Genomic DNA, 57,671 nt, shown 5'->3' on the forward strand with positions numbered 1-57,671 from the left:
CCGAATCGGTGCGCAGATCGCCGTCCATTCGCTCGCACTCCGCTCGCTCGCGCGCGCGCATGACTCTCCCGAAGCGGTGGAACGCGGCTTTCGCGCAGAGCTCGACACCCTGCTCGGGGCGTTCGACGACAGTCCGCTGACGCGCCCGGCGCACGACGCCTTGCTACTGGAGACGAACGGGTTTCTCGCCGCGCTGCAGCGAAAGGACCGGTGCGAATAAACCCTCCTACGCAGCGGCGCCCAAGTGACGGCACGGGCGCCAGCGCCGCGTGCCCGGCGCAGGCCGTGCAGGCTGACGACGCTCCGGCTCGGCCCGCCGCCGGTGCCAAACAGCCCCGCTCGGGCAAATCAAGGCGCCGCCGGGGCGGGACAAAGGGGGGCGCAATGCGCCGCCCGGCGTTTGCAGCAATGCGACTGCGCGCCGTTGGAGGCGGCGCGAAGGACGTTGCCGCGGCGACGCGGTCAACTTTGCCGGCAAGCACCGCGGCGCGGGGGTCGCAGCCGTTGCGAGGCGCAGTGCGAAGCGCGTATCTGTCGATGCGAAGAACGCCGTTGATCACGCGCGGGTTTCCTGCGCTTCACGGCGAGAGATCGTCGAGAATGGGCCGCGTAAAATTGTCGGCGCCGGTTGCGCTGACGGTTTGCGCCGACGATTTGCTCTGGGGCAAATCGCGCGTGGCTTAGCCGCGACGCCGCGCCGCTGCGTGGCGCCCGCCCGCGAAAGCCCTTCACGCCGCGGACGCCGCCGGGGCTGACACTCGTTAGCTTCTCGCGTCACGGTATGCTCGTTCCGGACGTTAAGGGAGCCTATTCGTCCCGACCGAGCGCGCAGGGTCGGTGAGGTTCAGTGGGCGGTGTCGACCTCCCGCCTCCTCAGGGGGCAACGACCGAAGTCTCGCAGGGGCGCGGGCACGAGCCTAATTCCCTAAAAAGCGCCACCTCTCGAAAGTCGGCGCGCGTGGCTCGAGACAGAACGGGCAGCCGGCGCGAGTCTCGGCGGACACGCTTTAAGAAACCATCAGCAAGGAGACTTCAATGAGAGTAGTTGCCGTGCAGGCCAACATGACCGAAACCGCCGCGCTTGCGAAAAAGTTCGCGCATGACGAGTTCGCCCGCGTCATTGGCGTGGAAATGCCGTCCGAGTCCGACATCATTGCCTACTTCGTCGACCGGCTGCGCAGCATGACATGGGCGCACATCGAGCCGAACGGCGCGCCATCGATTCGACGACTGCACGATTGCGTGTTTGTCATGCCCGTCGCGCGCCATGGCGGTGGAGCCCCTGTCATCGAGGCGCACCTGATGGTTCTGCCACAAGCCTGGCACGAGTTACCGACGTACGTCGTTATTTCGGAGGGCGGCAATACCGCCACGCGTCCCGAGACAGCCAGTCGCAACGCCGCGTGAGGCGCCCTTCTGCGGAGGGCGCGCACGCCTGTTTTGAAGGAAATACCACCGCTGCCTGAGGAAGCCGGACGCGCCTACGAACACGCCGCAAACCGGTATCGTGAGGCCGAGCAAGCCTACCTGCGCGCGGACCGGAAAGCGCATACGCAGGCAGCGTCGGCGGCGGCGGAGGCCCTCCGGAACGCGGTGGCCGATGACACGCCGCTTGACGTGGCCAGGGTAGGCTCCGTTAAGCCTGCGCTCCTGCCCCAATTCATCAACGCGGTCATCGCTGCGCGTGAGAGGGACCTGGATCCTACGAACGGGGAGGAGCAAGGGCTTTTGCGTCAGGCTCAATCCGGATTCGCATGGACTTTTTTCAAGACCTTGTCGCATTGCAGCGCTTCGACGCGGGCAAGCACTGTTGCCGGGTGCCCGGAAGCAAACAGCCACCAATGTATGACATCAGTACCGTTGAGACGGCAATAACGGTACTCGAGCACGGAGGCCGGCATCCCTTCTCGCGAAAATTCTTTACCCGCGAAGAAGTGCTCCCGGGCCCGCGCTGCCTGAGCCTGCTGTTGGCCGTGACGTCTGCCCCGATTTAAGTGGCGCTGCGATTCAGAGTCCGATCACGTCGTCAGGAAAGGGGACAGGAAGAAGCCATGTCAGCCTCCGGCCAACCCATCCCCCAATGCCGCTTCCCGCCAATCAGGTGGCTGCCGGCTTCCCATGATGCGAACGCAGGTGCGCCATGTCGCCGGCTTAGTGCGTCGGCAATCGAGTGAGCACGTCCTTCCGATAGACGGACGGATCGTGCCCATTGAGTTGTATCCTGACCTTGCCTCGAAACGACGTGCCGCACAGAAGTTGGATAACCTGTTGAACGCAGGACGATAGGGGCGAAAAGGCGTACCGAATCGTCGCTACACCGATGAGGCCCGGGAGGAGGCGGCAACACCGGCCCGTTCACGGGGACCCGATGAGGCGGCACGCCTGTTGATTTTCACCCAATGTTGCCCCGCGGGGCAGCAAAATTTGACCCGCCCCCAACAGCGTGGTCCATCCACTTCTGCGGGGATAAGTCGTCGGTTTCCGTGCCCTTGGGGCCTTTTTCCGCGATACCCGAGACGTTGCCGAACCGGTCGTGAAACGCCAGGACTCATTGCCCTTGAGACGCCGTGCGGCGGGGTCGACCGCGCCGGCGTTGAGGGTTGCAATTTTGAACCGGGGCGCCCGCATGCGCGGCGCGAGCCAGGGATCCACCATTGTGGGCGGCCACTTTCCTTTTCGGCTCCTTTCCGTGCGTTTCGCGTGCCGTTCATAACACGTCGCCCGCTCCGCCGGTTCAGCCGGATCGGGGTTCGTCAGGCGGGCCAGGGCCTTGCAGCGACAGCGGTGCGCCGGCGCCGGGAGCCCCGGCACGACGCGCGAGCCGACCCGCTTCGCCGTCGCGTCAGGCGAATCAGACGACGGGCGTCGATTTTGCGTAAATGCACTGCAGGGTGTCCGTGACGGGCGCCCCTGGATAACGAGGCTCGCAGATGAGAAATGAGACCTCGAGCCGCCCCCATCCCGTGGCATAACACACGTCCGCCCGGATGAGGCCGTTCTGCAGCGCGCTCAGGGTGAACCTCGGCCGGCATCGCCGCGCGTCCTCGCGCAGCTCGAGCTCGCGCTCGGGCTCCGGCATCTCCGGGTTGGCCATCTCCGTGGATTCCGGGCCCGGTTCGCTCGCATCGATCGCCCGGCATATCGCCATACACGTGGCCGGGCAGGCGAGCCGGTTCAGCATGTCCCGCGTAGGGCGGGACGCGTTGTGGTATAGCTCGAACGCATCAAGATTGCCCTGCGGGACGCGCGCCTCGGCCGATTGTTCCAGCGCCGTAGGATGCCACAGGTTCGCGGTGATGGCCGCGGGGACACCTTGCGGCGCCGCCGTGAAATGGATGGGGACGTCATCCACCTCGTTCAGCGAGAACCGCACGACGTCGCGGTCCAACGACAGATAGACGAACTTGTCCCGGTCGTCGATCGTCACCTGGTCTCGCAAGTGCTCGAAGAGGTCCAGCTTGTCGTTTTCGCCGTGTTGCATTAGCCACAACGTCTGATCCGCGTCCCTGGTGATCTCGTTGTAGTCGTGCCCCAGGCAGCACCAATCCCACAGCTTCTGAAAAATACCGCGTTCGTCGGGCCGGATCACGGTCAGATCCTTCCGGCGTAGGATGCCCTTGATGTGCTGAAAGTTGGCGTAGGTGATGGGATCGTTCCCCTTCCCCGGGAAGGTGAGAACGGGCTGGTCGGCGACGATGGGGAAAAACATAAGCTTTCCTATGGAGCCGTGGGGTTGCATCAGGGGGCTGACGGCGCGCGACAGTCCCGGCTGCTGGCGGGCCCGGGTTCCCCCGTCGCCCGCCGTATAGACCGATTTATTTATAGGCCACGGCCCCGGGGCGCGCTGTCGAAATGACGCTGTTCCATTCGTTTATGACGTCGCCGGTGGCGAGCCATGCCGGGCGGGCGTGAACAAACAAATCGTGCCCGGGCGCAGCGTCAGCCTGAGGGGCATCGTGGGGCCACGTGATCGAAATGGGGCCGACGGCGGGCGACATTCCGGCCGGACGACCGGTCGCACGGCACCGCGGTCGGCGTGCGCGTGGCGGCCACCGCCCACGGTGGGCCAACGCCGAACCCTGCGTGACCGGCGACCGGGCGGCGGCACGATGCTGATGTGCACCCCCAAGTGGCTCATTATTACGTTGCGCCCAACCGCGCAATCGCCTTCTCCGTCACCGTCGTGTCCACCACCACGCGCTTCAGGCGCGTGCTGCTGACCCCCCGGGCCTTCTTTGGCTTCATCGTGGAAAACCGTGGAGGTTTTCCGGGCAATTGACAATCTGACGCCCATGAAGACGGTGTTCGGAGGAGAATTGCCGGATGGAAAAGCGTTGGAAGCCCTCGGTTGCCGGACGCGATACCGAGTCGAGCGAGTGGCGTGGCCTTCGCAGGAAAGCCGGACGCTGTCGCTGTCTCTGAAGCCATCGAGCCGAGTAACGCTATGCGAGCAATGCGGGAAGCGTTGCTCGCGGATTCACGAGACGACGGTACGCCGGGTTCGAGACCTTCCCCTGTTTGCGTGCCGAGGGGTGCCGCTTGTGCCGCGCCATGCGCGTGGAGGGCCGCGGTGTGAGCCCTGTGGTGGCCCGAGAGCGGAAAAATCGGACTCGCTCGGGCGCTATCCGCGTGTCACGGCAAGCTTTGCCAAGGCGTGTGAAATTTTGCCCAAGTCGACCCATATACAACGAGTCGATCCGGGCGGTGTTCGGTCTGTCCGACCCGCCCGAATTTATTCCGGTGCTGTCCTCTGACGACACGGGCGTCGCGCCCATGCACGAGCTCGTGCGTGAGCTTGGGACCGAAGACCCCGAGGTCCGGGGGGCGGCGTTTATGGCGCGTGCGCCGGCGCGCAACACGCACGACCTCACGCACAACCTCGCGCACAACCTCACGAGCAAACGAGGCTGATGCCGCATTCAAGTGGGAGGCCGTGCATCCGCGCTATGGTCGCTGTACGATCACGCACGAGCGATTCCCGCACTCGACGCAGTGCAAAAAGGGTCTACCGGCATTCTGTCTTCGGGGGCACGAATCGCATGACCGGGCACGACGCCGCGCGGATCGCCTCAGCGTCCACAAAATCATTCTTGTTGCTCTTCAAAGGGAGAACCCGCTGCGCAGAGATGAGCTTGACCTGATGCCAGACCGTAGCAAGTGTGTGCGCCCTGTGATGCGAACCCGCGCAGGCTTGCATAGCCCGACCTCAACGTGGGCATCCGGTTCGCATTCCTTTGGCATCGGCGCCGGTGTCGCCATGGCCATCGTTTGAACGGGGAGTCGTACGCGTTAAAGGTAAGGCGACGACGATCTTCAGAAACGACATCAGGCTTTCGGAAAAGGCCAACCTCCCGGGATGGTCTCGGCCGGCCGCAGTGCAGGGCATGCTCTGATTGTCTACGGCTTCGCCCGGGCCAACAGGGGGCGAAAATCCGAAGTGCGTGCGGCCTACCGGCCCCGCTGTCCCCGCCCGCCCGCCACAGCGGCATGCGGGAACGCGACTGACCGGTCATGACCTCAGGTCTTTACTCGATGCCAATCACCGGGGCACGCCTGATAATAACGCGACGACGCCCGCTGTGGCTGCATCGTAAGACGCCACAAGCTGGGGCCGGACTTTCAGCCATCGCCAACTGATTTCGGTAGCGACGAGAAGCGATCGGAGCAAACCGACGCCGGTGAGCATTCTCGGACTCCTATACGCAGGCGCGGGGGCCTCCGTCCTGTCGGACGCCCGCCACGGCCCGCGCCGTCATTCTCAGCGATAAACAGGAGCAAACACACCATGGGATTGTTTGGGAGTCCACCACCCACCATGACCGCGCCGATCTTGCTTCGCGGCAACTGGCTCGTCGAGGACAAGATCAGCGGGCCCGAGGTCGATCGTGCCGCAGGCGTAGAAGACGCCGCGCCGATCTGTAAAAGCTGGGGCGAAAAACTCTGGGACGCCGTCAAAGACATGTTCTGCAAGACCCGCTGGGAAGAAGCCACGGGTTACATCAACGACATGACGAAACCAGGGATGAGCGACCAAGAGCGATTTGACGGCTTACTCAGTGTGTTTGGAATGGCGGCGCCGGCGCAACTGAGGCGATTTACGGCGCGCTGCGACCCCGACAATCACAAGAACGCGATAATCAGCATCGATCAGTCACCTATCTCAATAAGGGTGCCGCGACGCATGCTGGTCGAGCAGACGCGGTACGACCCGGGCTGCTTCCCTTCCAGAATGCTCGCGGATCACCTCAAAGAGTTGGGCGCTGAAACGGGCTTCGACCCGAAGGATACGACGACGACCTTCGCGCAGCACCTGAAGGAACTGGGGGCCAAGAGTGGGCGCGAACCCATGCATGTGACGACGCCCGGGTTACTACGGCACCTGAAGCGATTGGGACCCGAGGATGCGAGGACTACCGCAGAGAAGCACCCCGCGCAACAAAAGGATTTTTTCGTCAAGCGCCATGCGGAACTGCGGACGCTGCATGATAAGTACCGTGCGCAACAGCGCCCTGCGTTGACGAAGCACCTCACGGACCAGCGCGCTTCGTTCACTCAGGTTTGGAAAACCATAGAACCATGGTTCCCCAAGACCTGCGCGTCTGCCGCCAGGGTGTATCTGACCTCGTTCCTGGACCCCGTCACGTGCGATGCCACAAAGCGGCACTGCTTCGCAAAAATGCGGGAAATGGCATATTCGCGGGACAGCGACAAACTCCAACGCCGGCAGACCCATGACGGCAACGAGTTGCTCCGCCTCGTGGGAGTCACTCACAGAAAAGTCATTCCGGAAGCCAAGGATTGCGCCCCGGTTGCTTTCAATACAGAGGCGGTGGTGATAGATAATCGGTTGAGTGTTCGGCGCTCCGAAACGGGGCGTCCGATTCAGGTTGGCGATGCTGCGGTGGACCATTCTGTCGGCGTTAAGGTGTGCGATTCGCAGACATCGTTTCACTTTTTTGAAGGCCGTTTCTTGCGCGCGTCGGAACCCGTGTCGCCCGCAGGGAACACGGGTTCCGACGCGCGCCGATGATGTTCGCCGAGGATTTTGTCGACCCGCCGTTCGCGGTGCCGAATTCGCTCTTTGCGCTCGTCGTACGCACTTTCCACCACTTCCGCGAGAGGTGTGCTTTCACCCGGCTCCGCAATGCGGTCCATCGGAGTCTTTCCACCGAGTGAGCCGTGTGGCGGACGCCGGTTGTAGTCGAACTGCCACTCTTCGATTCGCAAGTCGATTGCCCGCGCTGTCAGGACGTGGTGGAACCAGAACTCGTTCAGGTCAGTAAGCCGCGAACGTTCAACTTTGCCATTGAGGTGCGGCGCGTGTGGTGGCATTGGCCGGAATTTAATGCACTCGTTCCTCAGGCGCCGCTGCACGGATTCAGCGAAGAACTCACCGCCGCGCTCGGTCCGGATACGTTGAATCGGAAACGTCATCTCCTCGATGACGCGAGCAAGGAAAAGCAGCGTATTTCGGGCATTTCTTCGAGGGTAGACGGCCCGTACACGAAACCGAGGGCAGTCATCGATGGCTGTGTCCCGGTAGACGCCTCGTGCAATCTTCATCGTGTCCATCTGGACGCGGTCTCCGGGAACCGGACGGCTGTAGCGCCTCGGTTGTGCCGGCTTCCTGGGGCGAACCGACGGTTTCACCGACGCTTCGCACAGAACCTTGTGAATGGTCGCCAGGGACAGTTCTCTTTGCTCGTAGAGGCGCAATGCGTTCTGAATCCGCCGTGCGCCCTTGCGCTCGGCTCGCAGGCGAAGAATCGTTGCGCGATCTGCGTCAGAGACCTTTCGATTCGGGCTGGTCAGGGGCGACGGCTTTGAGCGCGAAGACCTTCATCTCCCGCCTCTTGGCAGCGGCGCAGCCACTTGCGAAGCGTTGGTCTGGAGATGCCACATCTCGCGCACCCGAGACCGGCGTTGCCGGTCTCGTGATACATACGCACCCAGCGTAATTGCATTGAGATTTCGAGCTCCATCGTCCCATATTAGTTGAAACGATGTCCGTGCATCACGCACGTTAAGTCGGCACGCCCATTGCAGCGCTTCGCCTCAGTCCATGGTCAGGTGTCGAACCTGTTCATGGCGTGCCGCTATCACCGCAACACCGAGCAAAAACGCGACGTGCGCACCCAAGCTTTCGCTGCTTGGGAAAGAGCTTTGTGTGCCCGCGCGGCGGCATAACGAGCGTCGTTTTGTGAGAGGGCGCCTCGGGCGGTCTCAACTAAACAACCTGACAATACCCCTCTTGCACCTCTGCGACGCTCGCTCCCCCGGGCTGCCAATGTCGTGTCGGGTATTGCCGGTGGGGGGCATCCCGCTCGGCATTGGGCAAACCTCTGAAAAGCGCGGCGTTGTCCCGTTGTGTCATCGCGAGGCCCGGCAACACGCCCACCCGCTTGGCCGTGCACCGTCGGTCGCCCGCCCCGGGCGGCGGGGACGGTACGCCCCACGACAGGCTGACTCGGACGGCATCACCGCGGGCATCGCGAGCGCGCTGACGCGAGAGAGCCCCGTCACGCCGGCGTCCCTCGCCCCGGGGACGCGCCGTCGGTCCGCCCGGGGCGGCCGGGGCGGCCCCTCAGGCCACGGAGACCCCGGGAGGGACCTTCGGGGGGGGCGCCAGGAAAACTTCGACGGCGAAAGGCAGATACGCTGAAAAGTCCTTCTCGGCCTCCAGACTGCGCGAATTCATTGCAAGTAGGCCGGGCTTCGTCTCGTCGGCGAACCCGGTGTGACCGCGCCCCACATGACAGCGGAGCACTTTCCCGACCCGGAGGCAATCGTCATCGCTCGGCCGGAAGTCTCTCAGGAGGGCCTTCCGAAGCGCCTTGCTCTCCGTATATTCGGCCGCGGCATGCCAATCAAAATCCTCGGGCGCATACCAGACGGGCTCGAGCCCGTTCTCCTCATCCTCTCCTGACTGCAAAAACCTTTCCCATGATAAGCCACCCCTTTGCGTTTGCCCCTTGGGGAGAAGACCCCAGTTACAACCCCGATTCGCGAGGAAATCCAGGTCGCACATTTTGATTAACGTCATGATCGCCTTTTTTTCGTCCAGCGTAAAGGTCGCCCCCCTCGGCTTGGTCAGTGCGATCCGCTTCTGCGCATTTATGTCGGCTTCGAACTTTTGCGGGTCATCGCGATAGTCCTCTGCCCGCAGATAACCGCCGGCCCACAAGATGTAATCCCCCAACAGGGTGGCGCCTTGATGCGTCGTGAGGATCTTGGTGGCGGGCGAGTAGTACGCGCGCTGGAACACCCGTTGTATGTGCTTTTGCCACTCCTCGAGCGGTATTTCACGGGACACATAGTCCCCATACTGGGCGTCTGGCTCGGCGTGTGGGTCCGTTTCCCGTCGACGCTCGAGCGTGACCTCGATGTCATCGTGGTTGCCCAACATATAGCGCGCCCCCTTGGCGCTCAATTCCCCTTGCAGCCAGTGTTGAAACCGGTCATTTACCCCAAATCGATCGAAACAGGCATCTCCGACAAACACCAGCTCGGTGTGGCCTTCGTGAAACGTCAGGTGCTCCTTCAGCTCGGTCAGGGCGTCGCGAATGACCGTGTTTTGCTGGAAGTCAATGAGGCCGTTGGAGTTCGCATTCTTCGCCGCCACGGCTTCGGCCTTTAACACAATGGCGATCAACTCACATCCCCGTTCGGTGGCCCGGGCCTTGCCGGACCATAGTGCGGCGATGACCCCGCGCACGTCACTGCCGTCGAGGTCAGCGACCATGATCATGGCCGGGTGCGTATCCGTCCCCTTCGCCCCGTGCACCCCCTGCACCCCCTGCGTCCCCACGGGCGTATCGACCATCTTGGAACGGGGATGAATCAACCCGCCGCCGTAAGCCCGCGTGGTCGGGTCCAAGTGCTCTTCGATTTTGGCCCGGGTCACGGCGCTGATCAGGCGCGTCGTCGCGTCGACAAAGGGCTTCAGTTCCTTTTTGAGATGGGCGTCGGCACGCTCAAGGTCGTGCATCAGCGCCCTGGCCTCCTCTGCGTGACGGTGCCCCCACGCCCGCCCGACGCACCCAGCCACCACCGCACTCACCGCGACGGCGCCCGCCACTACGCCCGGCACCACCGAAAACAGTGCCGCAGCGCCGGCCACGATCGCGGTCACCAGACCGAGTGCCCTTCCCAACTTTTCGAGCACCGTTACCACCACGCTCGGCTCCACTTTGCTTTTCTGCAGGGTGTCGCGCGTGGCGTCAATGGTGCGCACCGCGCCCAGCGCCAATTCGAAGGTCTTGCCCGCTGTTGCGCCCTCTTGCCGATAATGCTCGTGTAGCGCCGTGAGCGCCGCGTCACAGTCGCGCAGGCCCTGATCAATCACGTCGCGCTCCTTCGCCACGGGTAACACGCTCGGCAGTTGCTTGATGACCTCGGTTACCTCCGTCAAGGCCTGGCACACTTTCGAGTGGTCCTGCATCAGGTCCGAGGGCGACTCGGAGGAAGCGCTCTCGATGCTGCGTAAGGGCGTTTGCGCGAACGCAATGTCAAATGGCCGCATATCGGCGAAGTTCCTCAGGGTAAGGGGATGGCCAGCCTACGGTGCGGGTCCGCAATGTCGATGATATTGATGACGCGACCATAAGCGCGATGGCGTGATTATCGGCCCGGGGGGAGCAGGCCGACGTCGGGTGAACACCTGAAGTGCGGGCCGTGCAGGTGGACGCGTCAGGGCAATCGCACGAAGGATCAACCGGCCTGAGAAGCGCGCCGGCCAAGGAGTCTGGCAAGATAATCGTCGTAGGCGCAGGCTCGGATGCGGTGGTTTTTCAGGCCTGTCTCGTACGTGTTATCCCGGCGCAGGAGGTTCATGACGATGCGCCGTAGGATGGCGAAGTTCTGTGCGGCGTTGCTGACCCGCACGCGGCGTCGATCCTCGCCAAAGGCCTCATCCGGGCTCCAGTGCAGGCCATTCTCAATGCCCCGGTGGGCGCGCACGGCATGGGCGCGGCGCTGCGCGTCGGCCGGCTGTTGATTTTCACCAAAGGTTGACCCGCGTCACCCGTTGGTGAAAATCAACACAGACCTATCACGATGGGGCGCACGAGAGATCCAAGCCGTTGCACATACACTGAACACAAGGCCTCGGAAGGCGCTTGGGCGGAAAACGCCGGCAGAAGCGCTGCACGAATAGTTAACATCCGATCAGCAATCCAGGGTTGCGACGACCGGTTGAATCCGCCCAATATACGAGCGAACCCTTCCCGGCGCTGCTCAAGGAGCAAGGCATCACGTGCAGCATGAGCCGTGCCGGTGAGGTATGGGACAACTCCGCGATGGAGAGCTTCTCCAGTTCGTTGAAGACTGAGCGCACGGCTCGTAAAGTCTATCTGTCCCGAGAGCAGGCGCGTGCCGACGGGTTCGACCCTGTCGAGCGGCTCCACAACCCGACGCGCCGACATTCGACGCTCGGCTACGTCAGCCCGACAGCGTTCGAAAAAGCGCAAGAAGCTTGGGTCAGCGTCCACCGATTCGGCAGCAGCGCCCATCTCTCCCTTTTTCCCCATGGCAGCGGCCCGGGAAAGGTTCGCCGGGTGGTGGAGCGCACCCCTGCCGGGTCGCACGCATTCCGGCGTCTGCGCCCCGCGTCGAGCGTCGCGCGGACGTCCGTGAAGGCTTACTCAAGCCGGCCTGCCGCCTCATTTGCCGGCGCGGCCCCGGCGAGACGAGCCTTCGCTTCGCAATCAATGCTTAGACGGCGTTCCGCCAGACCAGAATTTGACGGTCCCCCGGCGACCCCACCCCCACGCGGGGGTTCCGCTCGCGGAGGCTGATGCCTCTCGCGCAGAGCAGCAACAACGTACTGCTGCGGTATGCCAAGAGATACCATGTCTTCGGGATCCAGGGCCGATGCCTTCACGTTCATTTCGATGTGCAGGCCCTTGTCGAGTCCGGCTTCGATGCGCAGGGCAACGGTCCCCTCACTCTCGTTGAACACCTGTGTAAAACTTGTGCGTCGGGTTTCGTCGGTAGCCATATTCATCAGCGCGAAGTAATTGTCCGCCATCGTGCGCTCGTCTTGTGCTCTCACCGCGGCACAATAGTACGCCTTGGCCTTTGCGACTTTGGTGTTGCAGAAACTGTCACGAATTGAGTCCCACGTCGTCTCGATCCAATGAGCCCAGGTTCTGGGGTTGGCCTTAGCGGCGTTCTGCAGGTCTTGAAGAGACACAGAGAACTTTTTGATTACGCCTTTTTTTGTGACGAACTGGAATACCAGCGGTGCGTCCCCTGCGATGCCGGTGGAATTGGCTGCGGATTTGACGTTTGTGCTTACGCCGATGTTCATGGTGTGTTCGCCTAACTATCAATAAAAATGGTGTTTTCCCGCGAAGCCGGCGAGTCGTGTCAATGTCGATGGCAGGCCGGCCGCTGCAGATAGTGTGCAGCCGAAGGGAGCACGGTGAGAATGCGTGTGACGCCATGTTGGGCTTCACCGAGGACGACCACGCTCGGGTAAACACCTGAAGTGCACGCCAAGACGGACAGGATTCGCGCCAATCCGAGGGCAGCTCGCTCGCGGGCTAACTCGAGGATACCGACGTTGGCACGGATGACTGCCGCTCTTGGGTCATGGGGGACTCCTTGCGGTCAGGGGCCGCAACGTCGCTGTCAATACGGCGAGGTGCAACGCTGCGACCGGGGAGAAAACCGACTACTGTCAGATTCGGTCCAGGCTATTACAGGTAGTGTCAGTCAAGCCTGTCGCGTGGCGGGCCGTTCACGCGACAATTTTTATCGATTTAAAGAATCGTACGAGACGGGCGGCGAAGCCGCCCTGCAGGCAATCTCTCGGCGGCGCCCACCGCCCAAGCATCGCGTGGATCCGCAGGTCGAAGCCGCGGTGGTCGCACCGGCCCTGGCGTTGCCCGCCTACGGCCCGATTCGCCTCGCCCATGAGGTGCTCAAGCGTCATGCGTTGCACGTCTCGCCTCAGGGCGTGCGCGGTATCCGGCGACGTCACGACAGGACCTCACGACAGGACCTCGCGACCTCGGGACCATGAACAAACGCCTGACGGCGGGGCAGGCCGACTCCGCGCAGCAAGGGCCGGTGCTCACCGAGACCCGACTCGCCTCACCTCGACTCACCTCGCGAGCGGGCCAAGCGTGAGAAAGCAACCCACGGCGCATGCGAGTCAGCGTGTCGCCGCGACCGCGGCCCTCGGGACACCTTCTGCGTCGGCACGCGCAAAGGGGAGGGCCGGGTCTGACGGCAGACGATCGTCGAGACTGACGCGCAGGTCGCACTCGCCAAGCGCTACGATCGCAGGCCGCCACGGCTGGCGGCCGATCGGCTCAACCACCGCGTTGCGCCCTTCTTCGGTAGCCACGGCATTCCGCTGATGCGCATCGTGACCGATCGCGGCACCGACTGTTGCGGTCACCCAGAGCACCACGCGTATGAGTGCCGGCCGCCGGCGAAAAACATCAGCCCCACCCGCACTCGTGTCCGGTCGCCCGGACCGACGGCATCGTCGAGCGGTCGCACAAGGCGAGGCTCAACGCGCTCGATCGCATCGCCTTTCGCAGGAAAATCTACCACGGCATCGCCGCACTGCATGCCGACCTCGACCACCGGTTTGACGCGTTTGACGAGTCCAACACGCGGCGAGAACATCCAGGTCGACGGTGCTATGGCAAGACGCCCGTGCAGACCGTTGCCTTCCAATCTCGCATGCGCCGGTCACCCGGCAAGCGGTGGAGACATCCCAATAACGTAGTCATACCTTTTCTGTCCATCTACTTCTGCGCTTGACGGGAATCGAGCCTGCCTGGGTGCTTCGCGGCCGGTACCTTCACTTCGTCGCGCGCAGCTCGCTCCACCGCCCGACGCGCATGCTGCGGAAGCTCCGCGAGCGGGTCGGAAATGCGTATCTGAGACGTTGGGGTAATCACGTCCACGCGGCACCGCGCCGGGTTGCGACGCACCCGCCCCCTCAATATCACGGCCGCGCCAAGTTTTCCGCAGCGTCACCGCTATGCGGGATTCGCGTCGAACCGGCCCATCGCATTGCGACCTGCTCGACGGCGACTGCTGCGGTAGCCTGCTCGTTACCGGTGAGCGTCTTTTTTGCCTCCTCCTCGCCAGGAAGAAACATGGGGATGCGGACAATCGTGGACGACCCGGAGGCGGTTCACTTACCCCTACGAAGAGCGCGTCCGCGCCGTCAAGCGTCGCATCAAGCCGGGAAAGCGAGTCGCGGCGTCCTCGGGGTGTGGTGGGGCGGTGCAGGAGCGAACCGGGGGAGGGGCGGTTGCTGGCGACGGCGAACACCTCAGGTGTACGCCTGAGTGCGCGCTAAGCGATGCGAACGACAATGACACCCCGTGGGGCCCTACCGTCGCTTCCTCCGCCCTGGAGCGCTTGAGGCAGCGGCGACCCCCTTTGTCACGAAACGAAGCGCGCGCTGACGCACTTCCCCCGATCAAGTGAGGGCAGGATGGGCGGTATTGAGGCCAAAAAGTCGTACGCCGCGAACACGGTGATCAGCCAGGTGCTGAGAAAAGAAGTCAACCTCCACCAAGTGAAGAATATTGACTTGATTTGCAAGCGCGTGGCGGAGCACTATCTGCGGCCGGGCAGCGATGGGAAGAGCAAGATCGTGTTGAGCGTTAACGGCAAGGCGATCGAGATGCCTTATGAGGTCGCGCCAGAGGAGGCGGATCCTCACGTGCTGCGCGCGCGCGGCCGCGAACTGCTGCAGCACTTGGTGAACGAAATCGGCGAAGCTTTCGCGGGTGCCAATGTGCCGTCCGAGGTGGCGTACCATCAGGCGGAAGACATCGCCAGCCAGCTCGGCCGGGAAGACTTTTTGGATACGGACCAAGCGCTGTGCGCCGCGCCCGAGGGGCAACGCGTGTATCAGCAAGGCATTAATGTCCTCATTCGTGACCGCACGGTGAGCTTTCACAAAACAACGACGTTTGCGGTGAATCCCGACGGTGCGCAGCAGGCGGCTGATCCGGGACCGATGTCACCGCCACGAAACAAACCAATCAGTGCCCCCCCCGGGCGTGTGGCGGGCAGGGCGGGGAGGCCGTTGCAGGCGTGTCCTTGGTGAGGGTGGTGGACGTGACGGTGACGTTCAAGGCCAAGCAGCCCGATGATTCGTGGATCGGTTCCGTCCTCGTCAAGTGGTTCGGCGCGAGTTGGATGATCGAGGCGTGGGTCGAGCACGTGGCAGTGCGGCAGCGCGGCCTGACCGACGCCGCGTTAAAGGACGAACTCCTCGCGCCCACGAACTCGAACTCGTGCTGGAGCTGGAACGCGATTGCGGACTACTTCGCGGAACTGGGCGCGATGCTGCGAGGCCAAGGCATCGTGTTCAACGAGCGCGCCTGCGCGCCCGGCGCGGCCGGGACACCGCCCTGCCGCGCGCCGCTGGAGGGCATGGAGGACTTTGCGACACTCGAGCAGGGCGCGTCGTTCGCCGTCGTGCGCGCACAACAAAGCCCCGGGGGCCGCAGCAACGGGGCGGCCGTCTATCGACGGCATGAGGCCAAGATGTCGGCCGACAACCGGGTGTTGCGCCAGGTCGTCGTGACGCGCGACGGCAAGCCGGTGGGGACCAGCCAGCAGGTGGGCGACGCGAAACGAGATAAGGCGGTGACTGCCCAAGGGCAAGAGACAGGGACGAATATCGGCAGCCGCGATTACCTCGTCTGTCGGCAGGCACGTGCGTTGAAATACCAGCGCCGGGTTCCCGCGTCGAGCTTTCTTTATGCCGATCAATTTATACGCCGCGAGACTCGTGTCTCCTTGGACAGTGTGTTCGAGCAGCTTCGCAAGGACATACGGCGTACGTTGCTCAGCGATCGCAATTACCTCAAGCTGGACGGGCGCAGTCCGGTGGACGTTGGGTTCTTTGAGGCCGACGAGGCGTTGTCGGCCTGGGTGTCCCGTGAACGCCGGGTCGGACTCAAGGATCGATACGCCATATCGGAGGTGCCGGGCGAGCTCACGCGCCGGCTCGCGGCGCTTAACGTGCCGATTTCGACGTCAACATCGCAGGGACAGAGCACCATGACACCTGGTGAAATCTTAGAGGCGTTAAGAGAGAAGGCGCACCAGGCGTTAATTGAAAAATTCACCCAGACATTTACCGACGTTGACATGCTGCGGCACATGTTCAACGCGCTCACGCAGCATTTCGATTTGGCGACGATGGCGGTGGTGACGGCTGAGGGTGGGGGTGTCAGAAATTCCGTGTTCAAGGCGGGGTTGAGGTTTACACGGATGGCCGGACGAAACGATCCTCGTAAAGGATAGCGAATTGGTTCATAGCTGTCTTCCAATCTTGAGCGGCGCGGCCCCAATCTGCGGTGATGTTACGCAGCGCCAGCCAGATCAGCTTTGTTGCCGCATCATCGGTTGGGAAATGGCCTCGGGTCTTGATGATCTTGCGAAGCTGCGAGTTGATGTTCTCAATAGCGTTCGTTGTGTAGATCACCCGGCGCACAGCGGGCGGGAACGCGAAGAACGGAATGACACGATCCCAGGCATTGCGCCACGCGGCACTGACCGGCGGGAATTTCTGGCCCCACGGCCCTTGGGAAAATGCGTCCAATTCGGCCAGAGCCGCCTCGGCGCTTGGTGCCGTATAGATCGGCTTGATTGCGGCGGCCAGCCCCTTACGATCCTTCCAGCTCGCGTAATCCAAACTGTTGCGGATCAGGTGGACGATGCACGTTTGCAACGTCGTCGCTGGAAACACCGCGGCTAACGCCTCGGGCATGCCTTTGAGGCCGTCAGTCACAGCAATCAGGATGTCGCCCACGCCGCGCGTTTTCAGATCGTTGAACACTTTCATCCAGAACTTGGCCCCCTCGGTGTTCTCGATCCACAGGCCCAGGATGTCGCGCGTGCCGTCGGGCAGAATGCCCAGCGCGAGATAAATGGCCTTGTTACGCACGACGGCATCCTCGCGGATCTTCACGCGCAGCGCGTCGAAGAACACGACCGGATACATCGGCTCAAGTGGCCGAGCCTGCCACGCCGTGACTTCAGCCATCACTTCGTCAGTGACTGAGCTGATGAACTCGGGCGAGACCTCGGTGCCGTACTGCTCCAGAACAAAGCCCTGAATCTCGCGCACGGTCATACCCCGGGCGTACATGGCGACTATCTTGTCGTCGAAGCCTGTAAAGCGTCGTTCGTGTTTGGGGATCAACAGTGGTTCGAAGCTGCCATCACGGTCGCGGGGCACCCCGATGCGAATCGGGCCGCCTTCAGTCAGAACCGTCTTGGCGCCTTTGCCATTGCGCTGATTGGTCACGCTGGCCGGTTTGGCCGCGCCAGGCGCGTAGCCGAGATGGTGATTGAGCTCGCCCCCCAGCGCGCGTTCTATGAGCGCCTTCTTGAGCGCAAGCGTCGCGGCGTGGATGGCTTCGGCCGTCATCGGGCCGTTACCGAATTGTTCAAGCAATTCAGCGGGAATTGCCGGTAGCTCTACCGGCGGGGTCTTCGGTTTGCGAGTGGAGTTGACCCTGTAAAACCGGACACACCATCACACTAAGGTTGCTGAATCCATCGAGCGCCGGAACTCGCGAGGCGAGCGGTATTTCAGCGCGCTATGGGGGTGCTTCTCGTTGTAATGCTCAAATGCAATGGCCAGATTGTGAGCAGCGGTTGCAGCATCCGGCTTCGGCATGAAGGCGACGTAGTCGCGCTTCATCGTTTTCACGAAGCTCTCGGCCATGCCGTTACTTTGCGGACTGCACACGGGCGTGGTCAATGGCTTTAGTCCGATGTTCATCGCAAACCGGCGCGTATCGTCAGCCGTATAGCCCGAACCATTGTCGCTCAGCCACTCGATTTCGGACGGCGTATGCACCTCGTTGCCGAACCGATTTTCCACTGCGGCCAGCATCACGTCGCGCACAATGTCGCCGCTGTGGCCTGCTGTCGTCGCCGCCCAGCTCATCGCTTCTCGGTCGCAGCAATCCAGCGCAAACGTCACACGCAGCGGCTCGCCGTTGTCGCAGCGGAACTCGAAGCCGTCCGAGCACCATCGCTGATTGCTGCGCGCGACGGCCACTTTGCCATCATGTCGACGGTGGGCTCGCGGCGCAATCGGTCGGCGCTGCGTCAGCAGCCCATGCGTTCGCATGATGCGATAAATGCGCTTGGCATTGAACGGCGCCAGTCCAACTGCAACGCGCTCGTTGCGCAACGTGCCCCAAACCCGCCGGTAGCCATAGCTGGGCAAATCGCCGACGACACGGCGGATTTCCTCGACTACAGTTTCGTCGTCGGTCGGCCTTGATTGCCGGCCATCGCGCCACGTCGCCGGACGCGACAGTCGTGCCGATACGTTCGAGCGCGACACGCCGAGAACTTCACAGACCAGTTTCACTGGCCGTCCTCCGGCAGCAAGGGCGAGTGCGCTATCCATTTTTTTGCTCGGCTGTATTCAACTGCTTCCCGGAGAATCTCGTTCTCCATTGTTTTTTTGCCGAGCATCCGTTGCAGCTCGCGAATCTGCTTGAGCGCATCAGCCAACTCCGATGCCGGAACCACTTCTTCGCCAGCCTTGACCGCTGACAGGCTACCGTCCTGGTACAGCTTGCGCCAGTGGAATAGCTGGTTCGGGTTCACGCCGTAATGGCGCGCGACCATTGAAACCGATTTTCCCGGTTCGAAACTCTCGCGAACCATCGACAGTTTCTGCTCCGCCGTCCAGCGACGCCGGCGCTCTGGGCCCGTCAACACTTCCATCACTTCCTGCTTGGTGTTAGTCAAAAACACAGTCTTATGCCTACCCGTTATTGTAAGTGGGTCGCTGTGTCCGGTGTTTCATGGGGCCGCTCCAGCGAGGCATAGTCACTCCTTGGCGACATGTTATGCCTCAAACACGAAATTAATGACAGGCCCCTGAGGGTTGCCCCAACCTGCTGAGTCAGGCAGCCTTCCGAAGAACGCTTCACATCCAATCCGCCCCTTCGGACAAGGCGCCGCGCAACGCGACCATCGAATACGGCACGAGAAGGGCGTTGGTACCAGGGAAAAGCAATGCGGGGCACATGCTATGGGGTGAGACCGTGCTTCAACCGGGAGAACTCAAACTCGCCGAAGTCAGTACCGCGTCGTCCTGGAGTGTGACGCCCGCGGGGTTCGAAATGAAAGAAGCGAGTTTCGCGGTGTGGGTGGAGTACAGTGATCCAATCCCTCTGAACACTCATTTAGGCGAGAATGCTCGCCGTGAAGAGGTGTCTGATGACGAAACAACGTCGATCGTTTTGCCTTGAGTTCAAACGCAACGCTGCGGCACCGGACCTTGATCAGAGCTACCGCCACGTGGATGCATGCCGTTCTGTCGGCGTTGCCGAGTCCGTATTGCGCCGATGGGTGGGTCGGCTCCAGCTTGAGCGCCGGGGTGTTATCCCTCAGAGCTAGGCCCTCACGCCAGAGCAGCAGCGTATCGAGGAGCTTGAGGCGCGCACAGCGTATGGCGCGGCTCTCGCGCTTTTCACGTTTGCCTGTGCACTGCGTTAGGTTCGCCGCGCCGCCGGCGCTGAACGGTGCGCGCGCGGCGCCCCCATCGGGCACGCGTGTGCTTGGCAAGCCCCGGCCAGGGCCGTCATGTCGATCAGACCGAACAATGTTTTGCGCTCTTGCGCGGCCGTCATTCGAGCGCGCCCTCGAACAGCGCGCGGTATTTTTTTGCGGCACCCGTCGCGCCGCCGCTTCAGCCGGCGCCTTCTCCTTGCGTTGAAATCGCGCTGCAGCTCGGCATTGGACTGCTTCAGATCCCGCGCCGCTTGCGCGCTCGCGCTCCCTGGCGGCGGCCTCGCCGGCGCAAAATCCACGTGCCACTGCGTCAATGACGCGCAAACACGCGCCGCTCCGGACACCGGCCCTTCGATGCTTTGTCGACCCGCCCGTGGCGCTCCTGCAAGGCCATCAGCCGTTCCTGCCGCGTCCGGTCTTCCAATCGTCTTGGGGGCACCGCGTCCGAGCGCTCGGTTCGTGGCGGCGGCACGTCTCCTCCCTTCACGTGGTGTCAGCACGGGGGCGTCCGATTCGTCCGCCACCGCGCCAACCGTGCCAACCGTGTCGCTTCCGCGCTGCAAGGCCTTCGACAGCGCCTTCCCCTTGAACGCAATAGAACAGGTTCGTCTCGCTTCGAACCCGCACCTGCGGCGCTCGTTAATAAGCATGTTCAGACAGGACCGCTATTCTGACACCGGGGGGGGGGCATCACTCTGATCGACGCCGACCAAAAGAAGAAGCCGCCCAAAGCGGCAAAAAGCGGCACGAGCGCGCCACTGCGCCATGATCCGGTCGCGACGACAAGCTTTGCCATGATGACCGGCACCAGGGTGCTGGCCATATTCCCCAGGAAAGTGACATATCCCGTTATGATGCCGACAGATTTGCCGTGCGCTTGGATATGTGGCCAGATCGTGACTTGACAGAGCCCCACGAAGACCATCGCCAGGCACATTAGCATGATGCCCGCTACGACGCCTGGACAGAGCATCCCTGCCGCGAGCAAGAGGCCTGAGGCCAACGCGGCCAGTCCGCTCATGTTCTTGTGCCAACATCGTCCCCTGCCACCGGGCACCGTCGATGTGCGCAAGACAAATCCCCACCCCAGAACCGAGCCATACAGCGCCAACCAAGGACCTGACAATACGAAGGGCAGCGTGGTGTTCTCAACATGGCGAAATTTGATCAGGTAATCGACAAAGCTGATGTGAAAAAACGCCTGAATCGACAGCACGCAAAAGTAATACAGGGCGATACACGTGACGGCGCGGTCTTTCAGCACACGCCATATCGACGGAACGGCACCCCCGTTTTCCCTCCGGGCGGTTCGGGCGCGCGGCTCATCCCGGTAGAAGGCAAGTACCGCCAGCGCGAGGACCAGGCCCACGACGCCGTAAAGATAGAAACAATTTTGCCAACCCCATTTGGCCATCAGCGTCATGGTGACGGGTCCGCTGAGTGCCGTCCCCAGATAGAGGCTGCCAAGCAGCAGAGCGCTGCCCAGGCGCCTGCGGCGCTCAGGGAATGACTGGCTCACCGCTATCACGCTGGCAGACCAGTCCGGCGATTGGCCGACGCCCATGACAGTGCGCGCGAATACCATGCCGATGACGGTGGTTTGCAGGGGCGTCAGCAGCGTCCCCATCGACCAGGCCAAGCAGGCCACACCGAGGGTCAGTCGCGGCCCCATTCGGCCCGACAGCCAGCCCGCCGGAATCTGGAGAAGAGCGTAAAACCACGTAGAAGCAACGACGATCGCCGACACGGTGACGAAATCGATGGCGAGCAATTTTTGTATTTCGGAATAGGCGATGCTCATCGCATTGCGGTCGATTCCGAGCAGGAAATTGACCGGCAGGAGCAGCAGGAGAAATCTCAAGATTGCGCGAGGCTCGTTGGTCATTTTCAACGCCCCTCCCCGGGCAGTGGAAAAATAAAGATCGATCGCACCAGGTCTTATCAACATCAGATTACGCGGCACGCGGCCTGCCTTTGCTCGCAAAACGCGTCCAACCGCCCGGGCCATTTGCGGCCAAAGCCGCGTGACGTACCGCCCGTGCGCGATGAGCCGGTCGTGTTCGCAGCGCGCGAATACCCCGATAATAGGACGCCCGATGTCAATCCGGGTCGACTCTCACGATTAACTCCGGGTTGCGAGCCAATGCGTTGAGGGCGGCGCAGCCGTAAAACTCGACGGGGGATCGCGCGGACAGTCGCCGGTTGAGCCGCATTACCGAGGTCCGTCTCAAGAGACGGGCGCCTTCTTGCTACGCATGTCACCGCGTTGTCGTTGTCTTTGCCATCGCCATCGCCATCGCCGGACGCGGTCGCGGGCTGCGGGAGGGCACCTCGAAAAACACTCCGAGGCCGGCATGGTTGCGGTAAGGCGAAAGCGATGAGCAAGTGGCGAGGATCCGGATCGTCCGGTTCGCAGCGCAGGCACGAGCGCGCCGGCTCGGCCCGAGAGCTGACGCGCCAAACAAGCCGAGCGAACACGCGGACGCTGACGCACGCGCGGCGCGGATCGGCGCGGCGGCGCACCGGGCAACGTGCGAGCGCGGGGGCCGTGTCACCTTGCCGCGTGATCGCGTACAGCTCCGCATGCCGCACGCCGCATGCCGCTTGGTGCATCGCATCGCATCGCATCGCCGCGTCATCGGACGGCGTGAGATACCTGATGGGCGCTCAGCGCTCAGCGCTCGAGCTCGATTCAGCGGACGTGCGCTCATTTTTCCGCGGCTCCGTCGCGGCTTCGAGTCCCTATCGCTTGCCGAGGCCGCAACGCGCTCGTACGGGACACGTCCATAGGCCCGACAATTTCTTCCCGGATTCTGCCGTGCCGGCGCACGTTGGAGGTCTGCCGGCGCTTGTCCGCGCGCGTCACGAGAAAGCGATTCCACGCCTCGCTTTGCCCTCCGGGAAGAGCCGTTCCAGCGCCGTTTCTTGGCTTCTGATCACGCATATTTTGAGCGCGGCGCCCGGGGCGCGCCAGGTCAAACGACTTGGCCGCTGCGCCACGCCCTCGCGGGCCGCGGGCACACGACGAGAGTCATCGGGCGGGACGAGCCGCCTTCCCCTCGCCGGGCGGAGGCCCCGCACCGGGTGAGCTCCCGCGGCGGCCGAACCCGGGCTGTCGGCGGCGGCGCACACTTCAGGTGTTCACCCGATGGCGGCGTTGCGCAAGCCGCCGACAATGACGGCAAAATGTCTGCCGCGATCGAGACGACGGCGCCCCATCCGCTGCGACTTTATCGTCGACGACACCGTCGAAAAATATACCTGCCGTGCTGCCTCGCGCGGGGACGCGTGATCGCAGGACGCGCGCGCCGGCGCGCGAGACTGCGCAAGGAGAGCGTCAAGATGTGCAGCATGAGTGTGACCAAGGCGTTGTGCGGCCGGCACGCGGCGTTCGTCGGCACGCTGGAGCAACGATTCGAGCTCGCGCCGGAGCCCTTCGATGACGCGTGCACGCGTGTGGCGCACCTCTATTTGCGGCCGCGCGAGGATGCACCGCCCGCCTGTCCTGACGGGCCGAGCGTCATGCTGACGGTCGATGGGCAGCCGCTCGATGCGCCGAACGGCCAGATGCAGGGCTGCGGACCACGCATAGAAGGTCGCGCGCTCGTGCGGGCGCTGGCCAAGCGTATCGAGGACCAGTTCGTGAGTGCCGGCGTGCCGCAGCTGATCGCCTCCTTACAGGCCGAAGTCATCGCCAGCCAACTCGGGCGCGACGCTTTCTTGAAAGCGGGCAGCACGCTGCACGAGGCGCGGGCGAATCCATGCGTGTTTCAACAAGCCGTCGACGTGCGTATCGACGGCGACAAAGTCACCTTCCACAAGACGACGACGTACGTGGCACCGGAGGCCAAGAGTGAGAAAGATCCGGTCTTGGTGAGGGTGGTGGATGTGGCGTTGACGTTTTCGGCCAAGCGCGGCGATTTATGGTTATGGCACCTCGCCGCCAGGTGCTTCGGGGCGGATCAGAATTGGGTGATCGAGGCGAGGGTCGACCACGCCGAGGTGCGTGAGCGCAACGAGGCCAATACGCCTGGTGCGCTTGCTGCGCTCAAGGACGCCCACGGGGTGCCGGCCCCCCCCGATTTGTTCGCGTCCCTCGTCCAGTGGCTCAAGGTCGCGCTGGGGGCGCAAGGCATTGTGTTCGACGAGCGCCACCCCGGAGAGGGCACGCCCGGGCGAGCGCCCGTGCGCCCGGCGCTCGTCAGCCTGGCGACCTTCGAGCAAGCGGCAACTTGCGTCGCCGCGCGGCAGAGCTGGAAGCGGTGGGCCAATGGCATGGCCAAATATCGACTGAGTGGCACCACGGTGTTTGCCAACAATGTGCAAGTGCTTGGCTCTCAGCGGTTGGACCCATGGGATTCGGAGGCGGAGAACGCGGTGCTGGCGTTCGCGCAGCGCGGGTGCGAGCTCGGCAAGCGCCATTACGAGCAGTTCCAGACGGCGCACAAGGTGGCATGGCAGTGTCAGATTCCCCCGGAGAGCCTGTGTTACGGCGAAATATTTATACGCGGCAAGCAGGCCGAGCTCGATGACACCGCGTTGCGCGCTCAGGCGAAGCTTGACCTGCGCCGGGAACTCCGTGCGGCCCCCTCCCACATCACGATAGACCTGCCCGACCGATTGGCCGAGACGCCGACCGCCGTGGCCTTCACACGGGTCAAAAAGGCCTACCAGGCACTGCACGAATGGGCGAGCGCTAACCGGGCGGCGCTGGGGACGCTGCAACTGCCGTCGCAAATTCGGCAGTTGCTCGAAAAGGTTGACCTGCAGCGCCCGGGCGTCAACCTCGACGCGTTCGCCACGCAAGCCTTCACCGCGCAAGACTTGGCGACTGTCGCGCACGCATTGTCAGAGACCATGGCCGATACGGTGATCGCTTGGATTGTCGCCACCTTTACCGACGATGTCATGCGGCGGCGCATGCTCGATGCGGTCACGCAATCGGGGCACGGCGGCACGTTCTCGGTCATCCAAGGTCATGGTGCCATCACCTTCGAGCGCCTCGGCGGCGGTCGAAAAACCCATATCAAGTGCGACCTGCCGGCGTCCGAAAAGGCGCCGCCCGATGTCACGCTCGAGCACTGCTGGGATTTCAAATTTGATCCCGAGGGCGCCCACGGGATTAGCTGGGGGGGCGCCGAGGGCAGCTTACCCGCCGAGATTGCAAGCGCCAACTTGACCGTCTTTTCGGTATGGCGCCTGACGCCCGCGGGCATGGAACTGCAGGAAGCGAATTACGCCGCGCAGGTCGTCGGCGTCCGGCCCGAGGACCGGCACGCCGAACCCCTCGACGGGTCAGTTCTTGGTGCATCGCCGCAGCCAATGCCTACGTGAACGCCGCCCGCGTCTACACGCGCGCGGTCATGCGGATGACCCGCATATGGCCCGCGGCGCTATCGGCGCCACGATGCGATGCCGCGTCGCGGCGGGCCGCGCGGTTGCCAGTGCCCGCGCGGCAGGCCCCACGTACATCGCGTCAGACGCCCTCGCATGGGCATTTAGGGGGCCAACGCGGCATGCCGCCCGGCACAGGGCGCAGCGGGCGTGGGATTCCCGCCAACGTTCAGGGGCACGGCATGACGGCTGCTGATCGTCGCTGAGATCGGGACGCGCCGTATCGCCTATATTGTGTCCGTGGCAGCGTAGTGTCTGCCTCTGCTGCGCGGTGGCCGTGCGCCACGGCACGGTTTGCACGCGCCATGGGCGCGACGGTTGACGGCATCCGCGTGGACTGACGTCGGTGGGCGGTGTCGGAACCCCAGCGACGACGCGGATGCCGTTTCTTTCGCCCGCGTAGCGCACGCCACCCTCGCGCGCCCGCCGGATCGCTCACGGGCCACCTTCACCGACGACGGGTCGTCCGGCGTTCGGCGGGGCGGGACGCGCTCCGCGCGCCCGTGCCCCCACAGGGATGCGCGCTCGCACGCCCTCGCCCGGCGCCACGACGGCACCCCGGCCTGCTACAGGATCCGTCCTCTCGCGGGAGAAACGGGCCGGCTTCGCGAGTGTGGCCCGGCATCAATGCGTTGAATGCGCGGCCTCTCACCCGAGACTCACGCGCGGGCCCGTCTCGCGGCACATGCGCGCCTTGGAGGCATCCTTGGCGTGTGGGCGGCTCACGCGCCGCCGACGGATGGCGCTGACTCAACAGGGTTGCCGCCTTCTGCGCCACATTAGTGTGACGTCAGTGCCTGCGTCTGCAATTCTCGCTTGATGATTTTGGAGAAGGCGGCCGCGCGCAGCACGTCAGTGAGTAGCCATCCGTTCCCGGAGAGGATGGCCTGTGATAGGTCTTTCATTTTTTCGAGAGAGGTCAAGGCCACCAGGGCCTGCTGTTTCTCGGTGTCGCGAGGATACAGCTGCGCGGCATGCTGTGCGAAAAAACCCTCGATCAGTAGGCCGGGAAACAGTCGGGTCGCCGTGGCCGCAATGTCGCCGAGTCTTGTGATCGTGCGATAGTGAACGCGCGCGATGGCTTTCACATCATTTTTCGGTGCCTCGCCACGCAGCAAAGCAAAGCTTGATGTCTCCAATTCTAAAGTCAAGGCATGCTTAAGAAATTCGTTTCGAAAACGATTGTAATGCGACAGACCTAGTTTCTCATTCATTTGGAGAGCTTTGTTTTTAAACACCGCCATCCAGCTTTTTATCGAGCAATTTTCAGAGGATTGAGGGGATTGGTAAACTGATCCATAGCCGATCTGAGCGTCGCGGTTTTGCGACGGGGGCTCACTTCTGTGCTGCAGTGCAAATTGATAGATAAATCCGATATCAAGTTTTTCTCTTGATAAAAATATATCCCGGAGCGTTTGTTCGTTTTCCGAGTTAATATAGACACTGAGCCGCGTTTCGAATTTCTTTGTGTCAATGCTGTACGGGTGAAGCAACAATCCCTTGCCGGAATTGAAGAGGGTTAGGGCGTATCGACCGCCCTCTTCGACAGGGGGGAGAATTTCAATTTTTATCGAATGAAACAGCATGCTTGGGTTAAAAAGTATGCCGTTACCATTGATTTTTAAATTGTCTTGCCACGCCCGCGCGCGATCCGCTTCGGAGCACAGCATCCATTGATGGGCGCGTTTGACGAGGGCGAGCATAGCGTTTCGATAATCGACGTAGGCTTGCGAATCGTTCTGAGGGTTGGACGAGAGCGGCCCCATGTCCTGTGCGGTGAGCAGCAGCGCTGATTCGGCATACCCTTCGGGGGCACCGTTGTCGACAGCATCCAGCATCATTTGATTGAACCAGTCGCGGTTTCCTGCACCTTCCGCGATGCGGGCACAGACGCCGTTTTGGAGAGTGAGACGGGTGGTTAAGCCAGCAGGGTGGTCAAAAATACCGTCGCCGTGCGCAACATTTTCGGCCCACATCCCCGTGTACTGAATGCCATTGGGCCATATATGTGAGCCTTTCCCGTGTCGACGACCGTCGCGCCAATCCCCCGTATATCGACTCCCGTTATACAAGGACACTGTGCCCTTGCCGTGGGGTTGGCCCGCCCACCCACCGTCGTACAGCCCCGTGTCGGGGACTTTGACGCACGCAGTGTGAGCAGCGGAATCGTGCGTCAGGATTAAAATTCTTTTAACGCCGGAAGCATCGGTATAATCAAGTTCGTTACCCGGAGTCGCGAAAGTCAAGAGATGTCTGATTTCCGCCAGCGTATTTTCCGCTTCGAATGCCGATAGTTCATGCTCATCTTCAATGGCCTTCAGCGCTTTCTCGCCAGATTCATTTCCGGGATGGGAGGTGTCGTGCAGGTGTTGGTGCAAAACGTTCATGCTCGACAATTTACTGTCGATTTCCTTTGATATGGCTTTGATATGTGGGATATCAATGGCATTTTGACTATTGATTTGTTGGCGAAAATTATTTATTAACATCTGCACCGCGTCTTTGAGGCGTTGGTACTTGATTTTTGTCGTCTCGAATGCTGTAACGTCCCTGACGGGCAGGTGTTCCGGCTGGGAAAGAATGCTCAGACGTTGTCCAAACAAACTGGATTTACACTTGAAGTCGAAGTCAATACATTCGCGCTCTTGGGTGAGTACGTGGCGCATCGCGTCGTCCACGTCCCCCCAATTTTCGTAAGCCGTGTGAGCGCTCACCACGTCGTCATGCGCCCGTGACAACCCCTTGAACTCTTCCTGCCACGCCGCCAGCGCGGCCTGGGCTTGCCGGGTCTGCGCCGACATATCATCAGCGTGATGGCGCGGGCAAAGTCTGATGGCTTCGTTTTCAGCCCGCGCATAGCGCAGCTTGGCCGTTTCATACTGCTCAAAGGCGTCGCGCAGGGGTTGCTGTTGTGCGAGGCGGTTTTCGTCGGTCACCGTGTCGGGTGCCGCGCCGCCATGTACCGGGCTGGCAACGGGGGTTTTTTGCGGCGATGTGGACCTTACGGGGCGAGTGTTCACGGCGATATCTTTGGCATGGTGCGGGGCGCAGGACCGAGCATGGTCGTACGGTAACGGACCTCACGGGGGCCTGCCCGGCGGGGCCGGCCAAACGCGCCATGGTGCCGCGGCGCCGTCCCCGCCACAGTGAAGAATTACGCTCCATTGTCGGGCGCGCGGTGCCCCCCGCTCTCGGGTGAACACCTGATTTCGCCGGCGCCGGCGTGCCTCTCAGGACAGTTGATCTTTCGTGCGATTGCCCCGGACTCTCATCTAACCCGGGGACCACCTCAGGTATTTGCCCTATGTCGGCGCTCATGGCGCCAGCCGACACTGTCAGCGGAGGGCCCGACCGCGACGGCGAGCTTGTTGCGCAGCGGAGCGGCCCGCTCATGAGCCGGACTGTGCCGCGCGCCGATGTCGCTGTGGATATGTCCGCTTAAGCAATGTTCATTGCCGCCAACGGCCAACTATCACTATGACGTTCATCCGCGCAGGTGCCAATCAATTCCCCGTGTTCCACACGATATTGAACGCTTCGGTGACGCCGAAAGCGAACAAAGACTGGCCCGAGAGCGTCTACACTCGCCTCGCCGAACGGTTTCTCGGTGGTGCAGGTCGGCCGGCCGAACCCTTGTCGATCTCGATCAGCGGAGAGGACAAACACGCGTTCATCGAATTTACAGACATTCCGGACGGGGATCCTGCGGCGCGCGGCGCGGTGGTACTCGACCGCATTGCAAATCGTCTCGAGGGGACCCTGATGGGCAACGGCGCCGATAACGACGCCGCCAGGGCCGCGGCGCGAAATATTGCAGCCCAATTGGGCGACGAGGAGTTTGAGACGCTTGAACAGACCGCTGTCCAAAAAGCCCTGGGTGATCGGATGAATGGCGTGCCGGTAAGCAGAACGCACATTGCATTGGGACATCACGGCGAAGTGATGGTCCACAAGACCACGCAATGGGCAAGTTATGAGAACGACAACCGTCAGACCATCAGATCGGCGCAGGCCGAAACACCGATACTTGAAGCCCGGGTTGTCATCGCCCTCCGGCTCGTGCGCGGCGATACGAAGACGTTCGCATTGCTCGGCAAGGTGGAGCGCTTTCTTCTGGAGACGCCTGCCGCCGATCTCAAAGCGCGCCTGATGCAGGGCACAGAGAGCTTTATCGATACCATTTTGAACGCAATCGCAAGAATATTCCGCCGGGCCGGGATCCTCATTGAACCGCCCAGTGATGCCGATAACAAGATCTGGGACAGTACCCCCCGGGGATTGGACGACCTTCCCGCATATGCACCCGATGCCGTCCCGCTGCCGCCGCAGAACATTCTGAGTTTAGACCTGCGCCGGGTTCAGGCGTCCCATTCCGGTGTGAAAGAACGCAACGCCGCGCTCGCCTTCGGCCACCATTGTATGGCCGTGATCAGCGCATGGCTTCCGAACTCGGGTTCCCGAAAAGCCGTTGAGGCTGCTGCCGCAGACGATGAGGAAAAAAAAGCGAAATTGCGGCAAGAATCTGAAACGTATGCAAAAATCATAAACGAGTATCGAAGAGAATTTGCTCCGGAAATTGAGCTTCCCATGACAAATGTGCCACGCTTCAAACCAATGACGGCTAAAAAACTCCTAGGCAAAATGCAAGCTTCATTGGAAACGTCGACTGGAAATTGTTTTGAAATGACATTGGCGGCGGCCGCCTTTGCGCGATCGCGTGCATTGGTGTTTTTTTCCGAGCAAGGACTTACCGATGTCAGTATTGAGACTGAAATGTTTCACGCGTTATCCAACAATAAAACCAACGAGGACCGCTACGAAAAGCGTGATGGCGAAGATCATGCTTTTTGCGTCGTAAAAGTACGGGTTAATGGCCACTCCTTAAAAATGGCGATCGATCCTTGGATGAATGTTTGCCTGCCTTATAACGATTATCTCGATTACGCGTCGGCTCATACGGCTCCCCCTTACACGACACATGATACTAAATTTGGTATTAACCAGGAATACACTAATTTAATAAAAACTCCAGAGTTTATTGAAACTGCCCGTGACGTTGTAAGTAAAAAACTGTCGGCACCGCCTCCGGGCGAGATAATAGGTAAATTTTCTAAATAGAATTATTTACTGCTTTAAGGTAATTCCATTGCATACAAGTCTGCAGCTGTGAGGGCGGTCGAAAAAAGTAAAGGTCAACGTTTCGTACCACCGTGAAACGGGGGCATGCATGAATCGAGTTCCGAGGCGGTCTGCACAAGCGAATTTCGTGAGCAGGCAGTCAAGCTGGCGCTCAGTGAAGGGGCGGCATTTCGGAGGCGGCGCGGCGGCTGTCGGTGCCTCCCAAGACGTCGGCGAACCGGGTCCGTTGAACGAAAGCGGGCAAGCCGCAGGCAGTCGGCACAGAGCAGAACCCGCAAACGGAACTTGAGGCCGAGCTCGCATGCGTCCGGCGAGAACGGGCGGAAGTGAAGAGGGCGCGCGAACTGTTAGAAAATTCCCGACGTACGCCGCGCGAGAATCCCGGTGAGGCACGACGTGACCGAACAGATGCGACAAAACCGGCCGGTGCTATCGATGTGCGGAATGCCGGGTGTTTAGATCAGTGGCTATGACGGCGGAGGCAAGCGCTCGCCCTCGAAACGGGCCAGGCCCGACTCCAAGAAAAATTCTCGCGGCCCGTCAGCGCACGCGCGAAGGTGGCCCCGAGTGCCTGCAAAAAAACCTATTGAGCGCCATGGTATTCAGGCGGGTATATGTCGGATAAAACGCTTACGTAGGATATCGGGCCTGCGGTGCAGGCAGACGCCTAGGTTCAAGGCCACGACCCATGTAGGGCACGACTTGCCCGTCGCACCGAACCTGCTGCGGCAGGATTCCGGCGTCGGGGCGCCCGTGCAGGCATGGTGTGGCGATATCCCATACGTCGTGCCGACGAAGGACGGTTATATTTTGCCGGTTTGAGGGATTTGTACAGTGGCGAAATCGTTGGCTATGCGATGAGCGCACGCATGACGAAGTACCGGGCGATGCAGGCGCTGTTTCGCGCCGTCTTGATCCGACGGCCGAAGCTCGGCCCGATTCAGCATATCGATCGCGGCTCGCGAGGCGGGTTCCTCGGGTCGGCGCAACACCGGATGTTGAGGCGCGTTCCGAAATTCCTCCAGCGCCTGCGCAGGCGTTTTCCGGTCGAGGGATTTCCGAGGTCCGGCGTTGAGCGTATTTGCCACGCCCGGGATCCGCCGAGCGCGCCACCGGGATAGGCCGGTGCCTTTGGCACGATTGCCGCAACAGGACACCGGTGTTTTCGTTTGTGCCACGCCGCCATGGACTGTGCGGGTCAGCGAAGAAGTCTTTCCCGCCGGACCCCATCGATTCCGACCTCACCGGCCGGCTTGGCGAATGCGCGAGCCCCGTCCACCGCGGGTGCGGCGGCGCCCGTGATCCGCGTGCGCTGCGGCGTCACGCGGCGCCGCCCCCGGCGGGCATTTCAGGTGTTCGCCCGAGCCCGCAACGTCGCGCGGCTGGCGACAATGAGCGTACGACACTCAAGGTGGCACGGAGGGGGGCGCGATGGGGCGGCGCGACGGCGTGACGACATTCCCCCCGCGACATTCCCCCCCGACAGTTGCGGGCCTGTGGCTCGCCGCCGGAGGCGTCTGAGACCTACCGGCGCCGAGGACGACCCTCGCGACCGTGGCGCGCCGTCAACGCCCCCTGAGCGTCCTGACCGGCCATCACACGGAGTACGAAATGAGGACGACTTGGTTGACGGCCAACGCGGCGGCCGTGCTCGGTTTGATGGGCTCGCCGGCGCAGGCGACCGAAGACTTGTTCATCGACGACGCGCGCGGCAACCGGGTGCTGGTGGGGCGCTTGTTTTCGGCCCAGGACCGGGCGTATGCCTATGCCGATGACAACACCACCCCCGAGTTCTCAACCGGCCCGCTCTCGCCCGCGCAAAAGGCTCAGACGGCAGGGGCGTTGAAGCACTGGGCGGACCTCCTTCAGGTCACGCCCGGCCGCACCCCGGCGATCCTGAACATCGGCACGAGCGCCACCGAGGACGACGTGCATGCCTACAGCCCGCATGTCTTCCTCGAGACGGCGCCGCTCGGCGCGGGTAGCGAGAATCCGACCCTCGTCCAAGCCGCGCTGCAAAATCATCCGGCGGCCGCCGCGCGTTATCAACAGGCCCACGGCGAGATCACCGTCGGGAAAATGGCGTTCTCCCCGAGCCCGTTCCTCCCCTCACAAGTGCCGACGGACGCCCAGGCCCACCTGCATACGCTATTGGTTCACGAAGTGGCGCACGCTTTGGGGATTGGCTCCGATCTGGTGCGCGGCACGTCGCCGGGGGGGCGCCGAGCACCGCCTTCGGCGGCGTGCTCGACGCTTGGGCGGCGCATCTGCACGATGACCACGGCAACGCCGCGCGGCCCGGGCAGACCATTCTCACGCCGCTTAACACCGGGCCCGTCGATCCCGCGGCCTTTGATATCCGCACCGAGCGCGGCTATTTCGCGGGGACGCATGTCTCGGACGTCTTGACCGGCAGCGCCATGAAGGGGCTGCCCGTGCGGGCCCTGCTCGACGGCCTGTATGACTCGCCCATCCTGTCGCACATCGAGCTGAAGAACAGCTTGATGAGTCACCAGCCGTATCGTAACTACACCGCGTTCATGGAAGCGGAGCTCGCCGCGCTGCAGGACATGGGCTATGCCATCGACCGGCGTAACTTCTTCGGTCGCTCCTACTACGGCGACGGCGCCACCGACATCAACGACCGTCCGTTCTTTGGCCGCACCGCCGACGGCACCGCTTACGTGGCCAACACCTACAATACGGCCGCGCAAGGCCTCGGTTTGCATCTTTACGGCAGCCGCAACACGATTGCCCAGCGCGCGGACCTCCTGAGCCTCGGCGCGGGCGGTGCGGGCATCCGGGTGGACGGGCAAGCGAACCACCTCATCGTGCTGCCGGGCACGCGTATCTATGCCGACGGCGTCAACGGCCGCGGCGTGATGTTCGCCTACGGCAAGGAGCACACCCTGGTGCAGCGCGGTGACGTGCAGGCGCTGGGCGCAAACGGCGTGGCGCTGAGCTTCGACTTCGGCCATAACGCCATGGGCGACGCGCGTGACTACCGAGGCTCGTATCTGTATGTCCACACCACTGACGGCGTGCGCGACCCCCTGCTGCCCGAGCTGGCCGGACCGCTCGTCACGCAAGTCGACATCACGGGGCGGGTGGCGGGCCGGCGGGCGTCGCTCTTGCTGTCCGAGAGCGGCTACGTGGCGCAGATCAACTTCATGCGCGCGACGGTGCTGCAGGGCGACGTGCTGTCGTACTATGCGCAGCGTGACGCCAACGGTGCCCTGCGCCTGACCCACCTGACGTTTGGTCGGACGCCGGACGTCGGCGGACGGGCCACCGACGCGCCGGATGCGAACTTCGCGCTGCGCTTTGACGGCCACCTCACGGGCGCCAATCTGTCGGTCAACCTGCTGGGCGGCACCACCGAGCTCCAGGGTGAGCATCGCGTGTTCGACGTGCGGGTCGCCCCGGGCGCGACGCTTGCCGGCCCCGGCACGTACCGGCTTGACGCGGCCGGCCTTTTTACCAACGCGGGCACCGTCGCGCCGGGGGCGCCGGGGCGCGCCATGCGCGTCGCCGGGGACTACACGCAAACGAGCACCGGGCGCCTGCTCGCCACCGTGTCAAGCGACGCGCGCCTTAGCCAACTGGTGGTCGCGGGGCGTGCGAGCTTGGACGGCACGCTCGCGATCGCGCCGCAACGCGGCTGGTACGCCCACGATTTCAGCGTCACATCAAGCGCCTGGCTGCAGGCCGGCGCGACCCAAGGCCGCTTTGCCGACCTCACCACGCTACTCGCCTCGCCGACGCTCACGGCGAGCGCGACGGCGCTGAGCGACACCGCCTATCGCGTGGCGGTGACGCGTGCGGCCCACGCCTACACGCGCTACGCCACAGACGGCAACAGCCGGCAGGTCGGCGCGACGCTTGACCGACTCGCGGGTGCCGCCCCTGCGGAGCTGCAAGCGCTGGTCACGGCCCTCGACTTCTCCGCCGCGGATGGCCGTGATATCGCGACGGCGCTGCCGCCGCTCACCCCGGCCGCGTATGGCGCGATGTTCACCGGCGGGCTGCTGCGCGAGCGGCAAATCACGGACGTGGTCACCGCGGCCGGGGAGGGCACGGACCCCACGGGGGCCGGGCGGGGCGCGCCGCGCACGACCGCGCGGACCTTCGCGGCCACGTTCGGCGCCGGCTACTGGCGCGCGCGCGCCGCCGACATGGCGGGGGCCGGCGGCAATACCTATGGGGTGGTGTTCGGCCTCGAGCGGCGCGTCGGCGACGGGCAGGCCTGGAGGCTCGGGGTGCATGGGGCGGTGAGCGGCCAGTCGACGCGCCTCGACGGCCGCACCCCCGGCGCCGGCAAGACCACCGCTCTCGACGCGGGCGTGCATGCCCGCTATGCGCCGGCGCCGAGCGTCGGGCCGCATGCGTTTGCCGCGCTGCGGGTGGGCGTCGAAGACGCCCGGATCGATCGCACCGTCGCCGTGAACGGCTTCACGGCGGCCCCGCGTGGGACCTGGACCGGGGCCGCCGCGTCGGCGACGGTGGGGGGCGGCTGGCGGTGGCGATTGACCCCGGCGAGCGGCGTGGGTGCGCTCGCCGCGATGGACTATACGGTTCTGTACCGACCCGGCCTGAGCGAGGCGCAGGGTGACGGCGCCCGGTTGCAGCTCGACGGCACGGCCTTCACGTCGTTGCGCACCCGCGTCGGGGGCGAGCTGCGGGCGGCTTGGCCGATGCCGGGCGGCCAGACGCTGAGCGCGCAGCTGCAGGCCACCTGGAACCATGAGTGGCTGGGCCGCGCGGTGACGCAGCGGGCGGCGTTTGCCGCGGCGCCGGGCGTGCCCTTTACGACGCGCAGTGACGTGGTGAGCCGCGACAGCCTCGGCGTGCAGGCGGGGCTGTCGTATCAGTGGGCCAAGCACGCCGTGCTCGGCATGATGGTGGCGAGTAACCTTGACGCGGCGGGCAACGCCGACGTGGCCGGGTCCGTCTCGGCGACCTGGCGATTTTGAGCCCGGGCGCCGCCGGGCGTGGGCCGCGTGCGGCATGGCGGCGGCTCTCGCGCCCCCGCGCGGCCGGGCCCGGGTCGCTCACCTTGAGCCGCCGAGCGCCCGCCGCGGGCCGTGCCACCGCGTGCGCCGACCGTGGGCATCGACGCGAGACAGCGCGCGCCACCGCGGGGGCCGATGCCGCGGCGACGTGCCGGCGCGGCATGACAAACCATGACGAGTCCTGAGAAATGCGGATTTTGCGGTGGGTCGGGACGTGATGAGAATGACGTGAATTCCCCGGACTGTAGGGGAATCATGACCCCGCCCGCGTCCCGACGCGGCTCGACGATGCGTCGGGGACGCGGGCGCGACGTCCGCCCGCCGTCAGGCGTCGCCGCCATGAAAAGCCTGACCTTGCGCCGGCAGGGACGGGAGACGGGACCCGCACCGTCGGGGTCAAACGTCCCTCCGGTGCCCCGACGGCTGCCGACGACGCGGTGTGCGGGTCCGCTCGGCCGCCGGACCTTATACGTTAAACGCGAGCGGCGGCGCCCGGCGCGGTGTGACCCGCCCCTCGCACACGACTTGTTACGTGCGGGCGGCGTCTCGGCCGTCGGATCGTGGGCGCCCCCGTGCACGTGACGGGCGAAGCGCCGGTGTCCCACCCGCTGTGGCACGACGGTCGCACGCAAGCGCTCGCCTCCCGCGCCATCGTCGTGGGCAAGACCGTGCTGTCGGGCGGGACCCGGGAGGTGACCGGCGCGACGCGGTCGCACGCCGTCGTGAGGGCGGGCGCCAGGGTCGTCGGCGGCGCCCTCGGCCGGGGCGGCATTCAGGTCGTGTCGGGCGGGGGCGGGGTGACGAATGTGGCAGACCGGGGGTGCCGGCAGCCGGACGCGCTCGTGCGGCATGCCGATCACCGCGCCCCCCCGCCGTGGGCCGCAACCCCCCAGGCGCGCGGCGGAGATCGGCTGCGGCGCGCGGGCGAGCGCGACCCTTTGGCGAGCGTGGCGCGAGGCACCCCGCGGCACCCCTAAAACGACGCCTTGCCGATGCCGTTTTCGCATCGCGCGGGCGCCCTTATGGTCGCACCGAACAGGCACAAACATGTCGACACCGAACACGCAACATCGGCTTGAGGGGCTTCCCGGGCTCGAAGCCCGACTCCGCCAGGACCTCGCGTGGCTGGCGCTGCCCGCCGCGCCGTGGGTGCCCCGGCGCAGCCACCAGGGCCAAGCGGTGCTTGACGTCGCCATCATCGGGGCGGGGATGGCCGGACTTGCCGCCGCTGCGTCGCTGAACCATCTCGGCGTGCGCACGGTGAATTTCGACCGCGCCCCGCGGGGTCAGGAAGGGCCCTGGACCACGAGTGCGCGGATGCCGAAGCTGCGCACGCCCAAGCATATTACCGGCCCTGCGCTGGGGCTGCCGGCCCTCACCTTTCGCGCCTGGTTCGAGGCGCAATTCGGTGTCGATGCCTGGTCCGCTCTGGAGACGATCCCACGACTGCAATGGCGCGACTATTTGGACTGGTATCGTCAGGTGTTGGCCATTGACGTGCGAAACGAGCACCGCGTGTGCGCCGTCAAGCCCTGCGGCGAGGGCCCGCACGGCGTGGTCACGTTGGACATCGCGTCGCCCGCCGGTCAGCACACCGTGGCCGCCCGCCATGTGGTGTTCGCCACCGGCATGGACGGGCCGGGCGAGCCCGCCTTGCCCGCCTTTGCCAAAGCGTTGCCGCGCCGGTTGTGGGCGCACACGTCCGAGCGCGTCGATTACTCGCGCGTGCGCGGTAAGCGGGTCGGCGTGGTCGGCGCCGGCGCGTCGGCGATGGACAACGCGGCCGCGGCGCTCGACGCGGGGGCGTCGAGCGTCGATCTGCTGATTCGCCGCGCAACGCTGCCGCGGGTCAGTAAGGGCAAGGGGGCCAGCAACCCCGGCGCCACGCATGGACACGTCAATTTGCCCGCCGAATGGAAGTGGCGCATTCGTCACTACATCGATGCGCAAGGCACGCCGCCTCCGCGCGCGAGCGTGCTGCGCGTGTCGCGCCATCCCAATGCGCGTTGGCATTTCGACGAGCCCGTCCGAGACGTCTCGCGATCCGGCGAGGAGGTCCATGTGCGCACCGGCACGCGCACTTTCGTCTTCGATTTCCTCGTGCTCGCCACCGGTTTTCGGCTCGACATCGACCGCAGGCCCGAGATCGCGCCGCTCGCGCCCTATATGCGCCGATGGCGGGATCGCTGGGATCCGGCATGGGGCGAGGAAAATCACGCACTGGCCGGCGCGCCCGACCTCGGGGCGGACTTCGAGTTCCTCGAAACGACGCCCGGTGTGTGCCCGGGCCTGTCGCGAATCCATTGTTTCTGCGCCGCGGCGGTCCTCTCGCACGGCGCCGTGGTGGGCAATATTCCCGGTGTGGGCAAAGGCGCGCTGCGCTTGGCCGCCGGCATTGCCGCCCGGCTGTACAAAGACGATGTCGAACATCACTTTGCCGAACTGGAAGCCTATGACGAAGCGGAAATTTTTGGCGACGAATGGGCGCCCCCGCCCTGATCCCGGCGCCGCAGCGCGGCCGCTTGCCCTGCCGTTGCGGCGCGCGCTCGACGCGGCCCGCCGGGCCCTGTTCCCTTGGGGGGCGGCGCCCGGGGGCGGCGTCAGGCCGCGCCACGGGCGTCATTAGCAGTCACAGAGGTTTCGCCATGCCCACCGACTCAAACCGCGCATCCCTGAGCGCGCCCGACAGCGTGCTCCATGCGCTGCTCGGCGCCGTCTTCTCCGGCTTCGCTCATCCGGTCATCATCAAGGACGCGCAACTGCGCTTTGTCCACGTCAACGCGCCCGCCTGCGCGATGCTCGGGCGCGCCGCGCCGGAGCTGCTCGGTCGCACCGACGACGCGATCGTGCCCGCCGCGCAGGCGGCCCGCATCGCCGCGGTGGATCGCGAGATCCTCGCGAGTGGCGAGCCTCGCGCGTTCGAGGAAGCGATCACCACGCCCGACGGCGAAGCGCGCCACCTGCTCACGCATAAGCACCGCATCGCGCCGCCCGGCGCGCGCGAGCCTCTGATCCTCACCATGATCACCGACGTCACCGAGCTGCGGCACGCCGAGCGCCGACAGCGCCACAGCGAAGCGCACTACCGGGCGCTGGTGGATTTGCTGCCGCAGGTGGTGTGGGTGGCCGACGCGCGCGGCCAAGTGACCGAAATCGGCCCGACCTGGAGTCGGCTCTCCGGGCGCGCGGCCGAGGCGGCCTACGGCTCGGGCTGGGAGAGCGCGGTCCATGCGCAGGATCTGCCGCGCGTTCGCCGACAATGGCGCACCTCGGTCACCAGCGGCGCCCCGTTAGACGTGCAGTGCCGCGTTCGCGCGGCCGACGGCACCTTTCGCTGGGTGCGCAATCGCGCCGCCGCGCGGCGCGACGCGCGCGGGCGCATCGTCGCCTGGCATGGGCTGCTTGAGGACATTCACGAGCGCAAGCGCGCCGAGCTGGCGCTGCGCGAGAGCGAAGCGCTGGTGCGCAGCATCGTTGAGAGCACGCCGGACGGGATTCAACTGCTCGATGCCGAGGGCGAGCTGCTGCTCGTCAATCCGGCCGGGCGCCGGCTGTTCGGGGCGCCCACGGCCGCCGACGGGCAGGGCCGGCGCTGGGACCGGGTGCTGGCGCCCGGCGACCTCGCCAAGGGCGCGCGCGCGCTGGCGCAGGTCCGCGCCGGCCGGGTGGCCCGCTTTGAGGCGTATGTCACCCCCCGCGAGCGCCCCGGCCTATGCATGGATATCATTGCCGCGCCGGTGCCGGGCGCCGACGGCAAGCCCGCGCGCACGCTCACCATCTGGCGCGACATCAGTGGCGCGAAGGCGGCGCGCGACGCGACCGAGGCGGCTCGGCGTGCGGCCGAGGCCGCCGCCGCCAAACTCGCCGCGGTGCTCGAGAACACGCTCGACTGCGTGGTGGTGCTCGATCGTGAATGGCGCTTGAGCTACATGAACGCCAACGCGCGACGGTTGCTCTCGCTGGGCAATGAAGCGATCGGTCAAAGTCTGTGGACGCTCTACCCGCAAGAGCAAAACGGCGTGTTTGCCGACCACTACCGAAAGGCCCTCGCCACGCACCTACCGGTCACGTTCGAGGAGTATTTGCCCGCCCTCAGCCGGTGGCTGGAGGTGCACGCGGCGCCCACCGACGAAGGACTGTCGATCTTTTTTCGGGATACGTCCGAGCGCCGGCGCGCCGAGCAGGAGCGTTTCCAGGCACAGGCACAGGTGTTCCACATGTCACGCCACGACGCGCTGACCACCCTGCCGAACCGCGTGCTGCTGCGTGAGCGGCTCGAGCGCGGCCTGGCGGAGCTCGAGCCGGGCGCCCACTTGAGTGTGCTCACGCTGGATTTGGACGCCTTCAAGCCGGTCAACGACACCTATGGGCATCCGGTCGGCGACATGCTGTTGCGCCACATTGCGGATCGGCTTAACGGCTGCGTTCGCGAGGAGGACACCGTCGCGCGTGTGGGCGGCGACGAGTTTGTGGTGCTTACCCGGCACGGCGGGGCGGCCGCCGAGGCGCCGGCGCTCGCCGCGCGCCTCATCGACGCCCTGCAGCGACCCTTCGATCTGGACGGCGTGTCGGTCGAGATCAGCGCCTGCGCGGGCATCGCGCTGGCCCCGGACGACGGCACCCGCGTCGAAGCGCTGCTGCGCGCCTCGGACGTGGCCCTGTACCGGGCCAAGGCGCAGGGCCGGGGCACCTGCCTGCGCTATGTGCCCGGCATGGACACCCCTTTGCTCGCGCGCCAGGCGATGAAGGTCGCGCTCAAAGGGGCGATCGCCCGCGACGAGCTGGAACTGTTTTTTCAGCCGCTGGTGGATCTGAGCTCCAAACGGGTGAGTGCCTGCGAGGCGCTGCTGCGCTGGCGTCAGGCGGATGCGGGCCTGGTGTCGCCGGCGGACTTCATTCCTCTGGCGGAAGAGAGCGGGCTCATCCATGCGATCGGCCAATGGGTGCTGCGCGGCGCCTGCCAGGAGGCCGTGCGCTGGACGGACGATATCGCCGTGGCGGTCAATCTGTCGCCTCTGCAGTTCCGCGATGAGAACCTCGTGGCGGTTGTGGCGCAGGCGCTCACCGATGCGGGGCTCGCCGCGGCGCGCCTGCAACTCGAGATCACCGAGTCGGTGATGCTCGACGAGAGCGCGGCCAACCTCAGAACGCTGCAAGCGCTGCGCCGCCTGGGGGTCAAGATCGTGATGGACGACTTTGGTACCGGGTACTCGTCCTTTGGGTATCTGCGCCGCTTCCCCTTTGACAAAATCAAGGTGGATCGCGGCTTCATCAACGACCTGCCGCACGGACGTGAATCGTTGGCGGTGGTGCGCGCGGTGGCCGGCATCGGGCGCAGCCTCGGCATTACCACGGTGGTCGAAGGCGTTGAGACACAGGCCCAACTCGAGGTGGTGAGTGCCGAAGGCTTTGACGAGGGGCAGGGTTACCTGTTCTCCGGCCCGGTGCCGGCGGCGCAGGTGCCGGCGCTGCTGCACCGGCTCACGCGTCGCCCGCCCGAGGCGGGGCCCGGCACGGCAAATGAAACGCCCCAATGACCGCGCGAAAGGACAGGTCCGCGCGCGCGGCGCGCGCACCAGGCACGACCATGTGCGCGCCCGGGCCTGCGCACCGGGCACGTCCGTGTGTGACGAGCCGCAATGCGGCCCCATGCGCCCCCCGATGCCCCCGGGCCCCCCGTTATTCGAGGGGCCGCCCGCCGGCCCCGCCCGCTTACCCAGGCGCGTGCGCGCTCGCACGCGCGCGATGAGTTTCCTTTTTCACCACCCGGCCCACTGACCCATGTCCTTTCCTTCTCGTCCACTCGCCTTTATTCTCGCCGCGTCGAATCACGGTCCCCTGATCGTCAATCGACACGATCACAACGTCAACGCCTGCGGGCAGCGCTACGGCGTGGGCCACGACCTCTTGGATCAATCGGCCTATTGCACGGCGGAAGTCGCCTTCGCGTGCGCGCTGCTCGGGCAGCGGCGGCGCTATTTTGGGGATGGCGTGGTGGCACTCGACGGCGGCGCCAATGTCGGGGTGCATACGATTGAATGGGCGCGTTACATGCACGGTTGGGGACGGGTGCTTAGCTTCGAGGCGCAGGAGATCATCTATTACGCGCTGGCCGGCAACATCGTGCTGAACAACTGCCTGAACGCCCGCGCGAGCCTCGCGGCGCTCGGCGAGCGCTGCGGTGACCTGGTGGTGCCGCGGCCCGACTATTTCGCACACGGTAGCTTTGGCAGCCTCGAGTTACGTCAGCACGCGAGCACCGAAGATATCGGCCAGCGTATTTCGTACGATCCCTCGGACGGCACGCGCGTGCCGATGCTCAGCATCGATTCGCTTGAGCTCGCGCGCGTGGATCTGCTTAAGCTTGATGTGGAAGGCATGGAACTCGAGGTGCTGCGCGGCGCCCGGCAGACGCTTTTGAGCTGGCGACCGATCCTGATGGTCGAAGTGATCAAATCGGACGGGGCGGCGATCGAGGGGCTGCTCGGTGACCTGGGCTACCGTTGTTTCGCCGCGGGGATGAATCTGATCGCGGTCCACACCGGCGACCCGGTGCTGTCCCACATCAGTGTGCGTGAGGACGGTGTGATCGTCCTCATGTAAGCCCCCGTCCCCAGGCTGCGCGTCGGCGCTGCGGCGCGCTGCGGAAGCCCGCGCCGATGCCGGCGCACCCACGGGGTGTCAGATCGGCGGCTGCGCTCGGCCGAATCTTGGCGGAGCGGCAAAGCGCGCCCCGACGCGGGTGCGGCGCACGGCGGGCGGCGGGCTCCCGGGATGCCATCATGACCGCCGCCCGTGATTTTTTTCCCTGCGCCAAAACAATAGGGCCCGGCGCCATAACAACAGCCTCGCGCGCGCCGGCGCGATCCGTACACTGGCGAACAACGCCGCGCGTGCGAAGGGCAGAGCGGCGCACCGCTTGCGGGCGGCCGTGCGCGCAGCGCACGCGGGTACATGCAGCAGCACCTGGGAGAGAGCCCCGATGAGGAAGTTTCTGCGCAGCCTCCTGACCTGGAACTTCTGGGTCGACTTGCCGATCGTCACGCGCTGCCCCGCTTGCGAGGGGAGCAATAGCAAGCTGCTGAGCGAGTTGTCGGCGAGCCGGCCCGAACAATGGGCGTGCTGGCATTGTGGCGAGACGTATGAGGTGCCGTCACGGGAGCTGAACCAAGCGATTGCCGCGATGTTCAGCGCCTACTTCGGTTATTGAGCACGGCCCGCGGGCCACGCCGCGCAGCGCACGCGCCATGCGCCGCACGCGACATGCCAGCTGAGGCCGCTGAGGCGGCTGAGGCGGCGCCGACGCCGGTCGACGATCGCACTACACCGCGCGTGCCGACGCCGTGCGCCATGGGGCCCGCCCGGCAGCCGGGAAGCGGCCGTTTTTCTCATCCTGCCGTTGGCCGGCACCCTTCACCGACGTTGAGTGTATGCAAATGCGAATCAAGCTCCCATCCTTCTTTCGACGCCGGCTGCTGCCGGCGCTGTGGGCGATAAGCGTCACCGTCTGGCCCGGCGTGGCGCGCGCCGACACCCTCTCCGCTCGCGCGGCGGACGCACCGCCCCCTGCGCCCGCACAGGCCGGCACGTCCGGTGATACGGCGGTCGCGAAGAAAACCATCGGGATCGTGCTATACCCCGGCTTTGAAACGCTGGACGTCTTTGGACCCGTCGAAATGTGGGGCGAGCTGCCCGGCTATCGGATCGCCATGGTTTCCCAGCACGGCGGACGGGTGAAATCGGTGCAGGGCGTCGAGACCCATGCAACGTACTCGTTTGCCGACGCCCCGCAATTTGACATCCTGATGGTGCCGGGCGGCGAGGGAGCGCGCAACGAAGTGAATAACGCCCGGTTACTGGAATTTATTCGCCGCCAGGACACGCATACGCAGTGGACCGTCTCGGTGTGCACCGGCGCGGCGCTGCTGGCGAAAGCCGGCATCCTGCGTGGGCGCAACGCGACCTCCAACAAGCAGGTGTTTGAATTTGCCGAGGCGCAGGACCCGGGGGTGCATTGGCAAAAAAATGCGCGCTGGGTGGTGGACGGAAAATACGTCACTTCGTCGGGCATCTCGGCGGGCACGGACATGGCGCTGGGGCTCGTGGAGAAACTCTACGGTCGCCGCATGGCGGAAAAGATCGCCGAGGCTGCCGAGTATCAGTGGAATGACGACCCGACGCGGGATCCTTTTGCGCGCGCGGCCACCCGCCCGCGCGGCGACGCGAGCGCGCAAGCGCCCCGAGCGCTGCCCCCCGCGCCCTTGCCATAACGGTGCCGACAGGCGGCCGCCGCCCCGTTTCGCCGCCCCGTTTCGCCGCCCGTACACGGTCGGTACAGGCGCGCTTCGCGCTTCATGTGGCGCGGGTTTTCTGACGAAGACGCGGGATGCCCGGGCACGGCGCCCCCGGCACGCCGATGTCGTGGCGCCACCGCCGAATGGGCCCGCGGCGGGCGCAGTAACTCAATAACGCTTTCCGCACGCCGTCATGCGCCCCGGCGCAGCCGAACGAAGCGGTCGAGACGATCGAGACGATCGAGACGGTAGGGCGTTTCGAGACCGGTGAGCTGCTACGTACGTTACGTACCTCGCGTGCTCGCGTCGTCGCCGCGCCGCGGCGGGGTCGTCGTCGTGACGGCCTTGTCACTCACGCCAAGCGTCGCCTCTCGCCTCATCCGCGGGACCCGCCGGCCTCACGGCCCTCGCACGGCACGTATCGGCGAAGCCGCCCGCCCCATTGCCGTCCCGCCACGACCAACCTCATCGCGCATCCACCGAACCCCCAAACGGCCCCGAACGCTCCCGAGCCCCCAATCGGGCCTAAACGCCCCTGACGCCCCTGACGCCCCTGACGCCCCCAAGCGCCGTTGACGGGCTCACCGGATGCTCGGTGTGCATGGCTCATGTTGCCCGGTCGCGAGATCGTGCCCCCGCGTCGCAAGGCACCGCGGTGGGGGATGGCGCCCCGCCTCGACGCCCGCCCCGACGGCCGCCGCGCCACGCTACCGCCGCGCCCGCTCAGGCGTCCCGATCCCGTTAGCGTCGGCGCCGGCGCGACGCCCTTCGCGTGTCACCCCCGCCGTCGGGCGCGCCCCGTGACAAGTAATAACGATTCCTAAGCGCTGCGGATTTTGCGGCGGGGTGGGGCGGTGTTGACAATGACTTCCTAGGCGTGCCGCGGGCCAACCCCCCGCAGGCAACCCAACGAATTGGCAGAGAGCGTCGCCGTCGATGCCGTCCGACGAAGCATCCGCGACATGTCAGCGCCGTGAGGAAAAAACTATCATGAAACGCCTTACCTTCCGCCGTAAATTCGGCACCCGCACGTTCGGTGCCAAGCGTCAACGCCTGCCCCGCTTGCTCCTGTTGATGCTGTGCGGCTTGGGCGGGATGCTCGCCCCTCTGCATGACGCCACGGCGTCGACCTACATTGTGTCCTCCGGCGCGACTCACACAGGGGGCACTTATGGGGGGATGTTTATCTACGCCGGGGGCACCGCCGTGAACGTCAACTTGACCGGCTCGGGCGACGCGGGCGGGTTTCCCAGTCCCTATGCCGGCTCGGCGATCTTTTTGGTGGTCAACGGCGTGGCCAGCGGTGTTCGCTTTCATGACTTTGTCAAAACGCCAATCCCCTTCCCGGACGGTTATCCCACCATCCTGGTGAATGCGGGCGGCAGCGCGGTCAACCTGAGCGTTTCGCAGACCAGTGGGGGCAGTACCGACACCTACATCGACCTGCGCGTGGCCGGCGGCACGGTCGTCAACCCGTCCATTTCAGGCGACGTGCGAGTGGGCATTGCGAGCGGCGGCATTGTCAGCGGCGGCACCATGACCGGCGGCAGCGTCAGTTTTGGTGCGACGACCCCGGGGACGCTGGACGGTGTGACCCTTAACACCACCTCCGTCAGTACCTTCCAAGGGGCAACGATCAGAAACAACCACATCACCGGCGGCGGCAATATCCAAGCAGGCTCGGGGATTACCCTGAGCGGTAACACGCTGGCGGGGGGGGTACAAGAAATTATCAATGCCGGCGCCACTGTCAATAGTGAAACACTGCTGGCGGGGGCGAGGCAGAGCTTACAGGGCGTCGTGACCGTCATCAATACCGTCGTGAGCTCCGGGGGTGCGCAGATCATTTACCCAGGTGGGAACGCCTTGTCGGCGATGATTCTGAGTGGCGGCATGCAGACGGTTTCGTCGGGCGGGTCGGCCACCAGCGCCCAGGTGAGCGGCGGCGGGACCCAGACCGTCTCATTGGGTGGGCAGGCGTTCAACACCACCGTCAGTAGCGGCGGCAATCAAGTGCTGTCGATGGGCGGGACGGAGTCGGGCACGCAGATCCTCGCCGGCGGCAGTCAGACGCTGAGCTCGGGCGCCGCCACCAACGGCACCCTATTTTCCGGCGGCAGTCAGTTCGTGCAGTCGGGCGCGAGTGCGAACCAATCCACCCTCGTCAATGGCGGCATGCAAGCGGTGCTGGGCGGTGGCACCGCCAGTGGCACCGTCGTGAGCCGAGGGGGCAATCAGATCGTCTCGTCCGGGGGCAGCGTGCCGGACGCGCACGTGCTCGCCGGTGGCAGCCAGACGCTCATGTCCGGCGTCACCTTGACCTCGGAAACGCTCTCTGGCGGCAGCCAATACGTCATGAACGGCGCCGTGGCCAACGCCATCGGCGTGACCAGTGGCGGCGCGCAGGTAATTTCGTCGGGCGGGCGCGCCAATTCCACGACCGTCTCCGCGGGCGCCGGGCAACAGGTGGCCTCGGGGGGGCGCGCCAGTGGGACGACCCTGCAAGCCGGCGCCACGCTTGACGTGCTGGCCGGGGGCGCGGCCTTTTCCGCGCTGGTGGCGGGCGTTGAGACCGTCGGCAGCGGGGGCACCGACACCGCGGCGACCGTGGCCGCCGGGGGCGTGCAAAACGTCGCCGGCACCGCGAGCCGCACCGCCATCCAAAGCGGCGGCTCGCAGTCCGTGCAAGGCGGCGGCCAGGCCAACAGCACCACCGTCTCCGGCGGCGGCACGCAGTCGGTGCTCGCCGGCGGCCAGGCCGACAGCACCACGGTCGCCGGCGGCGGCGTGCAACAGATCGGCGCGGGCGGCTCCGCCTTGAACACCCAACTCTCCGGGGGCCTCCAACAGGTGGCGGGCCTGGCCTCGGGCACCGTCGTCGGCGGCGGCGGCGAACAGCAAATCCAAAGCGGGGGGATCGCCAGCAACACCACCGTCAACGATCAAGGCCAGCAGACCATCAGCGCGGGCGGCTCCGCGGTCAGCACCACGGTCAACAGCGGCGGCGTGCAGACCATCCTCTCCGGCGGCTGGGCCAACTGGACCATCATCAACAGCGGCGCCGAGCAGCACCTGTTCTCGGGCGCCACCGCGCTGAACACCACCGTGAGCGGCGGTGGCGCGCAAACGCTCATGTCCGGTGGCGTCACCAGCAACGCGGTGATCGCGGCCGGCGGGGTGCAGAACGTCTCGCTCGGCGGTCTGGCCGTCAGCTCGACCATTGATTGGGGCGGCACGCAACAAATCTTCTCGGGCGGCACCGCGCTCGACACCGTGATCAACAGCGGTGGCACGCAGACGGTGGCCTCGGGCGGCACCGCGAGCGGCGGCGTGATCAACAGCGGCGGCACACAGACCGTCTCGGTGGGCGGCTCGGCCTTGGACGCCTCCCTGGCCGGCGGCACGCAGTCGGTGGCCGGGCGCGCGTGGCGCACGCAAGTCTCCAGCGGCGGCCTCGAGACCGTGCTCGCCAACGGGCAAACCAGCGGGACCGTGGTCTCCGCCGGCGGCGTGCAGTCCGTTGCGTCCGGCGGCACGAGCTTCGAGACGCGCTTGCTCGCCAGCGGCAGCCAAACCGTGCAAGGCACCGCCTCGCGCACCGTGATTGACAGCGGCGGCGTGCAAACCGTGGACACCGGCGGCCTGGCGGTGAGCGCCGCCGTCAACGGCGGCGGCGTGCAAACGGTGCTCAGCGGGGGCACCGCCAGCGCCAGCACGATCGCCGCGGGCGGCCTCCTGTCGGTGAGCGGGCGCGCCCAAAGCGTGTCGATCCAGTCGGGCGGCGTCGAGACGCTCGCCGCGGGCGGGGTCGACACGGGCGCGGGCATCTCCGCGGGCGGCCTGCAAAACGTGGGCGCCGGCGCCAGCGCTCTGGACGCGATGATTTACGCGGGCGGCCTGCAATCGGTGAGCGCCGGCGGCCTCGCCAGTGGCACCGATATCGACACCGGCGGGACGCAGCAAGTCTTAGCGGGCGGCAGTGCGCTGGACACGGCGGTCAACACCGGCGGGGTGCAAACGCTCGCCTCGGGGGGCATGGCGCTGGGCACCGTGCTGTACGGCGGCCGCCAGGAGGTGGGGGCCGGCGCGCTCGCGCAGAGCACCGTGGTGGACTGGGGCGGCCAGCAAAACGTCTCGGGCACCGCCTCGGGCACCGTGCTGAACGCGTCAGGCACACAGACCCTGCTCTCGGGGGGCGTGGCGTGGGACACCGTGATCAATAACGGCGCCACCCAGGACGTGTTGGCGGGCGGCGTGGCCAACCGCACCACGGTCAATTTCGGCGGGCTGCAGTATATCGACGGCGCCACCGAGGGCGTGGCCAACGATACCGTGGTGAGCGGCGGCGGCGAGCAAGAGCTCGCCTCGGGCGGCACCGCCAATCGCACGACGCTGAACGGCGGCACCCAAACCGTGTCGTCGGGCGGCCTCGCCAATATCACCACCGTCAACAGCGGCGGCCTCCAAGACGTGCTCGCCGGCGGCGTGGCGAGTGGCACGCAGGTCAACAGCGGCGGCACCGTCACCGGCGAGGGCACCCTCATCGGCGCCACCGTCGGCGCGGGCGGCACGCTGCTCGCCGACCAACTCGGCGCGGGTCTCACCGCGCAAAACACGCTCACCTTCGGGAACGGCGGCGTCTATCGGGTGGCGGTCGACGCGAACGGTGCCACGGGACGCACCACGGTGCTGGGCGACGTGGCCATCGGCGACGGCACGTGGCTCTCGGTCGCGCCGCTGCCGGGCAACTACGCCGCCAAAACGGTGTACACCGTGCTGACCTATACCGGCGCGCGCACCGGCACCTTCACGAATTGGACCTCGGACTTTGCCTACCTCACCCCGACGATCCTGTACCCGAACGGCGCCGTGCAGCTCGAGCTCGATCGCAATGACGTGCGCTACGGCGATGTGGGCCGCGGCATGAACGAACACAACGTGGGCGAAGCGCTCGAAGGCATCTACGGGCAGGGCGGCAATGCGCTCACCGACCAGCTCAATGTGATGACCACGCCGCAAGCCGAACAGACCCTCAAGCTGCTCGCGGCCGACGAAATTCCGACCTACCTGAGCGTGGCCGAGCAGCGCATGGACACGTTCTACACGACCGTGGCGGGCCGACTCGCGCAAGCGTCACGCGAGCCGCAATCGGACACGGTGCGCCGCGGCGCGTGGGCGCAGCTGCAGTACAACGGCCTGCACACCGCCGGCCAGATGCCGCAGGGCTCGCCCTCGGTGACCGCCAACCTGGGCTCGATTGCCGCCGGCTACGACCGCGCCCTCAATGACCAGGTGCGCGTGGGCGCGGCCGTGTCGGTGGAGCTGGGCAGTCTGCAATTCAAGGATCGTAACGCCAGCGGCAAAAGTACCGGTGCGCAGCTGCTCGCCTATGGCAGCGTCGAGCCGCTCGGCACGCGCTTTTATGTCAACGCCATGGTGGGCATGGGGGGCTGGCACAACCAGCTCGATCGGCGCCTGAGCGTCGGCCCGCTCGCCGAGCGCGCCAGTGGCGGGTTCAACACCGAAGCGGTGGGCGCGTATGCCGAAGGCGGCATGAAACTCGCCTACCGCGCGCTGGAGATCCGCCCGTACGTGGGCACGCGCCTGAACTGGATCCGGCAGGCCGGCTTTAGCGAAAGCGGCGCGCCGCTCATGGGGGTGAGCGCCGACAGTATGAGCACCACCAACCCGGCCACCTTGTTGGGCGTGCGGGTGGCGAGCGCGACGGGGTGGGCCAAGCTGTCCTGGGAAGCGAACGTGGCCTGGCAGCACCGCTATGGCAATACCTCACAGCGCGCGCTCCTCGCGTTTAACGACGGCCCCGGTTATAACTGGACCGTGTTCGGCACGCCCTTGGATCGGGACACGGCGCACGTCGATGCGACGCTGCGCTACGCCGTCAAACCCCGTTCGACCGTGTTCCTGCGCCTGGCCACCGATGTGGGCGCGTCGACCACGGTGTATGCGATCAACGCCGGCGCGCAGGTGAAGTTTTAAGTGCCGTGCGGTGTGCCGTGCGCGCGCCGGCGCTCACATGTGCGCACAGGTGCTCGCATGTGCTCACAGGCGCCGGGCGCGCTCGTTCACGCGACGCGCCCGCCGCCCGCCGTCCGCCGCGGGCCCCTCGACGCCCCCACCCGCATGTCGGGGTCGAACCACGGCGGTGCGCGGGCCGCGCTCGTTCACGCGACGCGCCCGCCGCCCGCCGTCCGCCGCGGGCCCCTCGACGCCCCCACCCGCATGTCGGGGTCGAACCACGGCGGTGCGCGGGCCGCGCATCGTGACTCGCGGGCCCCTCACGGCCGACCCGTGCCACCGCCGGCGGTGTCGCCCTGCGTCACGCGGCGGGCGTGTCGCCTCTCGTGACCGTCCGCCCCCCGGGGGCCCCGCAGGGGGCCGAGCCCCCGCTCACTCCACCCACTCGCCTCCGAGGAGGAAGACCCCATGCGTCTCGGTCCGCTCAATCGCGCGATGTACACCTACGCTTTTCCCACCTTCGCATCGACGTTCGACCAACGGTTCGAGGCGTTGACGTGCCGGGACTTCGAGTCGATCCGGGCCTGTCAAGGGCTCACGGAGTTTGTGTCGCGCGCGCGCGCCTATGTGGCGACATGGGGCAACGAGGGCTTTGGCGACGACGTCCTCCGGTTTCTGACGGGCCGCCAGGTGACGTTGCCAAACGGGTTGGCGCCGCCGGACCCGGAGATTTCCGTCGACGTCAACAACATCCTTGAGCGTCTGCTGCACATCGATCGACCGACAGAGTCCGGGACCCGCGAGATTCATGAAACGACGACCGATCAACTCCGTGCCTTAGCGGCTCGGTTGCCCGACGCCGCCGAACTGGCGGCGCGCGCCACCACGTGGGGGGTGCCGAAAATGGTCGTCCGCGAGAAGGGTGTGCCGAAAACGTTGGACGTCGAGCAAAGTGTCGCGAAAACGTCCGACATCGAGAAAAGTGTGCCCACAACGTCGGACATCGAGCAGCGTGTCCCGAAAACGTTGGACGTCCAGACACGTGTGCCGACCACGTCCGACATCGAGCAAAGTGACCCGAAAACGTCCGACATCGAGCAAAGTGTGCCGACAACGTCGGACATCGAGCAGCGTGTCCCGAAAACGTGGGACGTCCAGACAGGTGTGCCGACCACGTCCGACAGCGAGCAAAGTGTCGCGAAAACGTCAGACGTCGAGCAAAGTGTCGCGAAAACGTCAGACGTCGAGCAAAGTGACCCGAAAACGTTGGACATCGAGCAGAGTGTCGCGAAAACGTCCGACATCGAGCAGAGTGTCCCGAAAACGTCCGACATCAAGCAAAGTGTCCGGAAAACGTCAGTCATTCAGAAAAGTGTCCGGAAAAAGTTCGACGTCTGGGAAGATGACCTGTCGCAATGGATTATCCCGTCTCGCGTCGTCCCCTCGAGCTTCGAGGCCCGGTTCGACGCCTTGGCACTCGAGGACATCGCGTCGCTCGTGGACTGTAAGGCGCTCCAGAAGTTTTTGCCGAGCGCGCTCAGCTACTTGGCGAAGTGGGGCAAGGGCGGTCATAGCGCCGACGTCATCTGGTTTCTGACGGGCGACACGGAGACGTTGCCAAACGGCTTGGTGCCCCCGGACCCGGCGATTCCCGTCGACGTCAAAAACATCTTGGAGCGTCTGCTGCACGTGGCGCCGCTTATCAAATCGCGCACACTTCACGTGCCGGAAAAAAATATTGATCAACTCCGTGCCTTAGCGGCACGCGTGCGGGAGCCGAGCCAACGGCCCACGCTCGACACAGAAGCGTTTGGCACGTGGCGCCACGACGGCGGGCCGACTTCGGACACCTCGGCATTCCAACAGCGGCTCGAGGGCTTGTCACGCGAGCAATGGACGAAGCTCAATGAATGCGAGGGGCTTTGGGAGTTTGTGGCGCGGGCCAAGCAATTTTTATCCACGCCCCGATACCGTCACCATAGCGAAGCGGTGGCCCACTATTTGATGGGCAAAGTCAACACGTTGCCCGACGCGCTGCCGGCCCCGGACCCGGCGATTCCCAAGGACGTCAAAAAGTTGCTCAAGACCTTACTGCGCACCCACGCCTATGGGGTGTTCTTTTGGAAAATCGAATCGACTCAAAAGATTTATCAAAAATTGGACGCTCTCACGGTCTTCCGATTTACTGACGAGCTCAACGAGGGCCGCGCCTCGGTGCGCACCTAAGTCGCCCCCGTGGCCGGGTTGGCGGGCCTTGATGCCGCCCCCCGGCGTGCGGCGCGGATCGGTACGGCCGCGCCGCCGCGGCCGGTGCGCCTCGGCCACACCTTCGTCGCGCTCTACCGAAGCCCGCGGGATGGACGCCATGGCGCGCCAGCCGGCCTGCAGCCGTGCCATGCCGCGCCCGCAGGCCGATCGTCTCGTCTTGAGCTCGACCCGGTACCCGATGGGCGCCGCACTCCCGCCTCTCGCCGATCAACGCGCGCGAGCGCCGGCGCTCGGCGCCTGCCGCGCGCCGCCGCGCAGCGGGGCCCGCGCACGTCACGGCGCCGGCCTCCCCCGTCGCGCCGATGGCGTGACCGTGGGGGGACGCGCGACGGCGCTCGCCTCGCGGGCATGCTCGGGTGGTTCGGATGGGCGGGGCCGGCCGGCATGCCCCATAAAAAAATCTTCAAACACCCACGGCGCTCGAGTGACGTAGCGATCTCGTTCAAAGACCACCGTTTTCCGCCGGACGTGAGGCGCGATTGGGTGGCGCGGTACGACAGTTTTTCACCGGGCCTGCGCATAGACGCGGAAAGGTCGGCCGGGCGGGGGGCTGACGTGCGAGACGGTACGGCGCCGGGCGACGAAGTTCGATCGGGCCATCGGCACGCGCCTTCGAGCGATGCGATCAAGGTCCTCGGCGCATGGCGTGAAGTGCGGGCGCCATGGGGGCGCTACGCGGGCGCCGCCAAAGGGCTCACGCGCCGCCCGCGCAGCGCCCGCTCAAACTCGGCGTCAAACCCCGTCACACCGCCCGCTCCCAGGGTCGGACCCCCGGGCGGCGCATTCGCCCCTGCGCCGCGGGGTCGGGAGACGCTGATGCTTGGCGCCAAGTCGGCACGCCTCACCTCGGCACGCCTTAAGTCGACGCCCATGGCAGCGCTGCGCCTCAGTCCCTGCGCCGGTGCCGAGACGGTTCATGGCGTGCCGCTATCGCCCCTACACCCCGCCATGCCGAGCACCAATGCGCGCGGCGTCGCCCACCGCGAGGCGAGAGGGCGGCGTAAGGAGGGCCTAAGGAGGGCTCAAGGAGGGCTTAAGGAGGGCTCAAGGGCGCCGTCTCCGACCTCTGCCGACGTGGCGCGTCGTCAACCCGGCCGCCTGAACAACCTCACAGTACCCGAGGGTCTTATCCTCGTTCGTGCAGGTCCCTGGCCGGTTTGCGGAGCTGGGTTCTGATGATCAGAGGCCGCTTTTTGCCACGGTCGCCCGCATTTCGCTCAACGACCGGCGCGTGCCCATTCGCGGCCGCCCCGCGCCCGGAGGGGCCGACCGTGGCTTGCCAGTCAGCGACGGGGTCGTCCAAGTCGGCGAGGGGATTACGCCATGGGACGGTGGGCACCAAACGGCTGCGCACACGATCCCGGCGCTCTGCGGCCATCTCGTCGGCCGTGCCGACTCCCTCAGGGCCGCCCGGCGCCGTGATTTGAAGTGCGGAATCCCGGACAATGCCCGTGGGGTCCCGCGGCACGCCCCGCAACGCGGCGGCTTCTTTCAGGCCCTTACGCACCTTTTCGGGATTCGCGCAGATGGCCGCCAATTGGAATAACGTCAGCTTTTCAGCCTCAAACACAAACTGGCTCAAATACTCGACGCCTTCGCTGGAGAACATGGTGTGCCGAATGATTAGGGTTACAGAGTTTAGTCCTTTAATCTCTGTTAACGCCAAACAAAGTTTTTTAATAAAATTATTGTCAACACTAAAATTATCTCCGGCATTAATCATCAGATTTTTAAGGAAGCCGAGGTGCCGCAGTTTCGTTATTTCCCGGGCGAATTCTTCCTTTCCAATTCCCTTCATTGACTCCATATTGAGTTGTAGCGTTTCGATCTTGTGCAGTGCAAGTGAATTAAAGAGCTCCCCAATAGATGATGACGGAAATGTGTTGCCGGAAATCCCAAGGACAAGTTTTTGCAGATTGACAAGTTGGGGTATTGCCATCGCCAGATCGGCGAGAACATCATAGTCGTCAGTGGGCTTGCGAAACGCCGATCGGTTGAGATCCAACTCCAGACTGCGCAGGCCCCTCACCTCGCTTATTGCCGAAAGAAGTGGCTTCAGTATCTCGATCCTCTCTCTTCCGCCAGCCGCTCTTTCGGGCGTGCTACCACAAAAGCCCAAAGAGATGTTTTCCAGAGAACTACTGTGTTTCTTTATATAATCCGACAATTCTTCGATTTTCTTGGCTGAAATTAATTGGCAATCCAAAAAATGAAATTCGAAATAGGTGACAGGAACATTTATTGCGCGAAACAAATTCGTTTGCCTAATCAGGGAGAGTGAGGGGTTGTAATTAATTTGCGGCAACTTCACATCGATACGGCTGGACCAATATTTAATTCCTCTGGGCGCCCCGTCTTCTCCTGTTGAGGTGGTGTGAGTAAAGGTTTGTTTGAATGAGATGCCATTGATATTAATCGTCAATGACTTAAGGCCGGGAAAGCGTTTTAATACCTTGCAAATCGGATTTAAAATTTTATCGTGGAAATTAGGTGGAGCGGATCCGTTTACGCCAATTTCAAAGTGCTGCAGCGTGCGCCAGTTGTCCTTAAAAAATTCTTTGATCATCAAAAAGTCTTTGCGGGAGGTTTTCTCGTAATAATCAAAATAATATTTGAAGTGGGTTTGAGGAATCTTCATGCTGTGAGCCAGACTGATTTTCCTCATCAACCGCGCTGCTGAACCCCGGTCGATGTCCGTCACGATGACGCCGACATCATGTAGATGCGGCTTCTTTACTTTGAGAGCCTTTCCGAGGCCGAGCGCATCGAGTTCCGGCGCCTCGTCGAGTTCCGGCGCCTCATCGAGAATCCGGGCCTCATCGAGATCCTGAGCGACATCGGCTACCCGGTGCTTGATCGCCGGGACAATGGCCTGCTCAAGACGCGTCTCCGCGGCCATCGAAGCGAAGTCAGGACGGGCGATAACGACTCGGTATTTAAGGTAGTTAAAGTGGGACGTCATATTGCATCTCCAAGAAGGAACAACGGACGGGTGGCAGTCTCACCAAAGCTGGCAGACTCCGGCCGGGTATCCGCCGGGGAGCGAGACTGTGCCGGCGCCATCCGGCGCCATCCGGCGCCATCCGGCACCGGCTTGCGCGCCAGCCGGTGAAGCGGGGGTCCGGCGTGAGGCCCTGAATCGTGTCGCTTCACGACATCGGTGGCCGGACCAGGTGTTAAGCGCATGCGAAGCGACGCACACGCGCGCCTTGCGTTGCCTGCACAGCCCTCTGACGGGGCGTGAGCGACGGGAAAGCGCATCCCCGCCTGCCACGCCGGCATAGGGCCCTGAGCGTGTCAGGCGCGGCCCTCGGCGCAGCCCCCGGTGGAGCGCATGCCGGCAACGCCTGAGCACGCGCCCCGCAATCACCCCACACTCACTCGCGTCGGCACGCGGGGACGCGGGGACGCCGTCTTAGACTCTGGTATATCGGCAGTCCGCAATAAGTGCTTTCGCAATCCGGATGTAAACCCCGGTTTATGCCACGGAAGCCTCGCATCGCCTTTGCGTGAGGCCGACAGCGTGCGCGAGGGCCTTCGCGCCCGGGCCGATGGCGGCCGGTCCGTCACCCGCCACGCCACTGCGGCGTCACGCCATCGCTCGGCGCGGCACCTTTCTCGCGGACACGCCTGCGCCCGATCTTGGCCGGCCTGTCCGCCGTGAGCACCCGGGCGGGCCCTGCTCTGCGGTTGAGCCGGGCATTGCGCCACGTGCGTCAACGCTCGATGCAAACTCCCCCCTGCCCAGGGGCGGTCCTTGGTGCGCCTCTCGGGGCGCCGCGACGGCGAGCTCAGCAGCCACCTCAGCAGCCACCTAAGCTGCCACATAAGCACAGCCACAAAATCTGACTTGCGCACCGCATGGCCCGCGAGGCCAAGTCCGACGGTTTGATCTGCGTCTTCGACATCGCCCGCCCATTGCGTTCTCTTGCGCGCCCGCGCTTCACCGGGCGGCGCCCGCGCAAAGGACGTTGCGCCAACCGACTTTCCGCGCATTCGCACATTCACACTTTCGTTTACCGAGGGCGTTATGAACGGTGCCCGGTTCCCGTGTCGCAAACTCCCGGTCGCTGATCGGGGCCGGCATTTGACTCGCCGTCCTCGACGCCGCCCGCTCACCGGCCCCCTTCCTTTGCGGCCTCGGCGCGAGACGCCGAGCGATGCACGCGAGCCCCGCCTGCCGCACTCCTCTTGCGTGCGCGGTGCCTCCCGAAGGTCGGCGAGAGCGATGGTCGTGTGTCGGTCCTGCCCGCCTCCCGAGATCGCGAGCACCGAGACGAGCACCGACCCCGGGGAGATTTTTGGTTGCTTCAAACTTCGGCCGAGCCTTCGGGCTGGTGGGAAACCGCGGAACGCGAACGGGGCGGAAGCGGCGATGCGCCGCATAGTCGTCCCGGCGAGGAGGGGGGCAAGTCGACGACGATGCGTCGCCGTTACCCTATAAGCAGGGGTTGGTCTGTCGAGCTTGAGCGCTTAACTGCGCACTCCGTCAGCAGTCGGGTCGCCGAGAACGGGGATCCCGCGGAACTCGGTTCACGGTCGGAGACCCGGATGTTTGTTCCGCTCGAACGCACCGCGGTGCACAACCCCTTCGTTATGCAACACCGCGCTGACCGTCGGCAACGCCTCGCGCGCTCGAGTGATATCGAGTGATATCGAGTGATATCGAGTGATATCGAGTGCCGGTGAGCGCTGCGATGAAGCCACCCATCGACTTGAAATTGTTAACGGGCGACGATGATTCGCCCCATGACGCACGGCAGCGGGCGTGCCGTGCGGTCTGCGCCATCACGACGCCCTTACAGGAGCCACGATGTCGATCGATCACAACGCCCGGGTGCCGCCCGATGACGGCGAGTGCTTCGTGCAGCACAACGGCCGCCACCCGTCCACCGCCGGCAACGGCTTCCCGATGCGACGCCGCCACGCCGCGCGGCGTGCGCTGGAAACGGCGGCGTGCGTCGGAGGTCACGACCTGCGCTTTGACGGCAAGTGGCATGCAAGTATCCGCATGCCCTACGACGAACAGACCGATAGCGATTGCCGGCAACTCGGCGGCTTCGATGATCGCTTCGCCGCTATGCGAGCCCTTTGGGCGCATCACGACGAAGCGGCCCCTTCCGCCGTGCCCGTGACGGATGCGAGCGCCCCCGGTCAATGCCACGGGTGAGGTGAGAACCCATGCATTGGGGATCGGCCAGGCGCGCGACGCGCGACCCGGATCTGAAGAATCAGCAGGCGCCGCCACGCGCGGCCGGGGCGACCGGATTTTCGCCGAGCCGATCACGCGTATCCGGCGCGCTCGCCCGCAGTCTCGCCGAGCGGTGGGACGACACGCAGGGTGTGAACGGTGGTCGCGGGCCCGGCCGAATGCGAGCGCCGCCTGACCGGTGAGCGCACCGGCCGTGCGCCGCGCCGCCGCTCAGGCGCACGGCACGAAGTCCGGCCGCGGGCGTTAGCGCGCGCCGGCGCGGCTCAAGCATCGCTATCCACCGGTGGATGTAGGGCAGGCGAGTCGTCAGGACATTGCCAAGCTGTTGCGCATCGCTCGATCAACGCGTTCAACGCGATCAACGCGCTGTCGTGTGCGCTCGCACTCCGACCGAGCGCGCTGACGAAAGTGCAAGCCGCTCCCGGCCGCCCCGCGGGCGCACCGATCATAACTTCAGGTGTTGACCCGATGCCCGCCACCGACGGCGTCGCCTACGCTCAGACTCCCGTTAGCGGCCCCGGGCCGCCTGTCCCCCTCTGACCTCCCCCAGGTTTGCCATAGGAGTTTTCTAATGCTTCACAACGTCTTACGTCCCCCCAAGAACGTTGCCCCACGCCAGGACGTCGAGGTGCACACCGCGCCGCCAGGCCTGCCGGCCGTGCCGCACGACCTGGATTTCGGTAATGACGCACAGGTGCTCGCGATGCATCGGGAACTGACCGAGGCCCTGGAGCGGCAGCCCGAGTGGGCCTCGACCGTGGACGGCGACCCCCGGGTCGCCGGCGCCTTCGCAAGCCTCATCCTACACCGGTACGCCGCGGCGCGGCAGGCCGCTCCGGACGC

At 64.8% G+C, this 57,671-nt stretch carries 30 protein-coding genes and 10 pseudogenes (2 of these 40 running past the window's edge); 27 read left to right on the top strand and 13 right to left on the bottom strand.

What is annotated here, in order from left to right:
* Nucleotides 1-220, top strand: partial view of a hypothetical protein gene (locus MB84_RS25280; protein ID WP_157122969.1) — the 3' portion only. 116 nt of this gene lie to the left of the window's left edge; the window shows 220 of its 336 coding nt (coding positions 117-336); its start codon lies beyond the left edge, outside the window; its stop codon occupies nt 218-220.
* An 815-nt stretch (nt 221-1,035) separates the two neighbouring features.
* Nucleotides 1,036-1,407, top strand: coding sequence for a hypothetical protein (locus MB84_RS25290; protein ID WP_157122971.1), 372 nt, complete (start codon nt 1,036-1,038; stop codon nt 1,405-1,407).
* Between the two features lie 1,444 nt (nt 1,408-2,851).
* Here MB84_RS25290 and MB84_RS25300 read toward each other — a convergent pair.
* The gene (locus MB84_RS25300; protein ID WP_052654392.1) at nt 2,852-3,709 is read right to left on the bottom strand and encodes a hypothetical protein; all 858 of its coding nucleotides are present in this window, start codon (nt 3,707-3,709) and stop codon (nt 2,852-2,854) included.
* A 607-nt stretch (nt 3,710-4,316) separates the two neighbouring features.
* Here MB84_RS25300 and MB84_RS31170 point away from each other — a divergent pair.
* Both MB84_RS31170 and MB84_RS25305 read left to right on the top strand, forming a co-directional pair.
* Nucleotides 4,317-4,694: pseudogene (locus tag MB84_RS31170) on the top strand (ISL3 family transposase); the annotation flags it as partial.
* Nucleotides 4,695-4,704: 10 nt separating this feature from the next.
* Nucleotides 4,705-4,911, top strand: a complete 207-nt coding sequence (locus MB84_RS25305; protein WP_052654394.1) for a hypothetical protein — start codon at nt 4,705-4,707, stop codon at nt 4,909-4,911.
* On the opposite strand, the pseudogene MB84_RS29305 reads toward MB84_RS25305, so the two are convergent.
* A pseudogene (locus tag MB84_RS29305) lies at nt 4,904-5,197 on the bottom strand (IS110 family transposase); the annotation flags it as partial. The gene MB84_RS25305 and the pseudogene MB84_RS29305 overlap by 8 nt on opposite strands.
* A 618-nt stretch (nt 5,198-5,815) precedes the next feature.
* Here MB84_RS29305 and MB84_RS25310 point away from each other — a divergent pair.
* On the top strand, nt 5,816-7,030 hold the full coding sequence (locus MB84_RS25310) for a hypothetical protein (protein ID WP_052654396.1): 1,215 nt from the start codon (nt 5,816-5,818) through the stop codon (nt 7,028-7,030).
* Here MB84_RS25310 and MB84_RS29310 read toward each other — a convergent pair.
* Nucleotides 6,949-7,964, bottom strand: a pseudogene (locus MB84_RS29310) (integrase core domain-containing protein). The gene MB84_RS25310 and the pseudogene MB84_RS29310 sit on opposite strands and share 82 nt — an antisense overlap.
* Before the next feature lie 61 nt (nt 7,965-8,025).
* Here MB84_RS29310 and MB84_RS31795 point away from each other — a divergent pair.
* Nucleotides 8,026-8,187: pseudogene (locus tag MB84_RS31795) on the top strand (IS6 family transposase); the annotation flags it as partial.
* A gap of 397 nt (nt 8,188-8,584) precedes the next feature.
* Here the strand turns inward: MB84_RS31795 and MB84_RS25315 are convergent.
* A complete protein-coding gene (locus MB84_RS25315) occupies nt 8,585-10,522 on the bottom strand; it encodes a hypothetical protein (protein WP_052654398.1) in 1,938 nt (645 codons plus the stop codon).
* A gap of 519 nt (nt 10,523-11,041) precedes the next feature.
* Between MB84_RS25315 and MB84_RS30185 the strand changes: the two are divergent.
* Together MB84_RS30185 and MB84_RS31175 are read left to right on the top strand one after the other, a co-directional pair.
* Nucleotides 11,042-11,155 (top strand): annotated as a pseudogene (locus MB84_RS30185) (IS30 family transposase); the annotation flags it as partial.
* A 40-nt stretch (nt 11,156-11,195) separates the two neighbouring features.
* Nucleotides 11,196-11,462, top strand: a pseudogene (locus MB84_RS31175) (integrase core domain-containing protein); the annotation flags it as partial.
* 176 nt (nt 11,463-11,638) lie between these two features.
* Here the strand turns inward: MB84_RS31175 and MB84_RS31180 are convergent.
* Nucleotides 11,639-12,310: a hypothetical protein gene (locus tag MB84_RS31180; protein ID WP_052654399.1), complete on the bottom strand. Its 672-nt coding sequence runs from the start codon at nt 12,308-12,310 to the stop codon at nt 11,639-11,641.
* Between the two features lie 264 nt (nt 12,311-12,574).
* Between MB84_RS31180 and MB84_RS31185 the strand changes: the two are divergent.
* Together MB84_RS31185 and MB84_RS31190 are read left to right on the top strand one after the other, a co-directional pair.
* A pseudogene (locus MB84_RS31185) lies at nt 12,575-12,802 on the top strand (helix-turn-helix domain-containing protein); the annotation flags it as partial.
* 39 nt (nt 12,803-12,841) lie between these two features.
* A complete protein-coding gene (locus MB84_RS31190; protein WP_245725625.1) occupies nt 12,842-13,027 on the top strand; it encodes a hypothetical protein in 186 nt (61 codons plus the stop codon).
* 377 nt (nt 13,028-13,404) lie between these two features.
* Here MB84_RS31190 and MB84_RS30805 read toward each other — a convergent pair whose 3' ends face one another.
* Nucleotides 13,405-13,692: a hypothetical protein gene (locus MB84_RS30805; RefSeq protein ID WP_211279401.1), complete on the bottom strand. Its 288-nt coding sequence runs from the start codon at nt 13,690-13,692 to the stop codon at nt 13,405-13,407.
* Nucleotides 13,693-14,464: 772 nt separating this feature from the next.
* Between MB84_RS30805 and MB84_RS25340 the strand changes: the two genes are divergently transcribed.
* Together MB84_RS25340 and MB84_RS25345 are read left to right on the top strand one after the other, a co-directional pair.
* On the top strand, nt 14,465-15,085 hold the full coding sequence (locus MB84_RS25340) for a hypothetical protein (protein ID WP_052654406.1): 621 nt from the start codon (nt 14,465-14,467) through the stop codon (nt 15,083-15,085).
* Nucleotides 15,086-15,096: 11 nt separating this feature from the next.
* Nucleotides 15,097-16,293, top strand: coding sequence for a hypothetical protein (locus MB84_RS25345; protein ID WP_211279402.1), 1,197 nt, complete (start codon nt 15,097-15,099; stop codon nt 16,291-16,293).
* On the opposite strand, the gene MB84_RS25350 is transcribed toward MB84_RS25345, so the two are convergent.
* Nucleotides 16,253-17,461, bottom strand: a complete 1,209-nt coding sequence (locus MB84_RS25350) for an IS256 family transposase (protein ID WP_052654410.1) — start codon at nt 17,459-17,461, stop codon at nt 16,253-16,255. The two genes, MB84_RS25345 and MB84_RS25350, sit on opposite strands and share 41 nt — an antisense overlap.
* Before the next feature lie 69 nt (nt 17,462-17,530).
* Nucleotides 17,531-18,741 (bottom strand): IS3 family transposase gene (locus tag MB84_RS25355; protein WP_157122856.1). Its coding sequence is split into 2 segments (ribosomal slippage): nt 17,531-18,426 and nt 18,426-18,741, totalling 1,212 coding nucleotides; the frame shifts between segments, so codons are not numbered across the junction.
* Nucleotides 18,742-19,239: 498 nt separating this feature from the next.
* On the opposite strand from MB84_RS25355, the pseudogene MB84_RS29325 reads away from it, so the two are divergent.
* Nucleotides 19,240-19,416 (top strand): annotated as a pseudogene (locus MB84_RS29325) (transposase); the annotation flags it as partial.
* Between the two features lie 769 nt (nt 19,417-20,185).
* On the opposite strand, the gene MB84_RS25370 reads toward MB84_RS29325, so the two are convergent.
* On the bottom strand, nt 20,186-21,496 hold the full coding sequence (locus MB84_RS25370; RefSeq protein ID WP_169835078.1) for an MFS transporter: 1,311 nt from the start codon (nt 21,494-21,496) through the stop codon (nt 20,186-20,188).
* 1,223 nt (nt 21,497-22,719) lie between these two features.
* Between MB84_RS25370 and MB84_RS25375 the strand changes: the two genes are divergently transcribed.
* A complete protein-coding gene (locus MB84_RS25375) occupies nt 22,720-24,867 on the top strand; it encodes a hypothetical protein (protein ID WP_052654417.1) in 2,148 nt (715 codons plus the stop codon).
* Between the two features lie 577 nt (nt 24,868-25,444).
* Complete coding sequence (locus MB84_RS31800; RefSeq protein ID WP_425415930.1) at nt 25,445-25,747, top strand: LysR family transcriptional regulator; 303 nt, start codon at nt 25,445-25,447, stop codon at nt 25,745-25,747.
* On the opposite strand, the gene MB84_RS25380 is transcribed toward MB84_RS31800, so the two are convergent.
* The gene (locus MB84_RS25380; RefSeq protein ID WP_157122979.1) at nt 25,707-27,947 is read right to left on the bottom strand and encodes an MORN repeat-containing protein; all 2,241 of its coding nucleotides are present in this window, start codon (nt 27,945-27,947) and stop codon (nt 25,707-25,709) included. The genes MB84_RS31800 and MB84_RS25380 overlap by 41 nt on opposite strands.
* Nucleotides 27,948-28,404: 457 nt before the next feature.
* On the opposite strand from MB84_RS25380, the gene MB84_RS25390 reads away from it, so the two are divergent.
* Both MB84_RS25390 and MB84_RS31805 read left to right on the top strand, forming a co-directional pair.
* Nucleotides 28,405-30,045: a hypothetical protein gene (locus tag MB84_RS25390; protein ID WP_052654424.1), complete on the top strand. Its 1,641-nt coding sequence runs from the start codon at nt 28,405-28,407 to the stop codon at nt 30,043-30,045.
* A gap of 109 nt (nt 30,046-30,154) precedes the next feature.
* Nucleotides 30,155-31,031 (top strand): annotated as a pseudogene (locus MB84_RS31805) (DDE-type integrase/transposase/recombinase); the annotation flags it as partial.
* 51 nt (nt 31,032-31,082) lie between these two features.
* On the opposite strand, the pseudogene MB84_RS31195 reads toward MB84_RS31805, so the two are convergent.
* Nucleotides 31,083-31,290: pseudogene (locus MB84_RS31195) on the bottom strand (IS30 family transposase); the annotation flags it as partial.
* A gap of 387 nt (nt 31,291-31,677) precedes the next feature.
* Here MB84_RS31195 and MB84_RS31200 point away from each other — a divergent pair.
* The 9 genes from MB84_RS31200 to MB84_RS25440 all read left to right on the top strand — a co-directional run bounded on the left by MB84_RS31200 (nt 31,678) and on the right by MB84_RS25440 (nt 51,574).
* Nucleotides 31,678-32,475 (top strand): hypothetical protein, encoded by a 798-nt coding sequence (locus tag MB84_RS31200; protein ID WP_245725613.1) that lies wholly within the window; start codon nt 31,678-31,680, stop codon nt 32,473-32,475.
* Between the two features lie 1,601 nt (nt 32,476-34,076).
* The gene (locus tag MB84_RS31205; protein ID WP_281192334.1) at nt 34,077-35,039 is read left to right on the top strand and encodes an autotransporter outer membrane beta-barrel domain-containing protein; all 963 of its coding nucleotides are present in this window, start codon (nt 34,077-34,079) and stop codon (nt 35,037-35,039) included.
* Nucleotides 35,040-36,125: 1,086 nt separating this feature from the next.
* A complete protein-coding gene (locus MB84_RS25410; protein ID WP_052654434.1) occupies nt 36,126-37,577 on the top strand; it encodes a flavin-containing monooxygenase in 1,452 nt (483 codons plus the stop codon).
* 146 nt (nt 37,578-37,723) lie between these two features.
* Entirely contained in the window at nt 37,724-40,615 is a 2,892-nt protein-coding gene (locus MB84_RS25415) for a bifunctional diguanylate cyclase/phosphodiesterase (protein ID WP_052654436.1), read from the top strand.
* A 244-nt stretch (nt 40,616-40,859) separates the two neighbouring features.
* Entirely contained in the window at nt 40,860-41,681 is an 822-nt protein-coding gene (locus MB84_RS25420) for an FkbM family methyltransferase (RefSeq protein WP_052654438.1), read from the top strand.
* Nucleotides 41,682-42,060: 379 nt separating this feature from the next.
* Complete coding sequence (locus MB84_RS25425; protein WP_052654439.1) at nt 42,061-42,288, top strand: hypothetical protein; 228 nt, start codon at nt 42,061-42,063, stop codon at nt 42,286-42,288.
* 226 nt (nt 42,289-42,514) lie between these two features.
* On the top strand, nt 42,515-43,348 hold the full coding sequence (locus tag MB84_RS25430) for a DJ-1/PfpI family protein (RefSeq protein WP_084010155.1): 834 nt from the start codon (nt 42,515-42,517) through the stop codon (nt 43,346-43,348).
* A 1,014-nt stretch (nt 43,349-44,362) separates the two neighbouring features.
* Nucleotides 44,363-49,369 (top strand): AIDA repeat-containing protein, encoded by a 5,007-nt coding sequence (locus tag MB84_RS25435; RefSeq protein WP_169835079.1) that lies wholly within the window; start codon nt 44,363-44,365, stop codon nt 49,367-49,369.
* Nucleotides 49,370-49,954: 585 nt separating this feature from the next.
* Nucleotides 49,955-51,574, top strand: coding sequence for a hypothetical protein (locus MB84_RS25440; RefSeq protein ID WP_157122985.1), 1,620 nt, complete (start codon nt 49,955-49,957; stop codon nt 51,572-51,574).
* 1,168 nt (nt 51,575-52,742) lie between these two features.
* Here MB84_RS25440 and MB84_RS25445 read toward each other — a convergent pair.
* On the bottom strand, nt 52,743-54,578 hold the full coding sequence (locus tag MB84_RS25445) for a leucine-rich repeat domain-containing protein (RefSeq protein WP_052654444.1): 1,836 nt from the start codon (nt 54,576-54,578) through the stop codon (nt 52,743-52,745).
* A gap of 1,632 nt (nt 54,579-56,210) precedes the next feature.
* Nucleotides 56,211-56,720, bottom strand: coding sequence for a hypothetical protein (locus MB84_RS30810; protein WP_157122987.1), 510 nt, complete (start codon nt 56,718-56,720; stop codon nt 56,211-56,213).
* A 679-nt stretch (nt 56,721-57,399) separates the two neighbouring features.
* Between MB84_RS30810 and MB84_RS25455 the strand changes: the two genes are divergently transcribed.
* Nucleotides 57,400-57,671, top strand: the 5' portion of a protein-coding gene (locus MB84_RS25455) for a hypothetical protein (protein ID WP_052654448.1). It continues 1,228 nt past the right edge of the window; 272 of the gene's 1,500 nt are visible here — the first part of the coding sequence; the start codon lies at nt 57,400-57,402; its stop codon lies off the right edge, out of view.

The sequence above is a fragment of the Pandoraea oxalativorans genome (assembly GCF_000972785.3).
Taxonomy (GTDB): Bacteria; Pseudomonadota; Gammaproteobacteria; order Burkholderiales; family Burkholderiaceae; genus Pandoraea; species Pandoraea oxalativorans.

Excerpts from the sequence above, each read along its gene's own strand:
- MB84_RS25290 (WP_157122971.1), top strand. The coding sequence starts at position 1,036 with ATGAGAGTAGTTGCCGTGCAGGCCAACATGACCGAAACCGCCGCGCTT.
- MB84_RS25300 (WP_052654392.1), bottom strand. The coding sequence starts at position 3,709 with ATGTTTTTCCCCATCGTCGCCGACCAGCCCGTTCTCACCTTCCCGGGG.
- MB84_RS25310 (WP_052654396.1), top strand. The coding sequence starts at position 5,816 with ATGACCGCGCCGATCTTGCTTCGCGGCAACTGGCTCGTCGAGGACAAG.
- MB84_RS25315 (WP_052654398.1), bottom strand. The coding sequence starts at position 10,522 with ATGCGGCCATTTGACATTGCGTTCGCGCAAACGCCCTTACGCAGCATC.
- MB84_RS31180 (WP_052654399.1), bottom strand. The coding sequence starts at position 12,310 with ATGAACATCGGCGTAAGCACAAACGTCAAATCCGCAGCCAATTCCACC.
- MB84_RS25340 (WP_052654406.1), top strand. The coding sequence starts at position 14,465 with ATGGGCGGTATTGAGGCCAAAAAGTCGTACGCCGCGAACACGGTGATC.
- MB84_RS25375 (WP_052654417.1), top strand. The coding sequence starts at position 22,720 with ATGTCTGCCGCGATCGAGACGACGGCGCCCCATCCGCTGCGACTTTAT.
- MB84_RS31800 (WP_425415930.1), top strand. The coding sequence starts at position 25,445 with ATGCGCGCTCGCACGCCCTCGCCCGGCGCCACGACGGCACCCCGGCCT.
- MB84_RS25390 (WP_052654424.1), top strand. The coding sequence starts at position 28,405 with ATGACGTTCATCCGCGCAGGTGCCAATCAATTCCCCGTGTTCCACACG.
- MB84_RS31200 (WP_245725613.1), top strand. The coding sequence starts at position 31,678 with ATGAGGACGACTTGGTTGACGGCCAACGCGGCGGCCGTGCTCGGTTTG.
- MB84_RS31205 (WP_281192334.1), top strand. The coding sequence starts at position 34,077 with ATGTTCACCGGCGGGCTGCTGCGCGAGCGGCAAATCACGGACGTGGTC.
- MB84_RS25410 (WP_052654434.1), top strand. The coding sequence starts at position 36,126 with ATGTCGACACCGAACACGCAACATCGGCTTGAGGGGCTTCCCGGGCTC.
- MB84_RS25415 (WP_052654436.1), top strand. The coding sequence starts at position 37,724 with ATGCCCACCGACTCAAACCGCGCATCCCTGAGCGCGCCCGACAGCGTG.
- MB84_RS25420 (WP_052654438.1), top strand. The coding sequence starts at position 40,860 with ATGTCCTTTCCTTCTCGTCCACTCGCCTTTATTCTCGCCGCGTCGAAT.
- MB84_RS25425 (WP_052654439.1), top strand. The coding sequence starts at position 42,061 with ATGAGGAAGTTTCTGCGCAGCCTCCTGACCTGGAACTTCTGGGTCGAC.
- MB84_RS25430 (WP_084010155.1), top strand. The coding sequence starts at position 42,515 with ATGCGAATCAAGCTCCCATCCTTCTTTCGACGCCGGCTGCTGCCGGCG.
- MB84_RS25435 (WP_169835079.1), top strand. The coding sequence starts at position 44,363 with ATGAAACGCCTTACCTTCCGCCGTAAATTCGGCACCCGCACGTTCGGT.
- MB84_RS25445 (WP_052654444.1), bottom strand. The coding sequence starts at position 54,578 with ATGACGTCCCACTTTAACTACCTTAAATACCGAGTCGTTATCGCCCGT.